49 protein-coding genes and 1 riboswitch (2 of these 50 cut by a window edge) are annotated in these 57,671 nt (G+C 36.4%); of the genes, 13 read left to right on the top strand and 36 right to left on the bottom strand.

The window, feature by feature from the left end; all coding sequences use genetic code 11:
* Both AB3M96_RS07960 and AB3M96_RS07955 read right to left on the bottom strand, forming a co-directional pair.
* A protein-coding gene (locus tag AB3M96_RS07960; protein ID WP_412967053.1) for a response regulator transcription factor crosses the window boundary here: on the bottom strand, positions 1-428 show its beginning. It extends 1,129 nt beyond the left edge of the window; only the first 428 of its 1,557 coding nucleotides appear in the window; its start codon is at positions 426-428; its stop codon lies beyond the left edge, outside the window.
* A 221-nt stretch (positions 429-649) separates the two neighbouring features.
* Positions 650-1,291, bottom strand: coding sequence for a YesL family protein (locus tag AB3M96_RS07955; RefSeq protein ID WP_412967052.1), 642 nt, complete (start codon positions 1,289-1,291; stop codon positions 650-652).
* A gap of 254 nt (positions 1,292-1,545) precedes the next feature.
* Between AB3M96_RS07955 and AB3M96_RS07950 the strand changes: the two genes are divergently transcribed.
* The gene (locus AB3M96_RS07950) at positions 1,546-1,887 is read left to right on the top strand and encodes a cupin domain-containing protein (protein ID WP_412967051.1); all 342 of its coding nucleotides are present in this window, start codon (positions 1,546-1,548) and stop codon (positions 1,885-1,887) included.
* Between the two features lie 329 nt (positions 1,888-2,216).
* On the opposite strand, the gene AB3M96_RS07945 is transcribed toward AB3M96_RS07950, so the two are convergent.
* Both AB3M96_RS07945 and AB3M96_RS07940 read right to left on the bottom strand, forming a co-directional pair.
* A complete protein-coding gene (locus tag AB3M96_RS07945) occupies positions 2,217-3,374 on the bottom strand; it encodes an ABC transporter permease (protein WP_412967050.1) in 1,158 nt (385 codons plus the stop codon).
* The gene (locus tag AB3M96_RS07940) at positions 3,364-4,116 is read right to left on the bottom strand and encodes an ABC transporter ATP-binding protein (RefSeq protein ID WP_412967049.1); all 753 of its coding nucleotides are present in this window, start codon (positions 4,114-4,116) and stop codon (positions 3,364-3,366) included. The genes AB3M96_RS07945 and AB3M96_RS07940 overlap by 11 nt, the downstream gene beginning before the upstream one ends.
* A 173-nt stretch (positions 4,117-4,289) precedes the next feature.
* Between AB3M96_RS07940 and AB3M96_RS07935 the strand changes: the two genes are divergently transcribed.
* Together AB3M96_RS07935 and AB3M96_RS07930 are read left to right on the top strand one after the other, a co-directional pair.
* Entirely contained in the window at positions 4,290-4,988 is a 699-nt protein-coding gene (locus tag AB3M96_RS07935) for a LytR/AlgR family response regulator transcription factor (protein ID WP_412967048.1), read from the top strand.
* A 13-nt stretch (positions 4,989-5,001) separates the two neighbouring features.
* Entirely contained in the window at positions 5,002-5,982 is a 981-nt protein-coding gene (locus AB3M96_RS07930) for a sensor histidine kinase (protein ID WP_412967047.1), read from the top strand.
* 114 nt (positions 5,983-6,096) lie between these two features.
* On the opposite strand, the gene AB3M96_RS07925 is transcribed toward AB3M96_RS07930, so the two are convergent.
* The 7 genes from AB3M96_RS07925 to AB3M96_RS07895 all read right to left on the bottom strand — a co-directional run bounded on the left by AB3M96_RS07925 (position 6,097) and on the right by AB3M96_RS07895 (position 14,643).
* Positions 6,097-7,596 carry a DHA2 family efflux MFS transporter permease subunit gene (locus AB3M96_RS07925; RefSeq protein WP_412967046.1) on the bottom strand — a complete coding sequence of 500 codons (1,500 nt, stop codon included), beginning with the start codon at positions 7,594-7,596 and terminating at the stop codon, positions 6,097-6,099.
* A gap of 189 nt (positions 7,597-7,785) precedes the next feature.
* Entirely contained in the window at positions 7,786-8,715 is a 930-nt protein-coding gene (glsA, locus tag AB3M96_RS07920) for a glutaminase A (protein WP_412967045.1), read from the bottom strand.
* Between the two features lie 98 nt (positions 8,716-8,813).
* Positions 8,814-10,157 carry a branched-chain amino acid transport system II carrier protein gene (brnQ, locus tag AB3M96_RS07915; RefSeq protein ID WP_412967044.1) on the bottom strand — a complete coding sequence of 448 codons (1,344 nt, stop codon included), beginning with the start codon at positions 10,155-10,157 and terminating at the stop codon, positions 8,814-8,816.
* An 841-nt stretch (positions 10,158-10,998) separates the two neighbouring features.
* The gene (locus AB3M96_RS07910; protein WP_412967043.1) at positions 10,999-12,090 is read right to left on the bottom strand and encodes an iron-containing alcohol dehydrogenase family protein; all 1,092 of its coding nucleotides are present in this window, start codon (positions 12,088-12,090) and stop codon (positions 10,999-11,001) included.
* A gap of 23 nt (positions 12,091-12,113) precedes the next feature.
* Positions 12,114-12,947, bottom strand: a complete 834-nt coding sequence (locus AB3M96_RS07905; protein WP_412967042.1) for a MetQ/NlpA family ABC transporter substrate-binding protein — start codon at positions 12,945-12,947, stop codon at positions 12,114-12,116.
* Between the two features lie 21 nt (positions 12,948-12,968).
* Positions 12,969-13,640, bottom strand: coding sequence for a methionine ABC transporter permease (locus tag AB3M96_RS07900; protein ID WP_412967041.1), 672 nt, complete (start codon positions 13,638-13,640; stop codon positions 12,969-12,971).
* On the bottom strand, positions 13,630-14,643 hold the full coding sequence (locus AB3M96_RS07895) for a methionine ABC transporter ATP-binding protein (RefSeq protein WP_412967040.1): 1,014 nt from the start codon (positions 14,641-14,643) through the stop codon (positions 13,630-13,632). The genes AB3M96_RS07900 and AB3M96_RS07895 overlap by 11 nt, the downstream gene beginning before the upstream one ends.
* A gap of 85 nt (positions 14,644-14,728) precedes the next feature.
* A riboswitch (SAM riboswitch) is annotated at positions 14,729-14,834 on the bottom strand.
* 235 nt (positions 14,835-15,069) lie between these two features.
* Between AB3M96_RS07895 and AB3M96_RS07890 the strand changes: the two genes are divergently transcribed.
* Both AB3M96_RS07890 and AB3M96_RS07885 read left to right on the top strand, forming a co-directional pair.
* The gene (locus AB3M96_RS07890) at positions 15,070-15,363 is read left to right on the top strand and encodes a hypothetical protein (RefSeq protein WP_412967039.1); all 294 of its coding nucleotides are present in this window, start codon (positions 15,070-15,072) and stop codon (positions 15,361-15,363) included.
* A gap of 117 nt (positions 15,364-15,480) precedes the next feature.
* Positions 15,481-16,395 (top strand): YncE family protein, encoded by a 915-nt coding sequence (locus AB3M96_RS07885; RefSeq protein ID WP_412967038.1) that lies wholly within the window; start codon positions 15,481-15,483, stop codon positions 16,393-16,395.
* A 125-nt stretch (positions 16,396-16,520) separates the two neighbouring features.
* Here AB3M96_RS07885 and AB3M96_RS07880 read toward each other — a convergent pair whose 3' ends face one another.
* Positions 16,521-19,157: a putative bifunctional diguanylate cyclase/phosphodiesterase gene (locus AB3M96_RS07880; protein WP_412967037.1), complete on the bottom strand. Its 2,637-nt coding sequence runs from the start codon at positions 19,155-19,157 to the stop codon at positions 16,521-16,523.
* A gap of 223 nt (positions 19,158-19,380) precedes the next feature.
* On the opposite strand from AB3M96_RS07880, the gene AB3M96_RS07875 reads away from it, so the two are divergent.
* Positions 19,381-20,523 (top strand): TIGR04053 family radical SAM/SPASM domain-containing protein, encoded by a 1,143-nt coding sequence (locus AB3M96_RS07875; protein WP_412967036.1) that lies wholly within the window; start codon positions 19,381-19,383, stop codon positions 20,521-20,523.
* A 98-nt stretch (positions 20,524-20,621) separates the two neighbouring features.
* Here the strand turns inward: AB3M96_RS07875 and AB3M96_RS07870 are convergent, their stop codons facing one another.
* From AB3M96_RS07870 to AB3M96_RS07830, 9 genes are all read right to left on the bottom strand, one after another.
* Positions 20,622-20,792 carry a hypothetical protein gene (locus AB3M96_RS07870; protein ID WP_412967035.1) on the bottom strand — a complete coding sequence of 57 codons (171 nt, stop codon included), beginning with the start codon at positions 20,790-20,792 and terminating at the stop codon, positions 20,622-20,624.
* 83 nt (positions 20,793-20,875) lie between these two features.
* Entirely contained in the window at positions 20,876-22,267 is a 1,392-nt protein-coding gene (gene rlmD, locus AB3M96_RS07865) for a 23S rRNA (uracil(1939)-C(5))-methyltransferase RlmD (protein ID WP_412967034.1), read from the bottom strand.
* Between the two features lie 341 nt (positions 22,268-22,608).
* The gene (locus AB3M96_RS07860) at positions 22,609-24,975 is read right to left on the bottom strand and encodes a polyprenyl synthetase family protein (RefSeq protein ID WP_412967033.1); all 2,367 of its coding nucleotides are present in this window, start codon (positions 24,973-24,975) and stop codon (positions 22,609-22,611) included.
* Positions 24,976-25,244: 269 nt separating this feature from the next.
* A complete protein-coding gene (locus AB3M96_RS07855) occupies positions 25,245-27,188 on the bottom strand; it encodes an oxidoreductase (protein ID WP_412967032.1) in 1,944 nt (647 codons plus the stop codon).
* Positions 27,189-27,343: 155 nt separating this feature from the next.
* Positions 27,344-28,585 carry a cysteine desulfurase-like protein gene (locus AB3M96_RS07850; RefSeq protein WP_412967031.1) on the bottom strand — a complete coding sequence of 414 codons (1,242 nt, stop codon included), beginning with the start codon at positions 28,583-28,585 and terminating at the stop codon, positions 27,344-27,346.
* A 254-nt stretch (positions 28,586-28,839) separates the two neighbouring features.
* A complete protein-coding gene (locus AB3M96_RS07845; protein WP_412967030.1) occupies positions 28,840-29,751 on the bottom strand; it encodes a hypothetical protein in 912 nt (303 codons plus the stop codon).
* Between the two features lie 125 nt (positions 29,752-29,876).
* A complete protein-coding gene (locus AB3M96_RS07840) occupies positions 29,877-30,413 on the bottom strand; it encodes a ribonuclease H-like YkuK family protein (RefSeq protein WP_412967029.1) in 537 nt (178 codons plus the stop codon).
* 738 nt (positions 30,414-31,151) lie between these two features.
* The gene (locus tag AB3M96_RS07835) at positions 31,152-32,003 is read right to left on the bottom strand and encodes an amidohydrolase family protein (RefSeq protein WP_412967028.1); all 852 of its coding nucleotides are present in this window, start codon (positions 32,001-32,003) and stop codon (positions 31,152-31,154) included.
* Positions 31,990-35,043 (bottom strand): GNAT family N-acetyltransferase, encoded by a 3,054-nt coding sequence (locus AB3M96_RS07830; RefSeq protein ID WP_412967027.1) that lies wholly within the window; start codon positions 35,041-35,043, stop codon positions 31,990-31,992. The genes AB3M96_RS07835 and AB3M96_RS07830 overlap by 14 nt, the downstream gene beginning before the upstream one ends.
* Positions 35,044-35,472: 429 nt before the next feature.
* Between AB3M96_RS07830 and AB3M96_RS07825 the strand changes: the two genes are divergently transcribed.
* Positions 35,473-36,858 (top strand): M20/M25/M40 family metallo-hydrolase, encoded by a 1,386-nt coding sequence (locus AB3M96_RS07825; RefSeq protein WP_412967026.1) that lies wholly within the window; start codon positions 35,473-35,475, stop codon positions 36,856-36,858.
* Between the two features lie 125 nt (positions 36,859-36,983).
* On the top strand, positions 36,984-37,907 hold the full coding sequence (locus AB3M96_RS07820) for a DMT family transporter (protein ID WP_412967025.1): 924 nt from the start codon (positions 36,984-36,986) through the stop codon (positions 37,905-37,907).
* A 102-nt stretch (positions 37,908-38,009) separates the two neighbouring features.
* On the opposite strand, the gene AB3M96_RS07815 is transcribed toward AB3M96_RS07820, so the two are convergent.
* The 4 genes from AB3M96_RS07815 to AB3M96_RS07800 form a co-directional block, all read right to left on the bottom strand.
* On the bottom strand, positions 38,010-39,374 hold the full coding sequence (locus AB3M96_RS07815) for an FAD-binding oxidoreductase (RefSeq protein WP_412967024.1): 1,365 nt from the start codon (positions 39,372-39,374) through the stop codon (positions 38,010-38,012).
* A 173-nt stretch (positions 39,375-39,547) separates the two neighbouring features.
* A complete protein-coding gene (locus AB3M96_RS07810) occupies positions 39,548-40,375 on the bottom strand; it encodes an MBL fold metallo-hydrolase (protein ID WP_412967023.1) in 828 nt (275 codons plus the stop codon).
* A gap of 252 nt (positions 40,376-40,627) precedes the next feature.
* Positions 40,628-41,002, bottom strand: coding sequence for a hypothetical protein (locus tag AB3M96_RS07805; RefSeq protein WP_412967022.1), 375 nt, complete (start codon positions 41,000-41,002; stop codon positions 40,628-40,630).
* A 150-nt stretch (positions 41,003-41,152) separates the two neighbouring features.
* Positions 41,153-42,427: an MFS transporter gene (locus AB3M96_RS07800; RefSeq protein ID WP_412967021.1), complete on the bottom strand. Its 1,275-nt coding sequence runs from the start codon at positions 42,425-42,427 to the stop codon at positions 41,153-41,155.
* A 218-nt stretch (positions 42,428-42,645) separates the two neighbouring features.
* On the opposite strand from AB3M96_RS07800, the gene AB3M96_RS07795 reads away from it, so the two are divergent.
* Complete coding sequence (locus tag AB3M96_RS07795) at positions 42,646-43,428, top strand: SGNH/GDSL hydrolase family protein (protein WP_412967020.1); 783 nt, start codon at positions 42,646-42,648, stop codon at positions 43,426-43,428.
* A 39-nt stretch (positions 43,429-43,467) separates the two neighbouring features.
* Here AB3M96_RS07795 and AB3M96_RS07790 read toward each other — a convergent pair whose 3' ends face one another.
* The 4 genes from AB3M96_RS07790 to AB3M96_RS07775 form a co-directional block, all read right to left on the bottom strand.
* Positions 43,468-43,797 (bottom strand): DUF2085 domain-containing protein, encoded by a 330-nt coding sequence (locus AB3M96_RS07790; protein ID WP_412967019.1) that lies wholly within the window; start codon positions 43,795-43,797, stop codon positions 43,468-43,470.
* 475 nt (positions 43,798-44,272) lie between these two features.
* On the bottom strand, positions 44,273-44,734 hold the full coding sequence (locus AB3M96_RS07785; RefSeq protein WP_412967018.1) for a CBO0543 family protein: 462 nt from the start codon (positions 44,732-44,734) through the stop codon (positions 44,273-44,275).
* A gap of 201 nt (positions 44,735-44,935) precedes the next feature.
* Positions 44,936-45,433, bottom strand: a complete 498-nt coding sequence (locus tag AB3M96_RS07780; RefSeq protein ID WP_412967017.1) for a YehS family protein — start codon at positions 45,431-45,433, stop codon at positions 44,936-44,938.
* Between the two features lie 129 nt (positions 45,434-45,562).
* Entirely contained in the window at positions 45,563-46,264 is a 702-nt protein-coding gene (locus AB3M96_RS07775) for a metallophosphoesterase family protein (RefSeq protein ID WP_412967154.1), read from the bottom strand.
* A gap of 150 nt (positions 46,265-46,414) precedes the next feature.
* Here AB3M96_RS07775 and AB3M96_RS07770 point away from each other — a divergent pair, with 150 nt between their 5' ends.
* Together AB3M96_RS07770 and AB3M96_RS07765 are read left to right on the top strand one after the other, a co-directional pair.
* Positions 46,415-47,194, top strand: coding sequence for an ABC transporter ATP-binding protein (locus tag AB3M96_RS07770; RefSeq protein WP_412967016.1), 780 nt, complete (start codon positions 46,415-46,417; stop codon positions 47,192-47,194).
* 1 nt (position 47,195) lies between these two features.
* Positions 47,196-48,842, top strand: coding sequence for a hypothetical protein (locus AB3M96_RS07765; protein WP_412967015.1), 1,647 nt, complete (start codon positions 47,196-47,198; stop codon positions 48,840-48,842).
* A 74-nt stretch (positions 48,843-48,916) separates the two neighbouring features.
* Here AB3M96_RS07765 and AB3M96_RS07760 read toward each other — a convergent pair whose 3' ends face one another.
* From AB3M96_RS07760 to AB3M96_RS07750, 3 genes are all read right to left on the bottom strand, one after another.
* Entirely contained in the window at positions 48,917-49,876 is a 960-nt protein-coding gene (locus tag AB3M96_RS07760) for a tRNA dihydrouridine synthase (protein WP_412967153.1), read from the bottom strand.
* Between the two features lie 288 nt (positions 49,877-50,164).
* Positions 50,165-50,764 (bottom strand): HAD-IA family hydrolase, encoded by a 600-nt coding sequence (locus AB3M96_RS07755; protein ID WP_412967014.1) that lies wholly within the window; start codon positions 50,762-50,764, stop codon positions 50,165-50,167.
* A 57-nt stretch (positions 50,765-50,821) separates the two neighbouring features.
* Positions 50,822-51,583 carry a Nif3-like dinuclear metal center hexameric protein gene (locus AB3M96_RS07750; protein ID WP_412967013.1) on the bottom strand — a complete coding sequence of 254 codons (762 nt, stop codon included), beginning with the start codon at positions 51,581-51,583 and terminating at the stop codon, positions 50,822-50,824.
* 295 nt (positions 51,584-51,878) lie between these two features.
* Between AB3M96_RS07750 and AB3M96_RS07745 the strand changes: the two genes are divergently transcribed.
* On the top strand, positions 51,879-53,576 hold the full coding sequence (locus AB3M96_RS07745) for a M3 family oligoendopeptidase (RefSeq protein ID WP_412967012.1): 1,698 nt from the start codon (positions 51,879-51,881) through the stop codon (positions 53,574-53,576).
* 108 nt (positions 53,577-53,684) lie between these two features.
* On the opposite strand, the gene speG is transcribed toward AB3M96_RS07745, so the two are convergent.
* The 3 genes from speG to AB3M96_RS07730 all read right to left on the bottom strand — a co-directional run bounded on the left by speG (position 53,685) and on the right by AB3M96_RS07730 (position 57,008).
* Positions 53,685-54,200, bottom strand: a complete 516-nt coding sequence (gene speG / locus AB3M96_RS07740; protein WP_412967011.1) for a spermidine N1-acetyltransferase — start codon at positions 54,198-54,200, stop codon at positions 53,685-53,687.
* 383 nt (positions 54,201-54,583) lie between these two features.
* The gene (locus AB3M96_RS07735) at positions 54,584-55,363 is read right to left on the bottom strand and encodes a metal-dependent hydrolase (RefSeq protein WP_412967010.1); all 780 of its coding nucleotides are present in this window, start codon (positions 55,361-55,363) and stop codon (positions 54,584-54,586) included.
* A 481-nt stretch (positions 55,364-55,844) separates the two neighbouring features.
* Entirely contained in the window at positions 55,845-57,008 is a 1,164-nt protein-coding gene (locus tag AB3M96_RS07730; RefSeq protein WP_412967009.1) for a serine hydrolase domain-containing protein, read from the bottom strand.
* Between the two features lie 276 nt (positions 57,009-57,284).
* On the opposite strand from AB3M96_RS07730, the gene AB3M96_RS07725 reads away from it, so the two are divergent.
* On the top strand, positions 57,285-57,464 hold the full coding sequence (locus tag AB3M96_RS07725) for a hypothetical protein (protein ID WP_412967008.1): 180 nt from the start codon (positions 57,285-57,287) through the stop codon (positions 57,462-57,464).
* 26 nt (positions 57,465-57,490) lie between these two features.
* On the opposite strand, the gene rlmD (AB3M96_RS07720) is transcribed toward AB3M96_RS07725, so the two are convergent.
* On the bottom strand, positions 57,491-57,671 hold the end of the coding sequence (gene rlmD / locus AB3M96_RS07720) for a 23S rRNA (uracil(1939)-C(5))-methyltransferase RlmD (RefSeq protein WP_412967007.1). 1,214 nt of this gene lie beyond the right edge of the window; only the last 181 of its 1,395 coding nucleotides appear in the window; its start codon lies beyond the right edge, outside the window; it ends in the stop codon at positions 57,491-57,493.

The raw sequence follows: 57,671 nt of genomic DNA, 5'->3' as shown, positions 1-57,671 counted from the left end.
AATATTGATTGATAACGAAGAAGTTCCTGCTTACGGTTCTGGTTTTCTTCTTCTCGCAAAGATTGCGCAAGCTTTTGAAGTGCTTCTTCCATTTCATCCTGATCGATTGGTTTTAGAATAAAATCCTGAACTCCATATCTGATAGCATGCTGTGCATATTTAAAGTCATTAAATCCACTTATAATAATAAATTTAGGAGTGTGAAATTCAGACTCAACCACACGCTTTATTAATTCAAGTCCATCTAATATTGGCATCCTAATATCCGTAATTACTAAGTCTGGGCATGAATTTTTAATAATATTGAATGCATCTTCACCGTTATCTGCTTCACTTACCACCTCAAACCCACATTTTTCCCAGTCAATTAAGCTCTTTAATCCTTTTCGGATAAATAATTCATCATCAACGAGTAGAACTTTTTTCATTTCAAATTCCCCCTACTAAAATCCTAATAAAACAAAGCTAGCTTAACTATGATAAAACTCACTTAAGAATTTATGAAAATATTATTTATCTATTATAGAGTTTAATTAGAAATAATGAAAACGATTTCATGTATTTTAATAAAAAAATTTACCGAAAAGACAGAAAATATTTCGTAAAAAAAGTGTAGACAAAGTCTATTTAAACTTTGTCTACAATCCTTTTATGGTTGAACAACGCCGTAGTCCTCTTGTTTTTCTACTATTTTTTCAAAACTTTGAAGACCTATCTTCATAAGAACAAGAGCATATATACTTGGGAAGAAAAATGGAAGAAGACCTGGAATGTACTTAAGCAAAAGGCTTAGCACCACAATTGCAGCTACCATCATCAATGTATATAAAGGATTTGCAATTCCTATATAAAATGCATGTTTAATATTTTGTAACAACTTCACATCATAGTGTACAAAAACAGGAAAAATATTTAGAGCTATGGTTACATAAATGATAGCAAATAAAACTAACAAAAAGGACATGATGATCTGTGAAGTCCCTTGCAGTATACTAACGTATACATAATCAAAATAAAGAGTATACCCTATTACAGTTAGGAAAAGCCCGAGAACATTTGCTTTTATGAATTCTTTTTTATACGTCTGTACAAATGTATTAAAGATTGGAATATCGTCCTCTTCTGTCTGCCACTTTCGAATGACTGCAAAAAGGGCTGCTGTAGCTGGAAATACTCCAAAAATAACAAGTCCAACACATGAAAATAATATCCAGAGTAGATTCACATATGCAAGCCTCATGATGCCGTTACTCATTTTATATACTCTGCCACTTGTCCAGTTTGATTCCAAGTTTATCACCCATTTCTCATTACTGCTTTAGCATAGTAAAACCTAATACTTACTTTTGATTATACTAATATAAAAGTAGAATGAGAATCACTCATTTTATGGAAGCGTTTTATTGAATGTCTTTTCCGTGAACAAATGATGGTTTTAACCAGTTTTATCTTTATCATGATTTATATCACATCATTGATTAGTAAGGACATTTATAATCTATGTATAGGGAAAAATACTGAAAACGAGAAAAAGGAGCTGCAATCATGAAAAAAGAGACTTTAGATAGTTTTATTGAATATAATGAGGACCGCTTTACAAAGCGTATTGTATATAAAGAAGGGGAAAGTACAGTATTTGTTCTAAACTTTATGCCTAATCAAGCACTACCTGCTCATAAACACCCAGGAACAAATGTATATCTATTAGTACTAGATGGTGAAGGAACGTTTACAATTGATCAAGAGGTATCAAAGGTAAAAAAGAATGATGTTATTCTTTGCAATGGTGAAGAAGAACTAAGCTTTGTAAACGATGGAGATCAAAATGTTAGCCTTTATGTAATGCTAAATAAAATTCCTGATGAGCGCTTTGTCCAAAATATATAAGAAAAGCGCAAGCGCCTTGAAATAGGAACATCGACTAAAATCCGCCACGTCCTGTGGCGAACGTCGATGTCAGCACATCCTCGAAAATGCTAAAGCATTTTTTCTGCGAGGCTTATGCTCACGAAGCATTCCTTAGTGTTGCCGCCGCAGGAGGGGTGAAGCGACCTCGAGTTGCTTAAAAGCATAGCTTTTGCGCAAGATACTCGGAGAAGCTTATTCAGGTAGGAAAACTGGCTAGGCGCTGGTGCTAGACAGCGAAAACTAGGTTGAAATTTTTATACTGCCATATAATATAAAAACACCTGCTTACCTGGCAGGTGTTTTCTATGTTAATTCATAACCCATTTATCTTTCATAAACAAAATACGACCGATGATGAAAATGATAACCATACAAATGACATTGCTTCCTAATGTTAGTAGAATATGTTCAGCATTCACAATACCGAATAGTAATTCCTTAAGTAAACTGAATAAGTTCATAATAGGTATAGCGAAATGCTGAGCGGTTAATTCATTTACTCCAACCCCTGTAATCATTAAAGCTGGGAACATACAAATCATCATGACAGGGCTGCTATAGCTTTGTGATTCTTTAATGGTTTTACCAATAATGCTGGTTAGCATTAATATCGAAGCATTGAATGCAGCGTAAATAATAGATAATCCTACCGCTATCCCAACAATTAGAATTCCTTGATCCCCAAAATCAACCGCATTTTTAAGGTTTTCTGTCAGTAAACTTATTTCCAAAGCTACTACAATTAAAGTAATAATACCAATGACAGAACCAATCGTGGCAATTGTTAACCACTTTGAAAAGAGAAGAGTCGATCTTTTTACGGGTGTCATTAATAGAGCTTCCATTGTTTTCTTCTCTTTTTCTCCTGCAAATAAGTCTGCTGCTGATGGACCTGAACCGACTCCTATAGCAATGGATAAGATAAGAGGTATTAACATTGCGAGTAAATCAACACTTTGATTCTCTTCAGTAATTTCTTTTTGTTCAATTGTAAAAGGCTTGATTAGTTCAGGATTCATACCTTGTACTTGTAATCGATCAGTGATAATCACTTTTTCATAGCCTGCTAATGTATTTGTGATGATATTCATTAGATTTGAAGACTTTTGACTAAACGAATCTCCAAGAAGAGTAATAGTTGCCTGCTCGCCATTTTGAACCGATTCTGTAAATTCAGGTGAAAGTGATAAAGCAGCATGAGCTTCCCCCTCTTTAAGGACTGCTTCAAGATTTGAAGCTGGGATTAATTCGATATTATCAAATCCAGAAAAAATACTTTCCACTTCATTCATAGCCGATTCTTCCACTGCTAGATTGTATGATTCATCTATTCCATCTGAAATCATTTTTTCATAGAATAATGTTAATCCTGTCATCATTATAATTGGTAAGAATACTGTTAGTAGCAAAGTTCTACGGTCTCTAAAGGAATCTTTTAGTTCTTTTATATAAATTTTACGAAGCATAGTTTTCGTTCCCCCTAACAAGTTTACTCATAAAAATATAGTTTAAATCACTGTTTCCTTCTTTTTTATATAGTTCCTCAAGGTCACCATGAAAAATAAGTTCTCCTTTATGCATCATGGCAACCGAGTCACATAGCATTGAAACTTCTTCCATAATGTGACTAGAAAAGATGATTGTTTTTCCCTCACGCTTTAGTTGGTGTACAAGCTGTCTGAATACATTGGAAGAGGTAATATCTAAACCTGTAGTTGGCTCATCAAACAGGATAATTTCCGGATTATGAATGAGTGTTCTTGCAATTGCTACTTTTTGTCTCATCCCTTTTGAAAATCCTCCAACCTTTCGATCCAAGTAATCTCTCATTCCAAACATTCTTGCCAATTCATCTATCCGAACTTTTGTTTCATGTTTACTTAATCCGTATAAGGCAGCAAAATACTCCAAATTTTCGCGAGCAGTTAAGCGATCATAAAGACCTGTTTCTCCTCCAAATAAAACGCCTATATTCTTCTTTACTTCCTCAGGGTTTTTCAATGTGTCATATCCACCCACACTTACATTTCCTGATGTTGGAGTTAATAATGTTGCTATCGTTCGTAATAGAGTTGTTTTCCCAGCTCCATTTTCCCCCAGTAAGCCAACAACTTGCCCTTGTTTAACCGTAAAAGTCACGTGCTTCAATGCTGTAATGTACACTTTTTTATCTTTAAATTGCTTTGTAATTTCATTAATTTGTATCATGTTTCCTTCACCTCAACAGTTTGTTTTCTTGACTTAATCATACAAACTTCAGTTGAGGAAGTCTTTAGTTATGTCGCGAATATTCCATTTTTTGTCGTGAAAAGGTCAATTTTGCCATTAAAGGTGTTAAAATAATATAAGAATTCTTATAGATTAACAGTGAGGCGGTTTATATGAAGGTTGGTCTTGTTGATGACCGATTAATTGATTTGGATAAATTGCAGGCAATTGTGAGTGGCATTTCAGATGTAGATATCGTATTTTCAACGTTATCTGCAGAGGAAGCATATGAACATATTAAAAAAGAGGAAATTGATTTACTTATTGCTGATATCGAAATGCCTAATCTATCAGGCTATGAATTAGCAGATATTATCCATTCCCATGCATTAAACATTTCAGTTATCTTTGTTACGGGTAGCAGCGGTTATGCCGTTCATGCTTTTGAGCTAAATGTTCATGACTATATCATGAAGCCTTACCCAAAGGAACGCTTAGTAAAGTCCGTTGAGAGACTACTTGAAAAAACAAAATCCGCAGAGATACACGGAAGGCTATACCTAAAACAGAAAAATGAAATACATATTTTACAGAAGAAAGATATTATTTTTATTGAAAGGTCAGGGCGTTCAACAACAATTTATACAAAGTCAGGACCTATTAAAACCTATCAAACTCTAAACGAATTAGAGGGAGAACTAAGGGAAAGAGATTTTATCCGTTCCCATCGTTCGTTCATCATCAATATTCACTATGTAAAAAATTTCTCTTTATATGCAAAAAACTCCTACATTGTCACCTTTGAAGGAATCGACGAGCAAGCAATGATCACGAAAGAAAAGGTAGACTTTTTACAACAACATTATTTTTAAGGTGGCGTCATAAGTGAAACCAGCTATACTCTACTGGGGAATAATTACAGTATTAGGAATTATACATGTACATGAAGTGTTATCTCTCCTTCCTTGGAATATACCACTCTATATAGCAAGTGTCATTGTGTTATTTATAACCTATTTGCTTAATAAACATAAACTACTCCAAGTAACAGTCTTAGGAATAAAGTGGAATAGCTTTTTGTTTGTATTACAAGTGTTACTACTTACAATTTATATCTTTATCGAGCCTTCTATCGTGTATTTCGTTCCTATCCTTGTATTTGTCGGAATTGAAGTATCACGTTATTTTCTTAGCAGCAGGCTGTTCTTATTACATGAAGAAAGCAAACAATTTCAGGAAGAAAGAGAGCATTTTAACGAGACCTTCAGAATTGTGCGTAATGAGCGCCACGACTTTCTGAAGCATGTGTCAGCATTACATTTTATGCTGGAAAACGGAGAAGCTGTTGAAGCAAAAAGTTACTTAGATGGCATGGTAGAAGACTATAAAGAGACCAACCTTTCCATCAAAGGTGAACGAGGGGTTGTAGCTGGTATTCTGCACCAAATGTATCGCCGTGCAAAGGATGTAGGAACAGAGGTTATTTATGACTTCGATATCCCTCTATCTACGTTACCATTGAGTGATCAGCAAATCGTAGCCCTAATTGGCAATATCCTCTCAAATGCAATTGATGCATGTGAGGAATGGCATAAGGAATATCAGGAAAAACCTAGTCTGACATTCCAATTTCAAAAGAGAAGTGGTCTATATATTTTGCTATGTAAAAATCACACTCTCCCTATTCCAACCCATGTTCTTGATGAATTATTCCATTCATATGGTCAAACAACGAAATCGGGTAAACATGAGGGTCTTGGAACAAAAATTATAAAAGATATTATAGATGAGGCAAATGGTTTTTTAGACTTTATATGTAAGGATGAAGAGTTTACCTTAAAAATCAAAATACCAGCTATTAAATAACTAATTATCCAGATGAGCAATGCATTTCACCTAAGTGAATGCATTGCTTTTTTGGTTAATTTTTATCCATAAGAAAAGCGATAATCGTTGGTGATTATCGCACAGTAACTTGTATTAACTCTTAGCCAAAGTAGGTTTTACCTTTGGTTCAGTTGTTTGTTTTTCCTCTTCAGGTTGTTTCGCACGTTTCATAAAGAATGCCAGTATTAATGCAGTTAACGTAAGGAAAGTTGAAACAAAGAATGTGAAGTTAATTCCGTCAAGCATTGCATGTAATTCTATACTAACAAGCTGTTCTTGCGTAGGCTGACCTAACACATTTTTCATAGCAGCGGCAGCAGATGATTCTTGTCTAATCGACATAAGTGTTATTAATAGTGCAGTACCAATTGCCGCAGATACCTGATTTAATGTATTGTTCATAGCTGTACCATGTGGATATAGCTGTCTTGGTAACTGATTTAATCCATTTGTTGAAACAGGCATGAATACCATCGACATACCAAACATCCGTACAGCATGCAGAATAACCAGGTACGTATAAGTCGTTTCAAATGTTAGTTGGCTAAATAAATACGTAGTTGCAGTCGTAATGGCTAAACCAGTAGTTGCTAGTATACGGCCACCAAATTTATCAAATAACCTACCGTTAATCGGAGACATGATTGCATTTAAAATGGCTCCAGGTAATAACATTAGTCCAGCATCCATTGGAGATATTCCACGGATAGTTTGCACATAAATCGGCAGCAGTAGGAATCCTGAAAACATCGCCATGTTAACAACCATTGTTATAACTGAGGCTAGTGCAAACATAGGGAATTTGTAGACACCAAAGTTAAGCATCGGACGCTCCATATTTGATTGTCGTAAAATAAACCAAATGAGTGAAATTGCCCCTATGGTAATTGTTAGATAGACATGTGGACTGCCCCATCCCTTACTCCCCGCAGAGCTAAACCCATATAGCAAGCCTCCAAAACCTATACTCGAAAGTACAAGTGAAAAGAAATCAAGTTTTAGATTTACTTTTTCTTTCTTATCTTTAAGCATGATAAATCCAAGTATTAATACAATTACTGCTATTGGAGTGATGAAATGGAATAGCATTCTCCAATCATAGTGTTCAATAATCCATCCGGAAAGCGTAGGACCAATTGCCGGAGCAAACATTAAAATTAGCCCAAATACTCCCATTGCAGTTCCTCTTTTTTCAACCGGGAAGCTTACAAGCATAACATTCATTAATAGTGGCATCATGATTGCTGAGCCAGAAGCTTGAATCATTCTTCCTGATAGTAAAATTGAGAATTCATGAGCGGTACCTGATAGAATTGTACCTGCTGTAAACAGTCCCATTGCAATTAAGAACAAGTGACGAACTGAATATTTTTGAATTAGGTAAGCCGTTGTCGGAATTAAGATCCCGTTTACAAGCATAAAGCCGGTTGTTAACCACTGTACAGTCGGCGGGTCAACTTTTAGCTCCGTCATAATAGCAGGCAAAGCAATATTCAATAATGTATTATTTAAGAATGAAATGAATGCCCCTATCATTAAGACAGAAATTATACCATACGGCGGACGGCCGTTTTTATTCATGGTCATATCCATAGTTGTTCCCCCTAATTAACATTCCATTATGTATGTACTACCAAAAATTCACAAAAACCATAGATAATATCTTATACTATGGGGTAAGGGATTGCAATTAAAAATATTTCGTGTATCTAATTAGTTTTAAAGTGTAGTGTTTTAAAAGTATATAGCGTACCTATTTTGACCAACTCAGGTATTACTTTATCAAAACATACTTAACTGATAATTTTTCGATAACAGTTCAAGTAATCTGATACCCGCTATGCTATTTCCTCGTTCATCTAGGGCTGGACCGAATATTCCAATTCCGAACTTTCCAGGAACTGCACCCATAATCCCGCCAGAAACCCCGCTTTTTGCTGGTATACCAATTTTGATTGCAAATTCACCTGATGCATTATACATACCACAGGTTACCATGAATGTTTTACAGATTCTAGCTACGTCATTAGGTATAAGTTGCTTCTTTGTTTGCGGGTCTACACCATCCATTGCGAAAATCAACCCAATCCGAGATAAATCCAAACAATTCATTTCAATCGCACATTGCTTCGTATAGAGGTCCAGCAGCTGTTCAACATCCTCATTGATAATGGAATGCTGCTTAAGAAAATAGCTTAATGCTCTGTTTAAATGAGCTGTTTCGAATTCCGAACTGGCTACACTTTTACTGTAGGTGACTGATTGATCATTTGCTAGGTCTTTGACAAATTGCAATAACCTTTGAAATCTATCCTCAACCGAATTTCCTTTTATCATATGAGTAACTACGAGAGCGCCAGCGTTTATCATTGGATTTAATGGTTTAGTCGGTGCCGTCGATTCAAGTTTCGCAATTGAGTTAAACGGATCTCCTGTCGGCTCCATACCTACTCTCTCAAACACATAATTATAACCTCTATCTATCAGTACCAACGCCAAACTAATAACCTTTGAAATACTTTGAAGAGATATCTTTTTTTCAATATCCCCCGCAGAATAACAATTACCATCTGGATAATTAATAGCTATTGATAAATCATTAGGATTTGCTTTACCCAACTCCGGAATATAGTCTGCTACTTTACCCTCTTTTGTACAAATACGTGCTTCGCGTACTAACTCTTTTAATTCGTCACTAGATTGACAAGCCATATGCATCACCGTTAGTAGTATAAACCAATTTGTTTTCTACTATTTATATATACAAAAATCCAAGAGATACATTCTCTTGGATTTAAAAGTCTTTGTTATTATTCTTCGATTGGATTTGGTTCCAATATCCCTCTTTTAATAATACTGAGTAGATAGCCTATAACTCCACCAATAATCGCGGGAACAACCCAGCCAAGTCCAACAGAATACCACGGTAAAAACTCGATAAATAACTCATTTACTGATTGAAGCTTAAGTCCAGCAGCGTTTAAGCCATCATTCACACTAACGACTAGTGTAAATAAAATACTGACTTGGTACACTTCTTTTCTTCCTTTAAACAGAGGATGTAAGAATGTTAAAACCATTAGACTCATTGCTAACGGGTACAGTGCCGATAGTACAGGAATCGAAAACTCAATGATTGCCGATAAACCAAAGTTTGAAATGACTGTACTAAATAAAGTAAAGATGGTAGCCCAAAGTTTATATGAGATGCTTGGAATAATCTTATTAAAATATGATGCACACGAAGTAATTAATCCAATACTCGTTGTTAAACAAGCTGCAATCACAATGATTGCGAGTAATACTTTCCCTAAGTCGCCGAAATAATGCTCTGATACGGCCGCTAAAATAGCCCCACCGTTTTTTTTGTAACCCAGAGCTTCAACGCTTTGTGCTCCTAAATACGCTAATGATGAATAAATGACCCCCAATAGAGTCCCTGCTAGTAAAGCAATTTTCAAAGTTGAAACCATTAATTTACCTTTAGTTGTAGCTCCTTGTTCTTTTAAGATGTTAATAATGATAATTCCAAATACAAAAGCAGCAAGAGCATCCATAGTTAAATATCCTTCTTGAAACCCTTTAAAGAAGCTATTATGCACATAGGATTCTGTTGGAACCTGAATTGCTCCAAGTGGATTCAGGAATGCAGCTACAATAACAATGGCCATAACAATAAGTAAAACAGGAGTTAATATTTTTCCAACGATATCTACAAGCTTTTTGGATTGTAGAGAAAAGTATAACGTGATTCCAAAGAATAGTACGGTGAAAATAAATAAAGGAAGATAGCTGTTTGGATTCCCCAAAAATGGAATTACACCTATTTCATATGCAACCGTGTTTGTTCTTGGAATCGCAAAGAATGGTCCAATGGTTAAATATAAGGAAACAGTAAATAGTACACCATATACTGGATGTACCCTGCTCGCTAATGACTGCAGGTCACTTTTTCCTGAAAATGCTAATGCTAACACTCCTAGAACAGGCAACCCCACTCCCGTAATAATAAAACCTGCATTAGCAGAGAATATGTTATCTCCTGCCATTTGCCCTAATAATGGCGGGAATATTAAGTTCCCAGCACCAAAGAATAAAGCAAACAACATAAAACCAACTGCGAAAGTATTTGAAAATGAATTTCTTGAAAACATGATAACCCACCTAATTTCATAATATAGAATCCTTAAAAGACGCAAGGAAAAGTTATTTCAGTATATGTTCAATTGTTACTTCAAAAGAAACAGTATAATGAATTTAACAAATAAAATAATAAAAAGCAACACTTTTCAGAAAATAAAGTTATATAAGAATATTTTCTTAATAAAAAATGTATAACGTGGAATAAGATGTTAATTACTTGAATATTTTGTAAATCAATTTGTGGTTTAACTTCACTGTTCATTATTTGAGTGGCTATGTTTAGAGTTTTACTTTACCCACTAACCTCTGGTTTTGATTTTGAGTGGGTACGTTTCGGCCTTTTCTTACCCACTCACACTTGGTTTACATTTTGAGTGGGTACGTTTATACCTTTTCTTACCCACTCACGCTTGATTTACATTTTGAGTGGGTACGTTTCCACCTTTTCTTACCCACTCACGCTTGATTTACATTTTGAGTGGGTATGTTTCCACCTTTTCTTACCCACTCACACTTGATTTACACTTTGAGTGGGTACGTTTCCACCTTTTCTTACCCACTCACGCTTGATTTACATTTTGAGTGGGTACGTTTCCACCTTTTCTTACCCACTCAAACTTGATTTACACTTTTAGTGGGTACGTTTCCACCTTTTCTTACCCACTCACACTTGATTTACATTTTGAGTGGGTACGTTTCCACCTTTTCTTACCCACTCACACTTGATTTACACTTTGAGTGGGTACTTTTCTGCCTTTTCAAAGCTTCAAAACGAGTGGTATGATTTAGTACCTTAACCCATACAAAAAAGAGATGAGTACATTTATTCTCATCTCTTTTTCTGTATATTATTTACCTTTGTTCTACATATTTTTCAAGTTCTATCATTGCATTACTGACACTAAGTGGCGTAATTTCTCCTATCGGCATTGCATGGATGGATTCCCCAGGAATAGCCGCTTTGCTTGCTATAGTCTGGATCGTTGTTTCTGTTACATTGCTTATCCCTAGTTCTGACAAAGATAATGGTAGCCCTATTTCACGATAAAATAACAATAGTTCTTCCACTTCATCCCATTTATTCTCTAGTACCAATTGAACGAGAATTCCATATGCCACCTTATCACCATGTAATGCGTAATGAGTCTCATCTATAGCGGTTAAGCCGTTATGAATGGAGTGAGCGCCCGCTATTCTTCCATACTTATCACCAAAGCCTCCTACCATTCCACCAAGAACGATAATCGCTTCTGTCACATTTACAAAGGCTTCACTTAAAACACCTGTCTTAGCTCCTGCAATAGCTTCTCTTGCATGTTCCAAAAGCAGATTCTTACATTGTTCTGCTGTATAATGAGAAATTTGCAACACCACTGGCTTATCTTTTATTCCAGCCATCTGAACGTCGGCTTCATACCATTTTGCAAGTGTATCACCAATCCCCGCGACAAACATTTCAAGTGGTGCATGTAGAAGAATTCTTGGTTCTATCAGTACAAGGCTAGCACTTATTGGAAAAATGTCATAGCGAATAAATGCACCATTTTCATCGTACAGAACTGAAATAGGTGTCCATGCAGAGCAATTGGATGGAAGTGTTGGAATTAATACTGATTGTCTGCCCGTTTTGTGACAAACGGCTTTCACAAGATCTAGTACCTTACCACCACCAACCGCAATAACTGCATCATATACTTGCTCATTTACGAGCGTACACAAAGACTCTATTTCGTTAAGCGAGCATTCTCCACCATACGTATAACGTGAAGTTAAAATGTTTTTAAGTTCTGGAAAGTAGGGTTTCGCTGCTTGCCAAGATTTCTCACCAGTTACAACTAGAGCTCTCTTAATACCTCGTTCTTCTAGCTTTCTTTCAAGCTGGTTTAGAATATCTACAGATGCAATATATTCACTTGGTGCACCATGGACCGAAATAGTCTCCATCCCTATCACTCTTTCCTACTTATTTAGTTCATCCAAGCTGGTTTACCAAAACCTTGAAATTCTTCATCAATTATTTTTTCAAATTCATCAGATTCAACAACCGCTTTTATGTCTTTTGCAAGCTGTGAATCTTCATTTGCTGCACTTACTGCTACAACGTTTCGATAAGAATCAGACATATTTTCAAGTGTTAGTGCATCAAGTAAATTCATACTTGCTGCTAAAGCAAAGTTACCGGGAACAGCAGCTAAATCCGCACTTTCAACTGAACGTGGCAATTGACCTGCTTCGATTGGTTGAAACTTCAAATTCTTTTTGTTTTCCAAAACATCTTTTTCAGAAACGGTTAATGGATCTGCATCTTCTGCTATTGTAATTAAACCCGCATCGCGTAATGTATTTAACGCACGTGCTGCATTCGTTGGGTCATTTGGAAGAGTTACAGTTGCACCATCTTCTACATCGTCTATAGAACTATAAACATTGGAATAGATACCCATTGGAGCTGTTGGAACCGTTAATAAAGCTGTTAAATCCATATTGTTTTCTTTTTCAAAGTTTTCTAGGTAGATTGTATGTTGGAATAAGTTAGCTTGTATATCACCGTTATCTAATGCCTTGTTTGGTTGTATATAATCACTAAATTCTACAAGTTCAACAGTATAGCCTAATTTCTCTAAACCTGGTTGTAGTGCTTTTTTCACCATGTCACTATAAGGTCCGGCTGTTGCCCCAATTTTGATTTCTTTTGATTCCTCACCTGCTTCACTACCACCTTCATTACTTGCTGTATTACTGCAAGCTGCAATAACACCCACTACTAATACTAATAAAACACTTAAAACCCACTTTTTCATTATTCATTTCTCCTTTTTACTTTATCTTTTATCTACAACTTTGGCGATATAGTCACCTAATAGTTGGATTAACTGAACTAAAATAATTAAAATGACAACTGTTGCGATCATAATCGTATCGTCGTACCGGTAATATCCATAGCGGATTGCTAAATCCCCTATTCCACCGCCACCAACGGTTCCTGCCATTGCCGAAAAACCGATTAGACTGATTAACGTTAGTGTAACCCCTGAAATAATTCCTGAACGGGATTCCAAAAGTAACACATCTTTTATGATCATCCATGGTGTTGCTCCCGCAGCAATCGCCGCTTCGATAACCCCTCTATCAATCTCCCGCATTGAAGTTTCTACAATTCGAGCGAAGAATGGAATGGCAGCAACCGAAAGCGAAACACTTGCCGCTTTTGGCCCGATTGTTGTTCCCGCTATTAAATCTGTTAACGGGATTAGAAAAACCAATAGAATAATAAACGGAATGGAACGAATTAAATTTACAACGAAACCCAACACATTTTGTACAAAACGGTTCTCTAAAAATAATCCTTTATCAGTAACGTATAATAGGACTCCTACTGGAAGACCAATAACGATTGATACTAGTAAAGAGATTGTAACCATATAAATGGTTTGGAAGAACGCTGTATTAATGTCTGGAAGCAGTTCGACGAGATGAGTAAAATCAAACCCCATTATGTAACACCTCCACTTGGGCTGCACGTTCTTCTATGTATTTTAGTGCAGACTGTATCTCCTCTTCCTTCCCTTTCAATTCCATGATAAAAATGCCTAATGGAAGCTCTTGAATATACTCAATTGATCCGTGAAGGAAATTACCTCTCACTTTAAAGGTTTGTAGCATATCCGAAATAACACCTTCTCCTGCAACCTTGCCTCGAAAGGTCACCTTTACGATTGGGCCTTCACATGCATCTGTTATTACTTCCGGGATATCAAAGTTTACAACACTTTCAATAAACTCTTTTGTCAGATCTGCAGCAGGGTTAGCAAAAACGTCATATACAAATCCTTCTTCGACAACCCTACCCTCCTGCATAATTGCCATCCGGTTGCAGATTTCCTTCACAACATTCATTTCATGAGTAATAAGCACGATTGTGATGTTAAGCTCTTTGTTTATCTTTTTTAATAAAGTTAAGATAGACTTCGTAGTAGTAGGATCCAATGCAGAAGTTGCTTCATCACATAATAAAACCTTTGGATCATTTGCTAATGCTCGTGCAATACCTACTCTTTGTTTCTGCCCCCCACTAAGCTGCGATGGGTATACATCTTTTTTGTCAGAAAGACCCACCATTTCAAGTAGCTCTTCAACACGTTTCTGCACTTGATTTTTTGGTAGATTAGCAGCTTTTAATGCAAAAGCGATATTTTCAAAGACTGTCTTTTGACTAATCAAATAAAAGTGTTGAAAGATCATCCCAATTTTTAAACGTGCTTCACGAAGTTTATCACTCTTAAGAGATGTAAGGTAGATTCCATCTACCTTTATACTCCCTGTTGAAGGTCTCTCAAGTAGGTTAATACAACGTAGTAATGAACTCTTACCAGCACCTGAATATCCAACAATCCCGAATATTTCCCCTTCATTTATTGTTAGAGAAACATCATTTACACCTGTGACATTCCCATTTTTCGTATGATATATTTTAGAAAGATTACGAATTTCGATCATAGAATTACCTCTCTTTACTCATGTAAAATGCAAAAATGCCCCTTTCATACTGAAAGGGACATCGAAATACGTAACAAATTATCTCGACTTATCTTTCAGAATGAATGTCATTCTGCAGGAATTGGCACCTTCCCAAAATGGGGGTTGCCGGACGTCGTAGGGCCTAGTCCCTCGGTCGCTCTGGATAAGTTTGATTGAATATGTAATTAACTTAGTTATGATACTACAAAGGTATCGTTTTTTTGTCAATCACTAGTAAATCCTAAACAGGTGTTGTTAAACGCTTACAATGGCTCTATTTCAACCTAAAAAATTTTTTGTAAAATTTTTAATTGTATACTTACCTACCTTCGTACTCTTATTTAATTGGATGTTTTGAAGAATATTCGGGTATGCTATGGGTAAGTATGAAAAGGAGGCTATCATATGAATATTGATCCAACTATGATCTATGAAAAGATGCCTGATTTTAATAGTCATGAAGAAGCTAGAGAATGGTTTAAAAGTGAATACCAAGACAAATTTCTTTTGCGAACTCATGATGAAGTAGATGGTAAAAAGGTGTTTTTCTATCATATTGTAAAAGACCCAGAAGTTTACCAACAATACATGGAAAGCTTTGCAAAGCCTGGTGAACATGAAATCACAAACATGAAAACGTTTGAAAGCTATTCAACTGTTGAAATTAGCGAAGACGGAGACATTAGCATTACTCAATAGCATTACATAATTGGGAGACTCTCTACTTGAAGAGTCTCTTTTTATTTCACAATTTATTTCTACATCCGAAATACTTGTGTTAAAATCCATTTATATTCGTATAAGGGGGAACAAATAATGGAGCATCTAATTGTACTAAACAAAGATGAAGATACAATCTCTATAGTTGATTTAGAAACAAGCGAGGTAATTAAAACAATTGAAACAAGTCATAATCCACATGAGGTTATTGTTTCACTAGATAAGAAAAAGACCTATGTTGCATGTTCATTAGGGAATAAGCTTGATATTATCGACAATGAAACATTTGAAATTACAAAGCGACTTGAGCATCCCGATTTCAATTTCCCTCACGGTTTAGGGCTAACGAAGGATGGCAAAAAGCTATACCTAGCTTCTACGTATAGTGAGAAAGTATTTATTATTAACACAGAAACGGATGAGATTGAGAAAATACTACCTACTTATCAAAAGTATTCGCATATGGTTTCTTTTTCACCAGATGGTAATACGTGTTATGTCCCAAATATCGGCAGCCATAATATTACCGTTATCGATGTACAAAAAGAAGAAATTATAAACCATATTCCTGTTGGACCAGGTCCTGAAGGTGTTGCTGTGCATCCTGATGGAAACCATCTTTACGTTGCAAATCAAGATGACAACACATTATTTGTTCTTGATACAAAAACATATGAAGTATTACATAAGCGTAGGGTCGGCAGCATACCAGTTCGGCTAGTATTTTCTCCAGACGGAAAGTACGCGTTAATTGCCAACCGTGATTCGAGTGATGTTTCTGTCATTCAAGTAGAACATAAGGTGAATGAACAAGTCCGTCCTTGGGAGATAAAACGAATCCCTGTTGGTAGATGGGCTGGCGGTATCGTATTTAATGAACAAGGTACATATGCATACGTTGCAAACAACAAAACAAATGATATTTCAATTATAAATATGAGCACATTAAAAGAAGAAGGTCGAATTGATGTAGGGATACATCCAGATGGTATTGCATTCTTAAACCGATAAAAAAAGTTAGAAAACTCGGCGATTGCTGAGACTTTAGGCGACAGCAGAGCCGTAGTTATGCAGATAGGAAAGAATTTTATGCTTTCCTATCTGCTAAAAAAGCCCACAACTGGGCTTTTTTATCTTCAACATAATTCAATTCCTTTTGATTCCCTCACAAGAAAAGCCACAAACTCATCTTTACCTAGTGGTGGACTATATAAATACCCCTGTATTTCATCACAGCCCATTTTAACTAGTAAATGACTTTCCTCTTCGGTTTCCACCCCTTCCGCTACTACATTTAATCGTAGTCCGTGAGCTATATCAAAAATGGATTTAACTAGTAGTTCTTGCTTTTCGTTTTCGTCTATATTTTGAATAAACTGTCTATCAATTTTAATTTCATCAATTGGTAGTTTTAGTAATTGATAAAGGGATGAATATCCTTTTCCAAAGTCATCAATTGAGATCTGTACACCTAGTTTTTTTAGCTCTTTGATGACAATTGCAACATGTTGCGGTTCTTTAATAAATACACTTTCTGTTATTTCGAGTTTTAAAAACTGTGGTTCCAACCCTGAAATATCTAATGCATTCTTTACCATGGTTACCAAATACTCTTGTTGAAAGTGTGTGGCTGATATATTAACCGAAATAGGCACTGATAAAATCCCTTCATCCTGCCAGAGTTTATTTTGAACACAAGCCCGTACAAGAGACCAATCATCTATTTGTGAGATTAGTCCAATCTCTTCTGCAATTGGGATAAATAGGCCCGGTGATACAGGACCTAACTTAGGATCATTCCATCGAAGCAATGCCTCAATACTTGTTACTTTTCCTGCTAGTGATTTTGGCTGATAGAACTGCTCAAAGTCGCCTTTTTCAACAACAGCGCGAAGTGCATTTTCAATCATTAGACGAGATTGAAATTTATCCTTCATGGATTGGTCAAAGAATTGGACGATGTTTCCTCCTTGTTCTTTGGACATATACATCGCAATATCAGCATACTTCACTAGCGTGTCAAGATCGTCACCATCATCTGGATACATGCTTACTCCGACACTTGCTGTAATATAATGCGCCTGGCCACCGACCTCAAAATAGGTTGAGAACTCCTTAAGGACTAACTCTAGAGTATTTTTAGCTTCCTCTTTGTGATCCATACAATGGACAATTACAAATTCATCTCCACCCAAACGGAATACTTCTCTATTATCTTGTTGCAACTTTTTTAATTTGTTAGCAGTGATTTTCAGTAGTCGGTCACCTTCATCGTGGCCTAATGTATCATTAATTTGTTTAAATTGGTTTAAGTCAATAAAGATGATCGCAATATGCTTATTATTGGTGATGCGAATAAGTTCCCTCACATACTTTTGAAAGTAATATCGGTTAGGCAATGAAGTAAGTCCATCGTAAAATGCTAGACGATGTAGTTTTTCCTCAGATTCCCTTAATTGAGCTGTTTGCTCACTTAGAACTGCGTTCATCTCAATACTTTCCTGAAATAATTCCTTTAATTTATCTGCCATTTTCCGTAAGTTCTTGCTTAACACTCGTAGTTCGGCAATTGTACTTTGAGGCCATTCAATTATTTCTAAGTTACGTAATTTTTGCGGCAAACCTGTTGTAATAATCGTTAGTTGTTTTAGATTAATAGTAAGCATACGACTGACAGCTGCTACCAAAATTATGATACCTATTGCAAATAAAAGTAAATACTTCAATTGATCAAGAGCAACAATAAATATTTCTTCTTGATATTGTGCGATCGGGAATTTAAGAACAATTTGATAAGAATCTATCTGTCTAACATAAAAATAGGAACCTTCTGCCCACCTAACGATAGGATGAATCGTTTCATTATTTTTTGGAAATCCTTCATAAAGATTTGGAGACATCTCTTTTAAAAAATAATTCTCCTCTAGATTATATCCCATCGTAGTTTCAGCCATTGATAAGCTCGATGCTATAATATGATTCTTATTATTGACAATTATAATGTCATTTTCGATGGATTTATTATAAGCAATAATCTCTTCCAACTGACCTATCACTTCATTACTACTAGTTTCCAATTCCTCTCCAATACGATTATGAATTTCGCTTTCGATACGCGTTGCTCGTGCATCTGCTTTCGTGATAAGGTCCTTTGAAATCGTTTCATACGTATACAATGTGTTAGCAAGTAAGCTTATAAAAAAAGGAACAAGAATAGAAAAAATAGTAATATGAGAGATAAACTGATGGATGGAGACATTGTTTTTACTTATCCTTTTATTTTTAACCAGCTTATAAAAAGGAAAATAGGCTAATAGCATATCAGCAATTAATACATTAGAAAGACCGTTTAAAATATCTTTACTAACTTGAAAATAAAGAGCACTACCAGCAATCGTTGGCCGATAAATGAAAAAGAGAAGAAGCGCTCCTATTACCAACCAAAAAAGAGCGTCTACAAAAAACATTTTAGACTTTCGTTTTCCAAGAAAAAATAAACCTACAAATATACTTTCTATTAAGACAACAAGAGAATAATGCACACTACTAAAGTCGTCAGGGACAAATAGAATAGCAATTAATCCAGTTACAATTGTAGCTGTCAATCCATAGATTCTAAGAATTAAAAACATAAAAACACTTGAGAAAGTAAACGTGATTCCGTATATAAATGTTAGCTTTTCATTAGAAGCTAGAAATACCAATCCCATAAGAGCTAACAAGAGGACAATCTCACTATTAAATTTACGAATAATTGGTTTATATCCTATCATGTTTCTCTCCTAATTACCTTCTATAAAAGGTTTTCACCGCGAGTATGTTATTAAAATTTATCATACCATAATACAACTCTAAGAGGGATGTTTGAATTCTACCAGAGTGATTAAGTAGTTTTCTGAATTTGTTGGTATTTCGTAACATCCTTTTCTAAGCCATCCTATTATAGAAACCTATAATGATAGTAGTGACTACTATTATAGAAAACAGGTGAGGAAAATGCATGGTAGAATATACCCACAACATCCAATAATCGACTATAATCTAAACCCGTTTATCGCTATTTGGGAAGTAACAAGGGCTTGTCAGTTAAAGTGTGTACATTGCAGAGCAGATGCACAAACCAAACCACACCCTGATGAATTAAACCACGAGGAAGGAATAAAACTCATCGACCAGATCTATGAAATGAATAACCCTATGCTTGTGTTCTCGGGCGGGGATTGTATGTTGCGTGAGGATTTGTTTGAATTAGCAGATTACGCTATTAAAAAGGGGATGCGTGTTTCTATAACCCCAAGTGCGACTGAGAATGTAACAAAAGAAAGAATGCAATTAGCTAAGGAGGTTGGTTTATCTAGGTGGGCATTCAGTCTTGATGGTCCAACTCCAGAAATACATGACCATTTTAGAGGAACAGCCGGCTCTTTTCAGCTAACAATTGAAAAAATAAAGTACTTGAATGAACTTAATATGCCTTTACAAATTAACACAGTTATTTCTACATATAATTACAAGCATCTTGCTGAAATGGCAGAGCTCGTAAAAGAACTAAAAGCAGTTATGTGGTATATCTTTTTGCTAGTCCCCACTGGTAGGGGACAACTCGATGCATGTATCACTCCCACTGAACATGAACAGGTTTTTCTATGGTTATATGAGTTAAATAAAACATCTCCATTTGACATCAAAACAACGGCTGCACAGCATTATAGACGTGTTGTTCACCAACAAAAGGTGAAGGAACATAAACTAGAACGAGGTACCATTCGTTATGAAGATACGATTTCCACTGATTATGCTTCCTTGATTGATGGGCTGAAGCGCGCCCCAAAAGGAGTAAATGATGGGAATGGATTTATTTTTATATCTCACGTCGGGGATGTGTTCCCTAGCGGACTATTACCTATTAAAGTAGGAAATGTGAGAAAAAGGACATTAAAAGAAATCTACCGTGAATCACCAGTACTTAAAGAGCTTCGCAACCCAGATTTATATAAAGGAAAATGCGGAGTCTGTGAGTATCGTTATATTTGTGGAGGTTCACGCTCAAGAACATTTGCTTTAACAGGCGATTACTTAGAAAGCGAGCCTTATTGTGTATATATACCGGAGGCTATGCGCGGGAAAAAGACGGTCTAAGACTTTTTTTATTGCTGTTATGAAGAAAGTTTTATAAAGCTTTTTATCAATTTTGTCCTTCATCCCCTTTATGAAGGACTGTTCTTTTTTGGTTTCTATCAATTTTGTCCTTCAACCCTCTTATGAAGGACTGTTCTTTTTTGGTTTTTATCAACTATGTCCTTCATCACTCTTATGAAGGACTGTTCTTTTCGGTTTTTATCATCTGTTTCCTTCATCACTCTTATGAAGGACTGTTCTTTTTGGCTTTTATCAACTGTGTCCTTCATTACTCTTATGAAGGACTGTTCATTCTGGCCAGGGTAAGTAAAAAGGCAACTCTCCTTTTAACATAGGTGAGTTGCCTTAACTATTATTTATTTCTTTCTAACAACGCCACTGCTTCAACATGAACAGTATGAGGGAATAAGTCAACAGGCTGTACAACCTTTAACGTATAGCCAAACGGCTCAAGTTCTTTAATATCCGTTGCAAATGTATCTGGGTTACATGATACATAAACAATACGTTCTGGTTGAGAGCGTCCAATTCTTCTCATTACCTTTCCACCCGCACCTGAACGTGGTGGATCAAGTAATAATAATTCTGGAGTTCCGAAGCTTTCTAATACTTCATCAATCCCTTTTCTCGCATCTTTTGCCAAGAAATACGTATTTTCAAGACCATTGTCCTTTGCATTTCGCTTTGCTGATTCTATTGAGGTTTCAACAATTTCAATACCTGCAAGCTTTTCTACTCGAGATGCAAATGGAAGTGAAAACGTTCCTACACCACAAAATAGATCGATCATTTTTTCATCTTTCTTTGGTTCACCAAATTCGACCGCTAAATCGACTAACTTTTGTGCTTGTGTTGGATTTGTTTGGAAGAATGTATCAAACCATAGACGGAAACGATAACCGTCCATTTCATCGTATATGAAGTCACGACCAGATAAGATATGACTTTTCTCAGATTGAGTTCGATCAGCCCAATCCGTATTTTCAAGCCACATTAAGCTTTTTACTTCAGGAAACTTATCACCGATACGTTTTACTAAATCATCAACTGCTGTTTGCAGATTGTTTTCCGGAGCTTCTGTTGCAAAAAGAGCAAGCATGATCTCGCCCGTTACAAAGGATTGTCTCACCATTAAGTGTCGAAGCAGTCCCTCATGTCTGTCTTTATTATAGCCTTTTAATTGATGGTCCTTCGCCCATGTTGCAACTTCCATTGCAGCCTCTACCATTTTCTCTCCAGCAATTAGGCATGTTTCAAGTGAAATAATTTTTCTAAAGTTACCTTGTTCATGAAGACCAAGCTCACCCTCTGGTGAGAAGGTAAACTCCATTTTATTACGGTAATGCCATGGATTTTCCATACCCATCGTATCTCGGACAAGGCTTGTGTCAAACCCTTGGGCCTCAAGTACACTCTTCACATAAGTTGTCTTTTGCTGCAGTTGGCCATTATAGTTCCAATGCTGCCATACACAACCTCCACATTTTTCAAAATGTGGACATGCCGATTCAATGCGGTGTTCGTGACTTTCAAGAATTTCCTCTGGCATTACCTTTCTTCTCTTTCTGTCAGGTTGATCTACAGTTACACGCACTTTCTCACCAGGGAGAGTTTGCGGGATGGTAAGCTTCAGCTTTTTCTTTCTACCTTCTTCATTCTCACGCCATACAGCAGCTTGGCCAGAACCTTTTTCATCTAAATGGCTTATTTCAGCAATCATTATTTCTGGTTTTGTTGTGGTCATTAATGCTCCTCCTTCTTACAGCTTGCATCTATTAAAATATATATTTTTATTTATAATATGGTTTTTATCAAACATGTTAGGTTGTTGCAGGGGTAATGTTAGCCCCTGCTTTGTCGATATATTCATTTGTGTCCTATTTTAAAGCATACTAAACTAGTATATAGGACAATGACTCAATTTGGAATTATTAAATCGCTAGTAGATATTAACATTAGTACACTGCCTAGGTTTTAAAGTAATTAAATATATATGCTGTATTCTTAAAAGAACAATAAATATAAAACACGAAAAGCAATCACCATTGGTGGCAATTGCTATCATAGTTCGTTTTTCATAGTATGTTAAGAATCACGGTTCACCATATAATTTAATAAGTGTTTAAAAAAGGATGTTTTATTTGGTACCTCTTTCAAGGTTTCCGTGGCAAGACAGTAATGATCCCACATTGCTTTTTTTGCTTCTTCTTCGCCCAATATTGTCACAAAGGTTGAGCGATTGTTCTCCATGTCTTTCCCCACTGATTTACCTAGTATCGTGCTTTCTCCCTCTACATCAAGAAGGTCATCTTTGATTTGAAAGGCGATACCAGCATGTTTCGCGAATTTTTTTAATGATATTATTTCTGATTCTTTTGCTTGTGCCAGGATTGCCGGCATGACAAGAGATGCTTCAAATGCTATGCCTGTTTTATAAAAACACATCATATTCAATTGTTCTAAAGATAATCTTTCACCCTGCGTATTCAAGTCCATCGCTTGCCCTCGACACATCTCTCCAACAACACGTGCGGAATATTGTATTAAACTGAGTACTGATTTTGTATCGAATTCGTCAAGTAATGTTTGTTCCTCAATTGCCCTTTGCGTTAGAAATAGTCCTGTCAATTCTGCGATTGCAGTGTTATACACATGATGAAGGGTTGGATACCCCCTTCGAGTTAACGCATTATCCTGTGATGGAAGATCATCAAAAATAAGAGACGCAGTATGCATATATTCCAATGATTTAATAAGTGGTAGCAACGCTGCTTTACTTAGACCGTATTCATTTACCCCTAATACATAAGTGATAATCGGTCTTAATCGCTTACCGTCGCTTTCAAGACTGTAATTTGCTGCATCAACAATTTGCTCCTTCAGTAAGGGGAACACTTCTTTTTCAGGTATTGGTAATATCTCGTTTATTTCACTACGTACAGATTTAACGAGATTCATAAAGGTTTCCTGCTCTTCCCTTTCATTTTTCAGGGTAGTAATGATTTGATCTCTAAGTAATTTATCAAAGAAATCAACATCATCTGCTTTTCGAACCATCTTTTGAATAACCTGATTAAATGCAGGGTTTCCAGAGGCAAATAGTTGCATGACTTCCTTGTACTTCGTCTTTCCAATTCGTTCTTGACATCTCTTCAACCCGTTTATAGCACGATCAAGGATAACCTCACACGCATTCTGATCGGAGTTATATACGTTATGGATTAAGTTTGAGATAACTGCCCAATATAACTCAAATGGATTTATTAGGTCAGAGCGCTTATTATGATATTTTATATAATACGTGTACGGAGTTACTGCACCATCCTGTAAATCATCAAACATATCAGCAAAATCATCTGCTAGCTGATTATAAATTCCATAAAAGAAGGTTCGATTATCAAATCCTTCATCCTCGGGAGCACCGATCACTGAACGAGCAATCAGCCGTGAAGAAGAGGATTTAAGAATAACAGGTATATAGAGTTCTTCATTTGTGTAAGAAGGATTGGTTAAATCCTTTATCCGGTCCACTTCCTGTGAATGAAAGAACACATATGATTGATCAAAAAATGTCTCAATCTGATTGTGCTGCTGTTTAGACTTTATATATTCAAAGGCTTCTTGTAGTTCAGCATGGATAAACACCATTAACTCTTCATTACTACCTGCCCACTCTAGTTGAGGTACTGAACGGTGAATAAGAGTAGTGCGAATTAAATTAGAATACTCTCTCTTTTCATTTTCATTTAAGACGGTCGAATCTAAGAGATCATCTATAAAAGGATACGTTAGTCCGTAGCAATATCCTAGTCTAATAGCTTCATCCAGTCTATTTGTACGATCAACTTGCGAAATTTCCTGTCCCATTTCTTCAATTGCATGCATTAAAACGCCAGCAATTATCTTAATCAACTTTCTCTGGGCATGAGTAGAATCCATGCCGTCTGGTATATTTTCAGATACCTTCTTTAATTTACTCATTAACCATATGAAGGAGGATTCAATTCCTTCTTTCTGTGCCCATCGGTATAATCCTGGCACACTATATATTTCCGTTTTTTCTTCAGAACTAGCAGTAAGTTGTGTCTTGAGATTCTCTATTATTTCTCTAATTCGTACCTGTGTTTCAGTCGATTCAAGGTGCTTACCCAAATCTCTCATAAAAATATATGAAATGCTTCTATTTAAGTAATTATCAAGTTTTCCTGTTATTTCCAACCAGTCGATATATCGGTGGTAGTCCTTGTAATCAGGTTGTTTCTTTCGGGATAGATTACTCAGTATCGAGTAGTTGTGAATATGGTTGTGTTTCCAGGATTGAAAATCCTTCATCAGGACATTGACATAGTTTTTTTCCAGTACCTGTTTATGAAGGGTTTTGAAATAGTTTTCCGCTTTCTCCTCTGCTAACCGATAGCATGTGTCAACGTTCATGTTTGATCCAACATTCATTTATTTACTACCTCTAATTCATGGGATTTTCGCTTATTGTTATCTATGCAAAGTCTCGAACTAGTATTAATAACATCAATATATCATTTTATTAATCATTAATATCAACTTATTAAAAATTAATGCTATCATCTATAAAAAAATCCCTCAAAACAATTGTTTGAGGGGGAAGTTGTTTAAATTCTATTTCGGCTCTATTCTAAAAAATGCCTTTTTACTTTGAGAGCTTATATACAAAGTTTACATAGACAGGTTAATTGAAATATACTTTATTTCACAAGCGATTCAAGCACATATGCGGTTTCAAAGCCGCCTCTTGTTGCATCTGAAAGGGAGGCATGTCCAGCTGCGTCTCCAATGACGAAGACATTTTCAATATGCTTTCGAAGAGTTTCTTCTAACGGATTATAGGATTCGACTCCCATCGCAATGACCACTTGATCAGTTTCAATCAAACGCTGTTCACCTCGGTCTTTTTCCACCACTAGTAATCCATCCTGCATAATTTTCCAGACTTCATTTCCTAACACGATATTTACATTTTCTTTTTTCAGTTTATCTAACAGCCTTAACCTTGTTGCAGCCCCTATTCTACTTCCAGACTTTGTTGGGACTTCAATAAATGTTACAGAATTCCCTTTTTCCGCCAGTCTTCTACAAGTACTGTGACAGACCATACCACTACCAATTACCGCAACTCTCTGATTGATGTATTTATCCAATTCAAGCTTTACTGTATCGTATTGATGTACATGTGGAAGCTCAATACCTTGAATATTTGGTAATAATGGCTTAGATCCAGTCGCAAGAATAACTGCAAATGGCTGTAGTGAACGAATTTCTTCAGTTGTAACCTCTGTGTTTAGTTTAACATTTACATGTAATCTGCTCATTTCACTTGATAGATAATTTATATATAAATCCATTTTCTTTTTATAAACTGGTTCTGTTACTAGATTTAATTGTCCACCAAGTTTGCCCATCTTCTCGAATAAGGTTACTTCATACCCTTTTTCGGTTAATACTCTGGCAGCTTCCATCCCACCTGGACCTCCACCAACAATCACAACATGTCTTCCTTCTTCAATTTTTCTCATCTCATTAAATTCTAGCTCTCTACCAGTTCTAGCATTAACAGAGCATTCAACATGACCCTTGGAATATACACAATGAAGACAGGAGATACACATTCTTATTTCACTTTCACGTCGTTCCGAGACTTTTCGAACCCAATCCGGTTCTGCAATGAGTCCTCGACCAATTGCAACAAAATCTGCTTTTTCATCAGCAAGTATGGATTCTACATAGTTTGGTTCACGAATCGAACCTACTGTGATCACTGGTATGTTTACTTCCTTTTTTATCTCCTCGGCAAGATATACCTTCCAGCCTTGTTCATATAGTGGGGTATCAATGATTTTATCCATTGAGTTGTAATTTCCCGCACTAGCATGAAGGCCATCCACTCCAATATTCTCTAAGTAACGACTAATTTTCTTGCTGAGTCTAACATCAATTCCTTCTTCATCAAATTCATCAACACTTAGCCGAACTGTAACAGGATAATCTTTCCCGCATTGATTTTTTATACCTAGAACGATTTCCTCTAAAAACCTCATCCTGTTTTCAAAACTACCACCGTATTCATCTGTTCGTAAGTTTGTATTGGGACTTAAGAACTGATTGATTAAGTACCCATGAGCACCATGAAGTTCAACTCCATCGATACCCGCATGCTTACAGCGAACAGCAGCTGCTATAAACTTTTGAATAGTTTCCTTTACCTCTAAAGTAGTCAATTCCCGTGGTTGTTCCCCGATAGCCTCACACATAACCGGACTTGGGGCTACAATCTGTTTACCACCTAATAGGGTTGAAGTTGATTCTCTTCCTGCATGATGAAGCTGAACAAATATTTTCGCACCATATTTTTGGATAGCCTTGGCTAAACGGTGAAACCCATTAATTAAGGAATCATCATCAATCCGTAATTGATTGATTGCCCCTCTGCCATATTCGTAATCAATGCATGTGTACTCTGTTATAATTAGTCCTGTTCCACCCTTTGCTCTTTCTTCATAGTAAGCGATGAGGTGATCATTAACTTCACCGTTTGGCCCAGCCAATCTAGTACCCATTGCTGGCATGACAATTCTATTTTTTAATAGTAAACTACCTATTTTTCCTCTTTGGAATAAATAATGATATCCCATAGTAGTTCCCCCTCCTATGTGAATCAATTCACAAGTTATCTTAAAATATACTCCATTAACTATTATAGACCTGGAAACGAGTCTAATTTGTGATAGTAATTTGACATTTTAAAGTAAAAAATCCGAAACGCTTTACACGTCTCGGATTCTCTTCTCTATCTCTGCAGTGTTACATTTTGGGTTACATACGTTTTAACAGCATTCACTAAACGGTCTACTTCCTCTTCTGTATTATATGGAGCAAGACCTGCGCGAATCCAGCCACCATTATCATTAACTCCTAATTTATCTGCGAGGGTAGAAGCATAAAAATCCCCACTTGCAATAAAAATAGACTCGTTCTCTGCAATCCACCTACATACTTCAACAGGATCGGTTCCCTTAATAGTAAAAGCAATAGTTGGTGTTTTAGGAGTTAGGTTATCCGCTTGATATAGTGTTACTTCAGGAATACTAGCTAACCCGTTTCTAAGCTTATTCGCTAACCTATTTTCATGCTCTTCTAAATTAATAAACGCGTTTTCAATTCTTTCACGTCTGGTTGCCCCAGTTCCTAAGCTTGCGATAAAGTTTACCGCTGCTTCTATAGAGGCAATTGCTTCGTGGCTTTGTGTACCAGTCTCAAGCTTATCTGGAAAATAACTAGGTGCGGGTTGTAATTTATAGGTAGATAACGTTTTAAAAATCTCTTCTCTTATGACTGCCATACCTAGGTGTGGACCGAAAAACTTATAGGCCGAGCAGAATAACAAATCAGCACCTATTTTATCACGGTCAATTGCAAAGTGAGGAGCAGCGTGTACTGCATCAACTGCTAGTAAAGCACCTACTTGGTGAGCTCGTTTAGATATCTCCTCAACATCAACGATAGTTCCAACGGCATTTGAAGCCAAAGTTACAGCTACTAGTTTTGTATTTTCATCGATTAATTGTGGTAAATGTGATAGATCGAGAGTAAGGGTTTCAGTATCAACTGGAATAAAACGAACCTCTGTATTTGACTCTTGTGCTGCACTTGCCCAAGTATCTACGTTCGAGCGATGGTCAATTTCAGTTACGACAATATTATCTTTACCCGTCCACTCATTTTTCAGGACTCTTGAGACTGAAAACATAAGAGATGTTGTATTCTGTCCAAAAGCCACCTCTGTTGGTTTAGCTCCTACAAGATCTGCCATAGCACATCTAGCAGCATCAATATACTCCTCTGTCTCCTTACTAGTTGGGAATTCACCATGTAGATTCGCTCCACCATTTGTCATATAAGCAACCATAGAGTCAATTACTGACTGAACCACTTGTGAGCCGCCTGGTCCATCCATATACACAACTTGTTTTCCTTTATATTTCCGTGATACAGCTGGAAATTGGTTACGGATTTCTTGAATTGAGAACATGTTATCCCTACCTCCTTTGATACTTCCTCATTACTAGTAATACTCTATTTTAGTGTTATTTCCTGCATATATCTAAAAAGTTAGGACTATAAAAAAAGAACCCTCTATAATTATATAGAGGATCATGAAATTCTATACGGTTCTTTTTACTAGTCTACGAGGTTATCTTATCTGGTGGCCCGCTAGCTCATATTTTCTAGCCAAATTCATGATCAGAGCCGTAGTTGGTCACATTCTTATAACCTTTCTAAAAATTATTCTCTGTAAACTTCTTTTTCAAAGGAAGTACCATTACTATAGATAACTTTTAAAAGGAGACTATTAAACTCCCCATCTTTACTTGGAAAATGAATACTATGCTCACGTTCTGGTCCATAAGGGTCTTCATCATTATAATTACTTGTATCAAGCTTTTCTTCTTCTACCTTTGTGTTATTTTTATATTTAATTAAATATGCTTCCTCTAAGAAGATGTCACTTTCGTTTTTATATTGGGTAACTGATACGCTGAAGTCATCTCCTTCAAGATAGACCGAGGTTTCCAAATACCCATAATACCTCATCGCAAGTTCCCCAAGATGAACAGTATCAATTTCACTGCTCTTTATAACATCCTCATTTGAGACTGTGATATAATATGAAAAATCATTTTTATCTATTTCTTCCTTACTATACTCTTCATAGCCTCTTACACTCTCTTCTACCATGGTCTGATTATTATTGGAGATTATAGTGTTTACAGACCACTCTGGCTCTACATTCACTTCAATAGGAACAGAAGCTTCAAACAATCCATCTCCCGGTGTTTTAGCAGTAACTGACTGATACTCTTGTTTATCTCCATATTTATAATGAATAGCTACTAAAGAATTTGGTACAAGTTCTTTTACTTGCCACTTAAAATACAAATTTGCTTTACCATTTTTTACATTCTGGTCTTGAATCTCCCATTGAACGGTGCTGATCCAGCTTTGCTCCTGTTTAAAATCTTCGATAATGTTCGTCACATTACTTGTCTGTTCACTAACATTGCTCATAATATCCATTTGGGAGAGTGATATATTTTCTAAGCTATTTTCAATAGTAGTTATTTTCGAGAACAAAAAGAAATTAAGTAATAAGCTACTTGCCACTATAATCAGAATGATAATTTTAACATACTTCATCATTGCCCTCCTCCTCCCTCTTTAACAGTAATATTATGTACGTTTTAACGCAATCAAAGTTTCAATAATTCTGAAAATAAAAATCATAAATAAAGTGCCTTCCAATTAAGATGGCACTAACTTAGTTATTTTGTATAACGGTTCGCATAAGAAGATGCAACAAAAGCATCAGGTTTTATCTTTGGCTCTACACCAATCGCTTCCAATCTTGTTACCATTTCATTAACGAATTCACGTGTTTTATTTCTCTTTCCAGCACCTATATCAATATGCCCCTCCATTGTAAAAGAAGCACCTTGATATAAATTTGGAAGAACGATATCAATTAACCTTGCCTTCTTTTCCTCGGTAAATAAAGCTACAATCTCCTCTGATAAAGATAACTCATATGATATCCTCTCATGTAAATGTTTCATTTTCCTTGGTACAACCACTTTTCTAATGCAAGCCCAGACGCCCTTCCCTTCATTTAAAATAACAATTCCTGTAATAAAAACTGTTTTTGTTTGATGAACTTGGGAATCTGTACCGATTATCAACCGAAATCTGCCGTGGGCTTGCGATTGCATAAAATTGATTATATGGTTAAAAACTTGATCAAAACTCATCTCTTTTTCGCTTAAATTACTAAACAAGTAGGGACGGTCAGAACTGTTTTCCATAAGTACACATCACAACTTTCCCAGCCTTTTTAAGACTTGCTTTTTATTTATCTTATGGCGGGAATCATTTTGATGTGTTTAGGACTAATAATTTTTGAGTTGAAAATGGGGTTTGTTTCGAATTTTTATTTTAATCTGTACTATTCGTAAAATATTAATTCAATCAAACGTTTGTTTAGCGGTTACTCCTAGGAATAACAAGGGGTTCGGTTTTCAAACAAGCGTTTGTTTGGTTCGACTTTTGGGTTGTATTTTTGGCTGTTATACTTCTAAGAAGATTTGGTTTAAGAATAGAAAAACTGACCTTTGTATTTAATTTTCATTATCATCAGTACTAATCGTAAAATATTTATTCAATCAAACGTTTGTTTAGCTGTTACTCCCAGGAATAACAAGGGGTTCGGTTTTCAAACAAGCGTTTGTTTAGTTGGAATATAGGGTTGTTTCATGTGCTGTTACACCTTGGAAAGTGCGTTAAAAACACCTTATTTTAGTTGAAAAAGCTTCTAAATCTACACACCGCTTGTGGGTGGCACTGGCACCAGTTTTACCATGAGCACCACTCGAATCCTGCACTTTCGGGTGGCGCTGACACCTTTTTTACCACTAGCACCACTCGGACTCGCCAACTTCTCGTGGAGCTTCACTCATTTTTGCTACCCTCACTACCAAAATAGGAACCAGTAGATTACTTTAGAAGCTAAAATAAAAAAACGGGACAAGGAAACCCTTGACCCATTACAAAAATGCTTTAATTTTAGGAAATACCTTTAGTGCTGTGTTGTAAAATACATCCTCGTGATACTCTTCCGGGATGATATCTTTAATAAATTCAATATATGGCTTGAGAGGAGTTAGTGGCCAATCAGTACCGAATAAGAATTTTTCATAATTATTTGTGAATGTTAAGGCATGCAGCAGATGGTCAAAGAATCTTGTTTCCTGGAGTTTTTTAATGTCACCATCTGCACCAACTACAAGTCCTGATAAATCAGCATACACATTTGAGTTTTTATATACCACTTCTGCCCCATCAAGTACCCAAGGGTCTCCAAAGTGAGCCATCATAATCGTCATGTCTCTATGCTTTACGGCCACCTCATCTATTGCTAGAGGATGTGAGAAACGCAATCTGCCTCGCTCCGAATACGTGTCTCCAGTGTGATAGACGACAGGGACATTGTACTTCTTAGCAATCTTGTAGACTGGTTCATATACCTCATCATAGGCGAAAAATGGGTAATACCCAAGATAGATTTTTATACCTACACATTCAGGCTGTTGAACCTCTTTTTCTAATTGTAATAGAGCCTCTTCATCAAGTTTAAAAGGATTAATACCTGCGCAGTAGACCACATTTTTAGGTATATCCGCTGTGAGATCAATCCCCATGGGAGAGGTTGAGGCTGAGTCGGGAAATCCTTCCCCAGCCGTTTCAGTTACTCCCATTGCAATTCCGAGTACCACATTGTTTTCTTTGAATTCCTTTTGTAGTCCTTCAAATGAGTAATCCACTTTGGATATATTTCTTGCTGTTTCATGAAAGCTTTTTATTTCTGAATAATGGATATGTGCGTCAATTATTTTCATGATTAACCTCTTTAAATGTCATTCTTCGAAGTTCATTTACTTCGTCTGTAGTTAAGATCTCGTTAGAACCAACGAGGAAGGAAGGCGCTGAAAGGTGTTCTTTACCATTCGCTAATTGAATTTCTCTCCAAAGAGCCACCTGCATGACCTCTTTATTCAAATAAGCTTCACCTTCAACAGCTTCCCGCTCAACTATTAGCTGTAATTTCTGTTCATCCTTAGCAGAGCCAATAATAATATGCTCAGATACTTCAGGCGTGATTTCTGTTGTTCCTGCTAGATATTTTTTGTCACTACCCACATTTTGCAACCAGCCTAGTTTAAAGCTTGCCTCTGTATGCCAATTTTTATAATGCATATACGTTCCTGTATTTTGAACAAGCTTTGTAACAAGTGCCAGGACAGGAATACCAGGTAGCATTACGTAATACTGATGAATTTCAAGCCCCTTATAATCCTCATTTTGAGTGAAGGTGGTCGAAATCTTTATACCTTTCCATAACCTTCCTTCATGATCAAGTAATGTCCCTTCGGATACTGAGGATTCTTCCTTTGCATACGATTTATAATTGATCCCTTTAAATACTGTATGAATACCGCCACTCCATGGATTCCACCATGCTTTTGGTCCGAGAGTCGGAAACGATGAGACTAACCATTCCGTACCATTTACCTTAAATGAGAATAATGTTGGATAAAAGCTTTCAGCAGCTGCAATAGATAATTCACCATTACTTGCTTCTAAAACTTCGACATCATCTTTCAATACTTTATTAATGGAAACAGGCTCTTTTGTAGGGTTGAAAAATAAGGTTTGTTTACAGCCTTTTACCCCATTTATTTCATAGTTAACTTGAATCTTTGAAAAAGGTGTTGTGGCCTTTTCTACAGAAGAGTGCACTTCTTTTGTTTCATCCCCTTGTGTAACTGTTATCGGAGCGCCATTATTAAATGAAACATTGCCCTGTATGTACCCCGCTTTTCTATCAGTCAATAACACTTCACTAGCTTTTGTTTCTAGTAAAAAGTCGCTTAAACCAGGTGCTGTTCTTAGACTTTTTCTTATTGCAAACTCTCGAAACTCTTCCCAGGTTTGGTACGCACCGAAAGAATGGTACACAGGTTTCGTTCTCTTTTCACCATTCCCTTCAATTTTGCCAAGGTTATGCTCTACATACATATACCAATTTTCAAAATGAATGTTTGCTTCGCTCGGCCAAGTGATTCCATGAGAATAAGAGTCATACCTTGAGAATAACCAGTTTTCAGTTAATTCCTTACTATTCCAAAGACCATAATCAGAGTAGGCTTTGTCATCTACTTGTATCACGTCATTTTTCATGACAAAAACTGGTTTATTTAATTCATGATAGAATGGGTGATATATCCAAATAGGCTCGGTAGTATCTGAATTATTTTTGTTGCGTACGATAAACGAATATTCAACAATACCTTCACCATACAGCTTGGAAACACTAACTAGTTCCACATTTGCAAAGTCAGAAGATTCATAGGTTGCATATAAAACGATTGCCCCCTCTTCTTCTTTATATTCTACTAATTTCGGCTTTCGTTTTGAGAATTCACTCGAATATGGCTTTCCTAGTTTAGGAAACATGCTGATTGTTTTCTGTGCTTTACTAGTGATTCTGCCCGGAATAAGATCATTATCAAATTTACTTAAATAAAGATGATACAGCCCATTATATATATGCCAATAGTCATCACACTCTCCGTAAAAACGAGCTCCCAGTCCCTTAAAACCTATTCCGATTTGCTTAGTAAACTGATGCTCTACACCACTTTCCCTCTCAACCTTAATCTCAATAGATGGATTGTAGAAGCCATATTTTAATAGAATATACGGGACTGGAATAGATGTCTTCCCTTTTAAATCTACTGTCACGCTAAAAGTAGTTTGCTTAAGTGAAAGTAGCTCATTTTCTGGAATGGACAGTGTAAACTTTGCAGATTCATTGAAATTATTTTCTAGGTCAATATAAAAAACAGACTCTTCATTTACATAGCACTGGGAACCAGGAACAACCCCTGTTAGTTTTGCTGGTAGTTTTGGTAAAACACCTACTGCAAATTTTGCCTTTTTCCCATTAATCCATATATCAGTAACGACAGCAGGATGTGTTCTCCAATTACTTTGCTCTTCCTCAAGTTGAGATAGATGAAAAGTTGCCTCAAGGACAGTCTCATCTTCCACTGTAAGAGACTGCTCATAGGAAAATTGAACAATTTTATTATTTTTACCTTTAAGTTCAACTTGTAGTGGTTGACCAGTTTTATTTTTTATATAATAACGGATCTTATATGTAGCATCACTTACCAGTTTAAAGTCCTCAACTGAAGCAGTAATGGCATAATCATTTGTCTCAATTGAACGGATGCCACGACCAGTTCGTTCAAACTCCATTCGAAGCTTCTCTCCGTTTGAATCCCATGAATACTCATAATAAGTAAACTCATTCTCTTTTTTACCGTCAGGCGTGACTTCAATCATTCTTGTACTTGCATTATACCAATCTATTTTTTCAAAATAACTTTTTACTGCTTCAGTGTTTAGTACAGTTGGCATGAAGTTCATCAAATGGGTTGAATCGTCACGATCTTCCCAGAAGAATCCGCATTTCTTGTATAATGGTACAGCCTTCGTATTCCCAGCCCATGTATACAAATCAAGTCTCGGCCAGTTTAACTCAACTGCTCGTTCTATTGCTTTTAAGCAAAGCATCTTCCCTATTTTCTGTCCATGGTAATCTGTGCGAACATTTAACAGAGGGATGTATAAAGCACCCTCATCTTCTCGGTATTCACTCAGACCGCAATACCCGACTACCTTATCTCCATCCATTGCTAAATAAAGATTAAGATTGCTAGAGTTTGCTTCTTGTGTACGTACCTTTTCTTCTGTTGTTATATGAGAATCTCCACCCCATCCCTCACGGCTTAGATTCCACATCTCAGCAACGCCAGCTGCCAGACCATCATGATATTCGACGATTTCAATTTTCTGTTTCGTTTGTTTCATTATGTAATCCTCCATATGAATAGTATGGCTCTCATTTCTCTCATACACCACAATCATAGTATGCGGTGATTAGTCAATTAATCCCGATAACATACTCAAAAGGTAGTACATTCTCTCATCATACTAATTCAATTTTCATTTCCAATAAACCTTCTTAAAACAGGAAAAAGTCTTTAAGTGTGTCTCTACAGTTGCTTGTCCCCACTCTAGTATGACGTGACAATTGACTATGACAGTACTTCAAAATACCTATTATTCTAAAAAAAATTTCTTGTAAAAACGACATATACTATTATATTCTCCCTATTTTTCTAGGAAGAAGGTTTTAAGAATTGTAATTTCTCCTTTTATTTTGTAAATCAGTTTACCTTTACAATGCTTTTCTCTGTAATGATAATTTAGGTGAACTTAAAATAGAGGAGGAATTACATGTATAGGAAATCAATTGCAGTAGTTTTGGCCGCAGGATTGGTTCTAAGTGTAAATGGAGTTTCAGCAAGTGGGCCTAATGGAGCTCCGAATTCTCAATCGGCAACAGCCTTTGATAACAAGATTATTAAAAAAATAAACGCTGACAATATGTATAACCGCATCGCACTGCTTTCAGAACAGCCCCGTGCAGCCGGCACTGAGGGTGAGTATAAAGCTGTTCAGTACATAAAAAGTCAGTTTGAGGAATATGGGTATGAAACTGAAATTCAGCCTTTTATTTTTCATGAGGTGCTAAGAGGTACAGGCTCTCTGTTAATTAATGGTGAATCTTTAAACCCATATGTATTTTCAGGATCATTTAGTGATGAAGTGACTGCAGAAATAATCCACGTTGGGAAAGCTCTTGCTGGGACAGTACCTGATGAGGTAGACGGAAAAATAGCTTTGATTGAGCGAGGAGATATAACTTTTGTTGAAAAGGTTCAAAATGTGTTGGATAAAGGTGCAGTTGGGGTAATCATGTACAATAACAGTGGTACTTCCAACCGCTTTGGACAAGCTAACCCTGGACAGGATATTCCTGCAGTTGCAATTACCATGGAACAAGGTTTAAATCTAGTTGAACAGTTAGAAAATGGGCCGTTAGAGGCAACATTAAAAGTAGAAGGCTCTGGATATATTGAAAAAACATCCTATAATGTAATTGCATCCAAAAAACCTCATAAGAACAAAGATAATGGCCAAATTGTAATGGTTGGTGCACATCATGACTCTGTTCCTGGTGGGCCTGGAGCAAATGATGATGCTTCTGGTGTTTCCGCAGTATTAGAGCTTGCTAGAGTTATGGCAAATATGCCAACTGACACGGAACTCCGTTTCGTTACTTTTGGGGCTGAAGAAAAAGGGCTGTTAGGGTCTTATCATTATGCAAGTACACTAAGTGAGGATGAGGCTGATAGAATCGTAGCACACTTCCAGATGGATATGGTTGGAGCGAGAGATGCTGGTGCTGATCATCCTGCTGGTGGATTAATAATGTATACGATTGATGGTCAGAAAAATTTAGTAACAGACTTAGGAGCTGCCGCAGGGGCAAGAACATCTGAATTAATCCCATATGGGCAGTTAGGTAGAAGTGATCACCAACCTTTCCACGAGCTTGGGATTCCAGCAGCATTATTTATCCACTCACCTGTTGAGGATTCATATCACTCGCCTGAAGACACACTAGATAAGATTGATAAAAATAAACTGCAACAAGCTGCCGAAATTGTAGGTGCATCTATTTATCAGATTGCTAGACCAGACACGCCTGCACTAGAACATGCAAGAGTTGCACCAGGTCCAGTAGAATACGAATTTGAGGATCGTCCTGTTCAGTAATAATATATAAAAACAACTCTGATTTAATAATTGGGGTTGTTTTTTGTGTATGTGAAAGTAACACTCATCTCCTGAAGGGACAAGCATAGACTGGTATAAGACTTGTTTTATGCGGAGGAATAATTATGACTCAGATACGTTCGAGGTTAACTTCATCGTTATATGCATTGATTTCGATTAGTTTTTGGGGAGTTTCATTCGTATCAACAAAGGCTGTATTAGGAAAGCTTGACCCATTCTCAGTACTTGTGCTGCGTTTTGGTATCGGGTCCTTATTTTTACTATTTCTTATTTTAGTTCAACGTAAATGGCAGCGGATATCCATTCGCTATATTCCACACGTGATAGTCTTAGGCATCCTTGGAGTTTTTGTACATCAGGTACTCCAAGCGACTGCTTTGTTAACAATTGACGCTTCATCTGCCGGATGGCTTATTTCATTTTCACCTATTTTTACAGTAATCCTATCAATTCTGTTTCTACATGAAAAGATAAATATACAAAAGGCATTGGGAATGATACTAGCCATTATTGGTGTGCTTTTAGTTTCAATTTCAAGAAGTGGACAATCTTTTGAAATTGTTATAAATATCGGTTTCCTGCTTATGGTCTTAAGCACGCTAAACTGGGCAGTGTATTCAGTGCTGTTAAAAAGCTTAAAAATACCCTATCCCCCGCTTTTAGTTACATTTTATATGTGTGTAATAGGGTTCATACTAACCACACCTTTTATTATTCGCGACAGAGGCTGGGAAACACTCACTCTGTTAAATCAAACGGAGTGGGCGCATTTACTGTTTCTTGGTATTTTTGTGTCTGGAATCGGATACTGGTATTGGGGGAAGGCACTTGAAGGTTTGGAAGCATCCAAGGTTTCTATGTTCCTCTATTTAGAGCCAATTATAACTTTAATAGCTGCTGTTTTACTATTACAAGAAAGAATTATCCTCGTAAGTGTCGCAGGAGGAATTATTATTATAATTGGCGTCATAATTGTTAACGGGCAGTTTGGCCAACTGTGTCCACCCCTTTCAAGAAAAGATGAGTAAAAATTTTGTTAGATGTAGGACTAGGAGAGAATAAAAAATCCCCTATTTGTAACTGTAGATTCTCATACTCTACAAATAGGAGATTTTTATATCAGACGTAAACTATTTAGGGCTCACATTATGATTATGACGGAATGTATTCTTGTGATCGTAGTTACTCTTTATTTCTATTAATCTATCATAATTATCTTGGAACGCAGCTTGTACCGCCTCCTCTTTCTCACCAATCCCATTTAGATATGAGGCTTTTTTATGAGAAAATGGCAGTAATCCATCATACACGGAATCAACCCACTGCTTGCATACATTGTCATCGCCTGCCATTGCCATCATATCAACTAAGAGGACAAACTTTGCATCTCGAATAGCAAATGGTGTTGCATCTGAAGGTACACGGTTCATCTGTCCTCCAAGAGCCCAAAGCTGTACAAGGATGCTTGGAGCAGGTGCGTTTTCAATCTTATTCAGAAGTTGGTCAATGATATCATCTGTTAAGATATCAAAGTAAAGGGACGTTCCATAGACTCTTACATGATTAGGTACCATTGGATCCAGCTTCTTTTGATAATCCGCAAAAGGGATAACACCCGTTTGGTCAACAATTGGCTGGGCTAATTCACGTAGTGGTTGAAAGGCTACTTCTCCTTCGTTTACATTGCCAACATACACTCCTGTTAACATTACGACCTTTTTAAAATGGAGAAACTCAGGTAAGAATGGTGCAGGAGGTAAAACAGTTGCTGTAAGGTTAATTGAAACTGCTTCGTCCGGAGCTTGTGCTAGATAAGCTTGTAACTTTTGTAGAATTTCTTTCGTATCCTTAAGGTCATACATTACATCTAAGGCGTATACTTCCGGCCCGACTCTATGTAATGAAAATTCAAACGAAGTCACGACCCCAAAATTTCCTCCGCCACCGCGGATTGCCCAATATAACTCAGAATGGTTTTCTTCATTCACATAAACGGCATCCCCGTCTGCGGTAACGACTCTTGCTCCTACAATATTGTCACATGTTAATCCGTACTTTCCTCTTAAATAACCGAGTCCACCACTAAGTGCTAATCCAGCAACACCTGTTTCAGAAACTGTTCCGGTCGGTACTGCCAATCCGTATTTTTGTGTTTCTGAATCTATATCCCCTAATGTTGCGCCGCCAGCCACAATTGCAATTTGCCTTGTTTGATCGACAGTTACATTTCGCATTGAGGATAAATCAATCATCAACCCACCCTCACAAACAGCAAAACCACCTACATGATGACCACCGCCACGAATGGAAATAGATAGGTTATTATCATTTGCGAATTGCACAGCAGCTACAACGTCTTCTTCCGATTCACAAACTACGATCGCTGCAGGACTTTTATCAAATACTGCATTCCAAACCTTTCTCTTTTCTTCAAAGAGTGCATCATTCGGAAGGACTAATCTACTACCCACTTGTTTTTCAAGCACACTATACATCCATACACCATCCCTTAGTTTTAAAGATTTACATAGTACAAATATACTAAACACCCTTCTATAATACTATTTAAATATTGAAATTATTACCAATTATTCCGGTCCTTTCGTCTTATATAGTTTTTATACGCAAAAAAAGGAAGAGACATATCGCTCTTCCTTCGTATCCATTATTAAGAATCCAATTTTATATCATGTTTTTTAATGATTGATTTGACAATATGTATTGAGTCCCATTCACCAGATGAAAATAAGGTAATGGGATATTTTTTAGGGAAAAGTGCTTTCTGAATCACTTCAGGTGTCTTTCCTTCAGCATAGAGTTTCAGTATATTTCCTTGTAACTCCAACAAATATGCTAGCTTTCGCTTTAATGCTTCACGGCCTTTATTCAGATACCCAGCATGACTGCAAAACACATCTTCAAAGTCGTAGGTTAAGACTGTTTTTAATGAATCAATTAGTACCGGAATATTTTCCTCTCGGAGGACTACCTTTGTCTTTTCTTGACAATATAGATCTCCAGTAAAAAGTTGGCCAGTTTCCTCATTCAAGAAAGCAAGATGATCAATTGCATGGCCTGGGGTTTTTATGACTTTCCAAGTTGCATTCCGAGAATGAAAAGTCTCATTTATGGATTCTGCTTGAAATGGTTTACGTCTTCCCCAGAATAATTGCCTATACAGCGGATAATCTGCTCTTCTCTTACAATAGTCAATCATACTATCACTCATGAAAAGGGGTAAATGGAGCTCCTCCTGTAAATACGAGGCACAACCTGTATGATCTTCATGAAAATGAGTCATAACCACTTTATCAATATCAAGATCCTTAAAAAAGGGTCTAAAATACTTTTCTAGTGACCTGGCACCTGTATCAATTAACACCCCATCAACATAAAAGCAGTGAACATTTAATCTTACATTTTGGAAGGCTATCCTCCCATTTCCCATCTGCACACCATTTACTGTCACTTGGTCAAAACGCTTTTTTAACAGCATAGCCTTCCCTCCATAGCCATTTTTTCTATAGTAACACAATATGAATGATCATTCATATAAGTTAAAATAGCTATTGTTTTCGACAATCCTTGTACTAATGACTTAGCCATATACCTAGTTTAAAAATTTCGTGCAGTAGACTTTTCAATCGTTATATGTCGCCGGTTGCTAGATAACATATAAAAATGGAACGAGAAAAACGGTATTACTACCTTTTCACGTTCCATTGGGTCCATCTTCTTACTTCAATTGTTATTTCAACTTTAATTCAGCTAAATCGTGTTGTACAACATTATTTCCTTCCTGTGGATTAAAAGGAAATGTGCTTAGTCCAAAAACATTTGTCACCACGTCTTTATCATCCGGATGAATAACTCGTACCTCGTACACAAATGTTGAATTAGGTAGAGCTTGAGATAAAAACGTGCGAGCTTGGTTAGGTGGTAGAGTCTGTGTTCCCGGAGTTGACATCGGTAATTGTACTGGTGAACCTGTTGACCAATCAAACATCTGAACAGTTACTCTACGTGAATCATCAGGGTCAGCGTTCATTGCATCTACTACTAGAAATAGCGTATCAGAATGTCTACGTAATAGCCCTGTTGATAAGATATCTCTATCACTCATATTGATTCCCTCCTTTCAAAGTTATAAGGACAATATTTGTCCTCAGCATATCGTATGAAAGGAAAAGAATAGTGTATAGAACAAGAATGGAATTATTGAATAAACAAACTCTTTACTCAAAGACTCTAGTTTGGAAAAGGTGGAAGATTACTATTTTGATAAGCTGAGTGATGAACTACGTGTTTCCTCTTTTTCTTTTATAAAAACTACTCCCAATAAACCAATTATAGAAAAAATAACTGGTATGATGAAACCATACTGATACCCAAGCTTTATGTTTCCAGAACTAGCTTGAAAGTAATCTAATATATTCCCTAAAATACTTGGCAGTAAAACTGCACTTAAAAACCCACCTGTATTTGCAAAACCAGAGACAATTCCTGCTTCTTTTGTTGCAAAAGATTTTCGTACAAGTGCAAATGTTAACGCACTTGATCCATAACCGTAACCAATTAAAAAGAATTGAATTACTAATATATAAAATGGAGGAGTTCCTTTAAATACAAGAAAGGTAGTCCAACTCGCCAATGTAACCACATGGACTACTGCATACGGATGTTTAATTTTCCCAATCAAGCTTGAAATCCAACTAGTTAGAGGTGCACCAAGAAGTGCTCCGATAAGACCAATCATAATAAGCTGACTTGCACCTGACCTTGTCATTTCATAAATATCCATTCCGTAAGGCACTGCAAATGAACTTATAAACCCAACGTATGCACCCACAACTCCAAAATGACATAAAAATAAAGCCCATGCCTGGCGATTGGAAAAAATTCTACTAACTACTCCTAATGTTTTTTCAGGTTCCATATTATCTTTTACTGATAAAGAGTTAGTCAAGGGCAGTTTTGCCGGCTTTTTTACTAGTACGTAATAAAGGAGAAGTCCACATAAGCATAACAGTATTCCTGCAGTAAGAAATGCTCCCCTCCATCCAAGCAAATCAATCCAACTAGAAAATGGAACTGTAGCTAAAAGGAATCCAAGGCTTCCTGTCATTCCAGCTAATCCAATTAAACGTACAAATTCCTTACCTGTAAACCAGTGCCCCAGAATTAGCATCATGTTTACCCAGATTGTAGCATCTCCAATACCAGTCAGTATCCTTCCCAAAAATAGGACAAACTCATGTGTACCCAGGCTATATACGATTGTTCCTATACCAGTTAGTCCCGCACCTATAATCAGAAAAAAGTTTGGCCCATATCGATCAGCTAATATCCCCATTGGGATTTGCAAACCTGTATATACAAAAAATTGTATACTTGTTAGTAACCCAATTGTTGCCGCACTAACTTGAAAGTCCGTCATGATTTGGTCCGTTATTAATCCAGGAGCCGTCCGTTGGCTAGCCATCAGTAAATACGTAAACAGAACAGAAGCAAATACAACCCATCTAAACGTACTAGTTTGTTTGTCCAATAGTCTCTACTCCCGATATTTTTACTCTTATGTATATGTATAATTGTATTTGTAGAAACCCATTTTAGGTTTAAAATTAAATTAACTACGAATTTTTCAAAGGAAAGCCATAGCATGCAAAATAGTCATAGATGTATAAAATCTATGCACTATAATGAAAAATAATGGTTAGCTTAGCCGTCTTTTATATTAATAAAGCATCCGAGAAGGAGATACAAATGAGAGCACCAAAATTAATTTACCCACTTATTTTTCTGCTTTTTCTGATGGTTATAGTGGGAGCTACTAAAACCATTTCAAAAGATGCAGTTACTATACAAGATCAAAAACGTATAATACCTACTTCAGTAACAAAATCTACCACTGTTCCAGCTTTTATACAAAAAATAAATAATAAACAGCCTGTTACCATTATCGCTTATGGTGATTCCATTACTTGGGGATATATACGAGACGCCTCAAGCGGTAAAGTAAAACAGGTGAAAAATCCTTATCCTAAAGTGCTTGAAAAAGAACTAAGAAAGAAGTATGGCTATAATGAAATAACAGTGATTAATAAAGGGCATCCTGGATGGACTACTATTCAGGCACTAGAATTTGTAGAAAAAGAGGTTCTTTCTTATCACCCTGATTTAGTGATTTCTATGTTTGGAATAAATGATGCTAGAGGTCATGTCAAGTATTCTCCTAATGCGTCACCAAACTCAGTTGATGATTTCAAAGAAAACTATCAGGAATTAGTAAAAGTCCTTAAAGCAAATGGATTAGATACTGTAATCCTTACTGCAACAACCATCACAAGCAAGAAAAACAATGCGCATACCGCTCAAGAAGATTATTCTAGAGCTGTTAAATCAGTAGCACAGGAAGAAAATATCCCATATATTAATGGATCAACAATCTCAATTAAAGGGAATCTATATGACGGAGTTCATTTTAAAGCGGATAAATATCGTTTAATAGCAGAAAAGGTAATGAGTGGTTTTTTTGATACATATTAACGATGACAAAAGACCTCACCATAATAACAGTGAGGTCGATTAATTTAATACATTCACGATCTTCCATACAATTGTTGCTATAAAAAGTGATTGTCCAATCCCAAAAAGAATTCCAGTTAGAAACCGAACACCATTTGTGCTCTTCCTCAAGCCCCATTTTTGTGTAAATCCATCAACCAATAGCGGAATTGTCATAATGATTGGAATCCATATAGGAACCACCAGACTAACCACCAAAGCAATCGGTGTAAACAGATAACCAAGAAGCATAGCAAAGCATCTTGCACAAATTGGCATTGGTTTACCTTTAATATGGAAGCATCTATCAGGAATGCGATGGCATGGGATTGTCATCATGATTTCCTTCATTATTTTCCTCCTCTTAGCTGTATCCGTTAATTTGGGCTACAGTCACAGTCAAAACCTTTATCTCCGTCACAATCACAATCCATTTTTTTCATGGAAGAAAAATCTGGACAATTTAATGAGGCAGCATTACAGTCGAGACAGTCCATACTCCCCTTTTCTTTCTTTTGATTTCTTTTTCGATAAAACAAAACTAAGAAAATGAATAGGATAAAACCTGAACCCACTAGAATACTTCCCACTAAATAGGATGATTGCACGAGCAGAATGACTCCTGACAAAACTAGAATTAGCAGTAACGTTAATCCAATAAAAAACATATTGCCCTCCAATATCGTGTTTACAGATATTCCTATTTTAATACAATTAGTAGATAAATAGATATCCTGTTTTTTTGGAGAGAAGTTACTGTTGGAAAAAACCCAAATCGGATGTAATCTCTTCATCGAAATTTGGGTAATAATTTTCTATATGTCTGCTATCTATTAACTAACCATTTAAAAAATGAAAAATGTAAAACTAGAAAGTAGATAAGAAATGGGTAACTCAAAGCTGAATACCAGATATTCCACTCATTATATTTAATAAATCCAAATTCATTTGAAATAATCTCAAATGTAATAGCAAGACTAGTAAAGCATACTATATGTATTACCTTCCATTTTACTGATTTCTCATATGGGAAGGAGTTCAATATGATAACATTTGTAGCATAATATAAAACAACCTGCCCTATTAAAGCAGGTATTTGTATTCCAGGCTGATCAAGTACATATAATTTGTATTTTACGGCTAATATGGTATCAACAAAAAGTCCGAATAAAGTAGCAAACAAGGAAGTTGCATAAATCTCATAAGGTTTCATCTTTTTAGGCATTATATATGCTACTAACGCAAATAGAAAACTTGATATTGATACAAAAATAGTCACTGGTTCCATTTACCAATCTCCCATAATGGATCGCTTAACCCTCTTTTTTACATCTAACCTCTAAAGAGTAATATTCCCAAAAAGAAGAAAAATTATGAACAAACACAAAAAAGACCTAAACTTATTCAGCTTCGGCCTCGATTACATTTTATGTAACTGTTATTCATTTTTAAAGTATGTTAATTAACACTAAATCTCGCTTAAAGGATCTCATCCTCTATATTTTATTGCTAACCCCTTTAAAAAGTTTCTAGCAAAATTATCTCCGCATTCTTTATAATTCTTATGTCCTTCTTTTCTTAGTAATGCTCCTAGTTCTGCCTTAGAGACCCTTAGGTCTGCAAGTTTGAATACATCCAGCATGTCTTCTGTAGTTAATTCAAGTGCTATTTTTGTTTTCTTTAACAGAAGATTATTAACGTTAGCACCTTTCGTTAGGGGCTGATCTGGTGTAGTTGGCTGTCCTGGTCTTGGCTCTTGTCTTCCTCTTTTATAAATGATTAATCCATTTAAAAAAGCATCTAGCATATTGTTATTACATTTTATTTGGTTGTCATTTTCTTCTTCATCAATATCTGTCTTTACGAGTATCTTTACCACATCAGGTACTGATACATCCATCCCACCAAGCTTAAATATCTCTGCCACTTCTTTATTTTTTAATTCCAACGCATATCTCAAGCGAATTAATATATCGTTATTATCCAAAAGGAAACCTCCTATTTTAAAAAATGCTTTGTCACAACAAGTATTTGGCACTTATTTCAGTCTATCTTAATTTTTATTTCACAACAACTTCAACAGTTGCTAAGGTGATAATGTTAGTACTCACAACTACTACTCAACATAAAAAACGTTTGAACTCATAACCTCCAGACAATACAATCTACCACCATAAGCACAGCCACCATCAATTCCAATAATATTATTATCGCCAAAGTATACTTGATTCATTTCGTGCAGATATTTGGTAGGAGTATGTCCAAAAACAACGGTCTTTTCTCCCTTGTATCCCTTATGGAACTCATCGCGAATCCAAACTAAAGTATGAGGTTCCGTTGACTCAATTGGTGTTTCTGGATGTACCCCTGCATGAACAAAGATGTGGGTGTCAGTTTCATAGTAATATGGGAACTCCTTAAGTATTTCAATATGCGCGCGTATATCATCATTCATTTGAATAGGCTCGGGCATTTCGTCGGTCGTATACCAATAGTTTGCATCATCCTTCTCGATACTATAATGGTAATTTTGTAGCGTTTTAATTCCACCATTGTAGTACCATCTTTTCAAGTTCATAGGATCACCATTAAAAGCATCCATCATCATCTTTTCATGATTACCAATTAAGGCAATTGCTCCCTCATTCCTTAGCTGGATGACTTTATCCAAAACATCTCTCGAACGTGGTCCCCTATCAACAAAATCACCTAATAACAGAAGCTGGTCTTTTACTCCGTCATAGTGAACTAATTCCAAAAGTCTCTCGAATTTTTCTAGATCTCCATGAATATCGCTTATAGCAAGCATTCGTTTCAACTCATTCACGTCCTTATGTACACACTAATATTTATATTTATCATTCTACCATTTTTATATTTTACCAAACAGGTAATATACTTACTCCACACAACCCTCCACCTTGAATATGGTAAAATAGTATAATACTAGAAAAAGGGAGTTTATCAAATGGAAGAAGCTATTGTTGAGATTGCTAATTTAAGAAAAAGCTATGGTGGCAAAACAGTTCTCCAGGGGGTTTCTTTTAAAGTGAACAAAGGAGAAATCATTGGTTACATCGGACCAAACGGTGCTGGAAAAAGCACAACGGTAAAAATTTTGCTAGGAATTGAAGATGACTATCAAGGTAAAGTAAGCCTCTTTGGCAGCGATATCTCAGACGGAGATATCGAATATAAAAGAAAAGTCGGATACGTTCCAGAGATAGCTGATGTCTATGATAATCTAACTGGTCAAGAGTACTTAACCTTTATCGGAGAATTATACGGTCTAGACTACGACCATGCTGACTATAAAGCCAAGAGTCTTATGGAGCTCTTTGGTATTGGTGAAGTATATCAATCACGAATTGCTTCGTATTCAAAAGGAATGCGTCAAAAACTGTTAATCATTTCAAGTTTATTACATAATCCGGAACTCCTCTTTTTTGACGAACCAATCAACGGACTTGATGCGAATAGTGTGATGGTTTTTAAGGAAATTATGGCTCAGCTGGCACAGCAGGGTAAAACTATTTTTTATTCGTCACATATTATGGATGTTGTCGAAAAGATCAGCAGCCGCATTATTCTTTTACATGACGGATTGATTGCTGCAGATGGTACCTTTGAGGAATTAAGGCTGCAAAACCAGGAAGGCTCTTTGGAAGAGATTTTCAATCAGTTGACTGGATTCAATGAGCATACAGAAATTGCAGCACGTTTTGTATCGATTGTCGGTGAGGTGTAATATGCAGGATTTCCCTTCTTTAAAACTGTTAGATCGGTTTGAAAAGATATTCTCGCGTTTTGGTATTGATTATAAAATGATGAGAAAGATTCTTCAGGCTAAGCTTGTTATGGACAGGCGCCGAGTGCCGACAATCTTCTCGCAAAATAATAACAAGTCTAAGCAAGATAAAAACCATTATATGTTATCCCTATGGATTTATGTTCTGTTTGGACTCTTTTTGATTCCTTTTACAGTCTTTGGGGACAATTTTCTTTTTCAGATGAGTCTTGTGTATGGGATGATTATCTTTTTCGTCACAACCTCCATGATTTCCGACTTTTCCTCGGTGCTCCTTGATATCCGTGACAGCAATATTCTCTATCCTAAACCAATTGACAGAAAAACCATTAGCGCTGCGAAGCTAACACATATTGTTATTTATCTATCCTTAATGACGATTGCTTTGGCCGGTCCCCCACTTATTGCTGGATTAGTTAAAAACGGTATTGTATTTTTTATTGTTGGGTTTCTTACTCTTATTTTGATAGACTTATTGATTGTTGCATTCACAGCATTACTGTACATGATGATTCTACGATTTTTTGATGGGGAAAAACTGAAGGATATAATCAATTATGTCCAAATCGGTTTATCTTTCGCGGTCATGATCGGCTACCAACTTCTTATTAGGTCATTTGAAATTGTTGATATAACGGTTACTATTGAGCCTGCTTGGTGGCATATCCTTGTAATCCCTATATGGTATGGAGTGATTATGGAGTTTGCTATGAACGGAAGCCTTCAGCCATTCTTTTTCGTTCTGGCTGGACTTGGAGTCATTGTGCCAATCTTATCTATTTGGATGTATGTAAGACTTACTCCTGCCTTTGAGAGAAATCTTCAGAAACTCACTCATCATAACAAAGGAAGAGCAAACAGGCGATTTAAAATGGGGGATGCGATTATTAGATTTATTTGTCCTTCCCATGAGGAAAGGGTATTCTATAACTTTTCCCGTTTGATGTTAAAAAACGAGAGGGATTTTAAGTTAAAGGTCTACCCATCTTTAGGCTTCTCGATCATCATCCCATTCATCTTTTTATTCACGTTCATGGATGAATTCAGTTGGAATTCCTTTACACGTATCAGGGAAGGCAGCTCTTATTTGAATGTTTATTTCAGTCTAATCATGATTCCTACTGTCCTCATAACAATTAAACACTCTGCAAAGTATAAGGGCGCATGGGTTTATAAACTTACACCATTAAAAAGCCTACATCCTGTATTTAGCGGAACAGTGAAGGCATTCATAGTGAATCTTTATTTGCCAGTTTATTTTCTTCTTTGTGCTGTTTTCGTGACTATTTACGGAATCCGAATTATCCCAGACTTGATTTTGGTTTTTATAAGTGCAGTAGTCTATACAATTGTTTGCTTTGCCATTTTAGAAAAGTCACTTCCTTTCTCTCAGTCGTTTGAAACTTATAGCCAGGGGAATGTATTCATCAATTTTCTATTAATGCTTCTAGCCGGACTTTTTGCAGGTCTGCATTATTTCAGCACACTCTTCCCATTCGGTCTATATATATATCTTGTCTTGGCCATTTCATGTGTAATTCTTATATGGAAGAGGGCCTTCCATATTGGATGGGAAAAGATAGAGTAGGGACGGTCCACGTCCCTACTTTTTAAACGCGAAAAAAAGAGCTCATACTTGAACTCTTTTTCGTCGGACGATTATCATTTTATTTCAAAACTATCAAGTAACACTCGCACTTCATCTGTTGATTTCGTGTTCATCAATTGATTTCTTAATTCAGCAGCACCAGGGAATCCTTTGACATAAATTTTGAAAAAGCGATGAAGCGCTGTGATTGAACGTGGCACTACTTCCGAATATTGATCTTGAAGATCTAGCTGAAGTCGTAAAAGATCCAGGTATTCTTCACTACTATGCTCTCTAGGCTCTTTTTCAAAAGCAAAAGGATTTTTAAAAATACCTCGCCCAATCATAACCCCGTCAATACCATATTTTTCAGCAAGTTGCAGTCCCGTTTGACGGTCGGGAATGTCTCCATTAATAGTAAGGAGCGTATTCGGTGCGATACGGTCACGCAATTCCTTAATTTCTGGAATTAGCTCCCAATGCGCGTCTACTTGGCTCATTTCCTTTCTGGTACGTAAATGAATAGAGAGGTTTGCTATATCCTGCTCTAAGATATGAGTTAGCCATTTCTTCCACTCATCTACTTCTGTATAGCCAAGACGTGTTTTTACGCTGACAGGTAGGCCACCGGCTTTTGCTGCTTGAATAAGTTCTGCAGCAACGTCTGGACGCAAAATAAGGCCACTACCTTTCCCTCTTGATGCCACATTAGGTACAGGGCACCCCATATTAATATCGATGCCTTTAAATCCCAGCTCAGCCATGCCAATACTCATTTGTCGGAAATATTCGGGTTTATCTCCCCAAATATGTGCCACCATTGGCTGTTCATCTTCTGTAAAAGTCAAACGTCCACGCACACTTTTCATTCCCTCCGGATGACAATAGCTATCCGAATTTGTAAACTCTGTAAAAAACACATCCGGTCTACCTGCTTTACTCACAACATGGCGAAAAACAACATCTGTCACATCTTCCATTGGAGCAAGTACAAAAAATGGCCGTGGTAAATCACGCCAAAAATTATCTATCATTTTCAAACTCAAATCCTCTCATTATGGGTAAAGATTTTATACACCATTAAGCGTTATATTCAAAAAGTCAAACTACTTTTATATCTACCATACAAACGTACTATTTATCATACAAAAACAACCTTTACTATAACAAATAATAAGCACAAAGAAAATCGGTAAGAAAAGGTAGTTGGGTGAGAAGATGCCTTCTCTTAATTTAAACTACAAAGGTGCCCGCCTCTTATGCAACTTCACAAGAGACAAGCACCATACTTTTTTAGCCTTTATTTTTATACAAAATGTCTTTTACAAATAGAGAAGGACCTTCGTTCGGAAGTCAGCATAGTTGTCGATATGAAAGTCTGCCTCTATATCCGGGTTTTCAAAGGCAACAGTTTTAATACCTAATTCCCTAGCTGGAATTAAATCTAGTTCGCGGTCTCCAATCACCAAATCAATTGGATAATCCTTAATTACATGTTGATAGGAAGCTGCATGTGGCTTACGTGTAAAACCTTCTTCCTCTACCGAAACAACCACCTTGAAATAATCTAATAGCTTGAATTTTTCCAGTAGAAATAGAGTAGACTCCTTGTCCCGGTGCGTGACGATAAAATTGTCATCGGCAACCTGTAAAACCTCTTCTACATGCTCAAACGGCTGACTGTCAAAGGAATACTTATTGTATAATTTCGTGTACTCCTCGCGCTTGCTTTCGTCAATTCCATAATGTTGAAAGGCCACCTTCGAGTTGACCTTGAGCCACTTCAGTACTTCATTCGGATCTAAATCTCTGCCGCTTAAATGGATAAAACCTTTTACAAGCGCTGGATAGGTGTTAAACAATGTTCCGTCAAAATCCCATAGAATATTAATGTGAATCCCTCTTTCTTTTACGTAATCCATTTGATAATAAAGAACTACCGATTGCCTAAGTTATACGTTTTTCCCTTTTATTATGTCTTATTTTATATTTGCTTCATCATGCTCTTCAATAAGTCTCACTACCTCAAGTTCTTTCAGAGTCTCATTCAATTTCAATGCTAAACTTTCAATTCCAAAGAATTCTGTAAAAGTATGACTCCCAATGATAAGATTTATCCCTTTAAACTGAGCATATTGAATCGTATACAAATTACATTCACCTGTAATGTATACATCACACTCATTTTCAACTGCTTCCTTAAGGCAAGCTGTTGGCGCACCATTACCACATACTAAACCCACTCGTTTTACCTTTTTATCATTAAACCTCCAAAATCTAACCGGTTCTTCAAGTAGATTTTCAATATCCTTCACTAACTCATTAAGCTCAATTGCTTTATGATATTCTGCGACTCTACCAAAATATAAACCTTCCCATTCATGAGTTCTTTTAACAATGTCTAAATTCAATTTATGTAATAAACTATCATTTGTTCCAAATTCACAGTCATCTAGTGGCAAGTGGTTATAATAGTGACTTATACCATACTCTGTTAGTTTCTCTAAACACGCCTCTCTTAATCCATATATTTCATCCCATGCATCATGGTGTGTCACCATCATATCAACTCCACGATTTCTTGCTTCCTCTATCGTTTCAAGTGTTAGGTTAACACAGTATCCAATTCTTTTAACCTTTTTATCAGTTTGGTATGTAATCCCAGATTCACTGGAATAGACTTCTTTATTTTTTATAGTAAAAAGACCATTTATACTTTCAACAATATGTGAAACATCCATTTACTTATCTCCTCAATTTCATCATATTTTGCTTCTGTTATCTCTTATCCATCTTATCACACCCATATATATCCTACACATAACAATGAGTTCTCCGTATACGTAGGATGTATGTGGCATACTTGGTTGATTGTAAATTTTACGCTTATTATTTAAAGCCTTTCCCTTTAAAAAGTTTCTTCTGCCATTAGGCATAAACTGTAGTTTTTTTAATAAAACTAGATTTAATAACTAGAAATCTATAATATAAATATTGAGAGAATTAACATAATTTAAAAGGAAGGATGAGTCATCCATGACACAAGATATAAGGCACCAATATTATAAAGAATTAATTGATTTAAAAGATGTAGAAGGTTTGGAAACTCAGATCCAAAGTTTACTAGATGCTCCGATTGAATCCGTTTCTGACCTAGAACAATGGTTAAAAGACGAGCAGAATTTAACAATTAAGATTATGGAGGCAATGACAGGGCACCAAGTAGACTTCTACCGAAATACGGAGGATTCAGAAATTAAGTCGACTTTTCTACACGACCAGCAAGTCATCCAACCACTTTTAATGAAGTATGAAGCAAAACTGAATGAGAAACTCTGTGAGTCTGCTTATTTTCATCAATTAGATGAAAAACGATATGGTTTAATGCGACGCATTCGCGAATCCAAAGTTAAATTGTTCAGAGAAGAAAACATTCCATTGATGGTAAAGGAACAAGAGCTCTCTACGAAGTATAGTGAAATCATGGGAGGCTTAACCGTTGAATGGGATGGCGAAGAAAAGCCTTTCCCATTTGTCCAATCTCAACTCGACAATCTAGACAGAGCAATACGAGAAAAAGCGTATCACAAAATGATATCTGCCTATCGTCAAATTAAGACCGATATGGATGCCATCATGGACGAACTCGTTCAACTCCGCCATCAGATTGCATTAAATGCAGGATTTGAAAATTATCGTGATTATATGTTTGTCGTGAAAAATCGTGAGTATAGTGTCCAAGATTGTTATGACTTTCATGAAAATGTAGAGAAACATATTATCCCTGCGTGGAATCGCCTTGCAGATGTGTTTAAATCGAAGCTCGGTGTCGATACATATCGCCCTTGGGATAATACGGCTAAATTGATGAAAAACCCACCTTACACAGAGGTGTCTGCTCTTATGGATGGAGTATCTGAAATGTTAGGGAAGACTGACACTTATTTTGCAGATCGTTTCGATTACATGAGAGAGCATGGATTACTCGACCTTGGAGACCGTAAAGGAAAAAGCCCAGGTGGTTTCTGTACTTCCTTACCTGTTTCAGGGGATACCTTTGTCTTCGCAAACTTTAGCCCATCCTTTTTCTCATTGATTGCATTAATTCATGAAATGGGTCATGCGCTAAATGGATACCTCGGGTTTGCTGAAAACGGGCCTATGGAAGAATACCAACTAAGAGCTGAAGTGGCTGAACTGTTTTCTCATGGGATGGAATTGCTCTTATTGGATAAACTCGATCTTTTTTATCCAGAAACAGAAGATTTTCATAATGCACAGCGTGAAGAGCTTAGACGTGCATTTACGATGTTATTCGGACCATTGTCAGGAGACCTCTTCCAGCATTGGATGTATACGAATCCTAATCACACTGCCAAAGAGCGTGATGAAAAGTATTTTGAAATCTCAAAACGTTATGGCTTAAATCCTGTCGATTCCTCTGGGCTTGAGGAGGAAATTGGGATGAGTTGGGTAGCAACCCTGCATTATTTCCAAGTACCTTTCTATAATATTGAATACTCCATCTCGATGCTTGGTGCTCTACAAATACTTGAGAACTATCACAACAACCCTGAGCAAGCTGTCGAACTCTATAAAAAGGGTGCAAGTGCGGACTACAATCAATCTATCGCAGCTATTTATAAAGAAACTGGGGTCAGTTTTGATTTTTCAGAGACGGCAGTTAAGCGGATGGGTGAATTCCTAGAAAAGTTAATTCAAGACATTCATTAACAAATTGGGAACAAGGTCAGTAGAAGACAATCTTAAGTCTTCCACACAAAGCAGGTACAACTAGTGAGATTTCTAGTTGTACCTTTCACTTTATTTCGCAGCCTTATTTTAAGAATCCTTGTTAAAATATTGACGTTGAAACATACACATTCTAATTGCATTATGATATTCGCCGTCAACAAAAAACTCGTCAATAAATTCTCCTTCAAAATGAAAACCGAGTTTATTATATATATGAATCGCTTTATCGTTAGACTTATCCACGATTAAATATAATTTATTCATGTTTAATACAGAAAAAGCATAGTCCATTGCTAGATATGTTGCCGCCTTTGCATATCCATGTCCTTGATGATTCGGGTTAATAATAATTTGGAATTCAGCCCTACGATGGATATAATCTATCTCTACTAATTCAACAAGCCCTACCATTTCAGTTCCTTTTTGTACAATAAATCTTCTTTCACCTTGATCATGAATATGTTTATCATATAAATCCTGCAATTCTACAAACGATTCATATGGCTCCTCAAACCAATAGGACATGATGTTTGCATTAATATTTAACTTATGGACAAAACCTAAGTCCTCTCTTTCTAGTGGTCTTAATTTTACATCACTCATTTCTATCCATCCTCCTATTCCTGCATTTAATCAGAGGTTTACCCGTTAGGATATCGTTCCCACTTTTGATACTAACTATTTAACAGTAGGTACTAGTGTTTTTATAAAATTGTCCTACTTTTTTCCACAGCAGGATAAACTCAAAAAAAAGAGCCAATCCTTTTAGGATATTTGGCTCCTTGGTATTATTTCTGAACAAGCTTAGAGACACTATTACATGGCTTAAATAGTAATTGCAGACTATTTCTATGACCAATTATGCGACCACTTATACGTAGCTTGAGTAGTGTTTGCAGCAATAGTGTTTACCTCACTTATACGGTTCACCATATCGCTTATACGGCAGCAAAACTTTTTTGCATTAAACATCAATCATGTTGCTGTTACTCAAATGTTACTTCTTCTCCATACCCTATTACCACTACCTCGGTTCTTTGATGTTTTGATAAGTAATCTTTTATTTCATTATCTTTCTCAATCATATTTCCTACAACAGGAAATGCTTGTAACAATTTATCTAAAGTTTCTTTTGACGAGGCTGAGTTTTCACTAGGAAATGTATGACTTGGGATTACATATTTAACATCTAATAACTGTTCTACTGCATATGCTGCTTCTTTTGGACCCATTGTAAATTGACCCGAAGAAGAAAGGATCGCAATTGATGGTTGGTACAAATCTTGAATTAATTTCATATCAGTCATAATCATTGTATCACCAGAATGATACAACGTATGGACATCCTCAAAATCTAATACATAACCCGCTGATTCTCCTGCATAAATGGGATTACCCTCCAATTCGCCGTAGCTAGATGAATGACGAGCAGGTACCATCGTAGCTTTTACATCACCAAAATCAAACGATCCGCCAAAATTCAAAGGATAAACGTTATCAAAACCTTTTTGACCTAGAATCAAGGCTAATTCATATTGTGCTAATATTAAACAGCTCGAATTAGCTTTTCTTAATTTTCCAAGTCCGCTTGTATGATCAAAATGCCCATGTGTTAATAATACACCTTTAATCTTAGACAAAAATTCTTCTGTTTGATACTCACTTGGACAACCTGGATTCATTTCAAAAAATGGGTCGACTAAATATTGATTTCCTTTTTTAGTTGTAAATACATACATCGCATGACCTAAACGTAATATTTTCATAAAAGCCCCCTTTAAAATTTATTAAACTTACATATTTATGTATATTTAACTCTTTAAATTTTCATGATGTCTATTAAATACAATGAATCTAAGAGATGTACTAAATTATTCTAAGATTGTTTATGGAATGCTTCATAGCATTTTAACCACTTTTCAAAGATATCCCACCTGAAACTATGGCCCCAGGATCCTATCTAGACATTAGATTGTAGAATCACCTCTTTCTGCGATTTAACTGACTAATAATAATTTAACCCCAACATAAATGCTGGGGTTAATTAAAATACATATTGTTATGGATGTTTTAGTAGAAATAGGGTTACTAATATTCTTAAAATGCGGCAAGTTTCCCCTATTTGGGGCCTGCTGTTTCCTTTAAAACTATCTGCGAGACGCACTCAACGTGGCTTTAATCTATAATTTATATATAAAAAGAATAGGACACTCCTTAGATATCCTACCCCAACCCTTTCCCACATTATTAATCAAGTGCACCATAAATGATAGATCGCAATCTCGGTTGGTGATAGCTTTCTAGGTTAGGTAACATTTGCTGCATATAGACAGATGAGATTTTTTCTTTTGGGTCAATAGACACCCATGTACCTAACAAACCTGACCAACCAAATTCTCCAACTGAACTATTCGCTCCCCCTAATGCCTGATCAACCATGACTCTTACACCTAAGCCATACCCGTATCCTGAGAGGTAGTCCCAATTATAGTTTTCTCGATTGTCTTGGCGAAGATGATCCGTTGCCATTAAATCGATTGTCTTTCGACCAATGATTCGCTCACCATCAAGAGTCCCGCCATTTGCCAGCATTTGAGCAAAGCGACTGTAATCATGAAGTGTAGACAGTAAACCACCGCCTCCACTCTCAAATTTCGCATCAGCTTGAATATTCCCATCCATTGTTGTGTTCTTTATAAAATCCCCTTGACCATCACGATTATAGAAGGAGCAAAGACGATCCTTTTTTGATTCCGGAATGCGGAAAAAGGTATCCTCCATCTTCAAAGGTTCAAAAATCTCTTCCTGTAAAAATTCCCCAAAGCTTTTACCAGTTAGAACCTCAATTAATGCACCTAGTACATCATGACTTAATCCATAATGCCATCTCGTTCCTGGATCAAAGGCTAATGGAAGGCTAGCTAAAGCCTGAGATAATTGACGCGTTGTCCTTCTTTCTCCTCTTTGGTCTATTTCCTTTAGAGCTCTTGCTACTTGCCGTTCGGTTTCATTCCCTTCTCCAGGATAGGTTAGCCCTGAAGTCATTGTAAATAAATCTTTTACTGTTATGGACCTTGATGCTTTAGTGGTATAGATTTCTCCTGACTCCGTTTCCCTATACACGAGTGGATTTTTGAATTCAGGCAAATATTCTTCTAGTGGATCATTAAGTAAAAACAGACCTTTCTCATATAACATGAGTGCTGCTGTACAAGTAACAACCTTTGTCATCGAATAAATACGGTAAATTGTATCGGATGTAATTTCCTTCTTTGTTTCGAGATCTGCATATCCGACATAATCCTCAAACAGTCTTTCTCCTTCACGATGTACCGCTAATGCACATCCAACAGGACCTCTTTCAACAAAGCTTCTCAAAAGAGACTGTAGCTTTTCTTGTAAATGATTCAATACCCTCACTCCTTGACTTTTCATGACAATAGTACAATTCTCTATTCACTAATGGAAATCCTTTATGATAAAATTCTGGCCAGCGCTTGAAACCCGCACCGCTAAAACTTTAGCGCACTGGTTTCCTACTGGATGTACTGGATCCTTAAATTAGTACTTCGGAAGATCTTTCAATAAAGTGAGTATTAATGCAAGTAAAAAAAAGGTTTAATGGAGGCTTAAATTGGAGAAATTAATCAAGTCCCTTCAGTAAAAAAAAGTCAACTTAATGAAAAAATGCAGGATTGCGAAAATGAAGATTATGCAATACATTTAGGAAATAAGTTAAAAGATGTGTTAGCTCTTAAGGAATTAACTCCACAAATTTTGCATTCATTAGTTGAGAAAATAACTTGTAGCCCTAATGGTGATGTCCATATTCACTATAGTTTTGTTAATCTGCTTCAAGAGAATTAAAAAGGCAAAGGCAACGCCCCATAAGGTTAGTTGCCTTCTTTTAAAATGAGTTGCGACACACACTCCACATGTGCGGTATGCGGAAACATATCAACAGGCTGCACATACTCCACACGATATAGTTTTGAAAGCTGTTCAATATCCTTAGCTAGCGTAGATGGATTACACGATACATAGACCATCTTTTTAGGTTTAACTTTAAGGACT

It is taken from the genome of Ferdinandcohnia jepli (assembly GCF_047246645.1).
In the GTDB taxonomy this organism is placed as follows: Bacteria; Bacillota; Bacilli; order Bacillales; family Bacillaceae_L; genus Ferdinandcohnia.
This window is presented reverse-complemented; position numbering and strand designations above follow the sequence as displayed.

Excerpts from the sequence above, each read along its gene's own strand:
- AB3M96_RS07950 (WP_412967051.1), top strand. The coding sequence starts at position 1,546 with ATGAAAAAAGAGACTTTAGATAGTTTTATTGAATATAATGAGGACCGC.
- AB3M96_RS07945 (WP_412967050.1), bottom strand. The coding sequence starts at position 3,374 with ATGCTTCGTAAAATTTATATAAAAGAACTAAAAGATTCCTTTAGAGAC.
- AB3M96_RS07940 (WP_412967049.1), bottom strand. The coding sequence starts at position 4,116 with ATGATACAAATTAATGAAATTACAAAGCAATTTAAAGATAAAAAAGTG.
- AB3M96_RS07935 (WP_412967048.1), top strand. The coding sequence starts at position 4,290 with ATGAAGGTTGGTCTTGTTGATGACCGATTAATTGATTTGGATAAATTG.
- AB3M96_RS07925 (WP_412967046.1), bottom strand. The coding sequence starts at position 7,596 with ATGGATATGACCATGAATAAAAACGGCCGTCCGCCGTATGGTATAATT.
- glsA (WP_412967045.1), bottom strand. The coding sequence starts at position 8,715 with ATGGCTTGTCAATCTAGTGACGAATTAAAAGAGTTAGTACGCGAAGCA.
- brnQ (WP_412967044.1), bottom strand. The coding sequence starts at position 10,157 with ATGTTTTCAAGAAATTCATTTTCAAATACTTTCGCAGTTGGTTTTATG.
- AB3M96_RS07910 (WP_412967043.1), bottom strand. The coding sequence starts at position 12,090 with ATGGAGACTATTTCGGTCCATGGTGCACCAAGTGAATATATTGCATCT.
- AB3M96_RS07905 (WP_412967042.1), bottom strand. The coding sequence starts at position 12,947 with ATGAAAAAGTGGGTTTTAAGTGTTTTATTAGTATTAGTAGTGGGTGTT.
- AB3M96_RS07900 (WP_412967041.1), bottom strand. The coding sequence starts at position 13,640 with ATGGGGTTTGATTTTACTCATCTCGTCGAACTGCTTCCAGACATTAAT.
- AB3M96_RS07895 (WP_412967040.1), bottom strand. The coding sequence starts at position 14,643 with ATGATCGAAATTCGTAATCTTTCTAAAATATATCATACGAAAAATGGG.
- AB3M96_RS07890 (WP_412967039.1), top strand. The coding sequence starts at position 15,070 with ATGAATATTGATCCAACTATGATCTATGAAAAGATGCCTGATTTTAAT.
- AB3M96_RS07885 (WP_412967038.1), top strand. The coding sequence starts at position 15,481 with ATGGAGCATCTAATTGTACTAAACAAAGATGAAGATACAATCTCTATA.
- AB3M96_RS07880 (WP_412967037.1), bottom strand. The coding sequence starts at position 19,157 with ATGATAGGATATAAACCAATTATTCGTAAATTTAATAGTGAGATTGTC.
- AB3M96_RS07875 (WP_412967036.1), top strand. The coding sequence starts at position 19,381 with ATGCATGGTAGAATATACCCACAACATCCAATAATCGACTATAATCTA.
- AB3M96_RS07870 (WP_412967035.1), bottom strand. The coding sequence starts at position 20,792 with ATGAAGGACACAGTTGATAAAAGCCAAAAAGAACAGTCCTTCATAAGA.
- rlmD (WP_412967034.1), bottom strand. The coding sequence starts at position 22,267 with ATGACCACAACAAAACCAGAAATAATGATTGCTGAAATAAGCCATTTA.
- AB3M96_RS07860 (WP_412967033.1), bottom strand. The coding sequence starts at position 24,975 with ATGAATGTTGGATCAAACATGAACGTTGACACATGCTATCGGTTAGCA.
- AB3M96_RS07855 (WP_412967032.1), bottom strand. The coding sequence starts at position 27,188 with ATGGGATATCATTATTTATTCCAAAGAGGAAAAATAGGTAGTTTACTA.
- AB3M96_RS07850 (WP_412967031.1), bottom strand. The coding sequence starts at position 28,585 with ATGTTCTCAATTCAAGAAATCCGTAACCAATTTCCAGCTGTATCACGG.
- AB3M96_RS07845 (WP_412967030.1), bottom strand. The coding sequence starts at position 29,751 with ATGAAGTATGTTAAAATTATCATTCTGATTATAGTGGCAAGTAGCTTA.
- AB3M96_RS07840 (WP_412967029.1), bottom strand. The coding sequence starts at position 30,413 with ATGGAAAACAGTTCTGACCGTCCCTACTTGTTTAGTAATTTAAGCGAA.
- AB3M96_RS07835 (WP_412967028.1), bottom strand. The coding sequence starts at position 32,003 with ATGAAAATAATTGACGCACATATCCATTATTCAGAAATAAAAAGCTTT.
- AB3M96_RS07830 (WP_412967027.1), bottom strand. The coding sequence starts at position 35,043 with ATGAAACAAACGAAACAGAAAATTGAAATCGTCGAATATCATGATGGT.
- AB3M96_RS07825 (WP_412967026.1), top strand. The coding sequence starts at position 35,473 with ATGTATAGGAAATCAATTGCAGTAGTTTTGGCCGCAGGATTGGTTCTA.
- AB3M96_RS07820 (WP_412967025.1), top strand. The coding sequence starts at position 36,984 with ATGACTCAGATACGTTCGAGGTTAACTTCATCGTTATATGCATTGATT.
- AB3M96_RS07815 (WP_412967024.1), bottom strand. The coding sequence starts at position 39,374 with ATGTATAGTGTGCTTGAAAAACAAGTGGGTAGTAGATTAGTCCTTCCG.
- AB3M96_RS07810 (WP_412967023.1), bottom strand. The coding sequence starts at position 40,375 with ATGCTGTTAAAAAAGCGTTTTGACCAAGTGACAGTAAATGGTGTGCAG.
- AB3M96_RS07805 (WP_412967022.1), bottom strand. The coding sequence starts at position 41,002 with ATGAGTGATAGAGATATCTTATCAACAGGGCTATTACGTAGACATTCT.
- AB3M96_RS07795 (WP_412967020.1), top strand. The coding sequence starts at position 42,646 with ATGAGAGCACCAAAATTAATTTACCCACTTATTTTTCTGCTTTTTCTG.
- AB3M96_RS07790 (WP_412967019.1), bottom strand. The coding sequence starts at position 43,797 with ATGAAGGAAATCATGATGACAATCCCATGCCATCGCATTCCTGATAGA.
- AB3M96_RS07785 (WP_412967018.1), bottom strand. The coding sequence starts at position 44,734 with ATGGAACCAGTGACTATTTTTGTATCAATATCAAGTTTTCTATTTGCG.
- AB3M96_RS07770 (WP_412967016.1), top strand. The coding sequence starts at position 46,415 with ATGGAAGAAGCTATTGTTGAGATTGCTAATTTAAGAAAAAGCTATGGT.
- AB3M96_RS07765 (WP_412967015.1), top strand. The coding sequence starts at position 47,196 with ATGCAGGATTTCCCTTCTTTAAAACTGTTAGATCGGTTTGAAAAGATA.
- AB3M96_RS07760 (WP_412967153.1), bottom strand. The coding sequence starts at position 49,876 with ATGATAGATAATTTTTGGCGTGATTTACCACGGCCATTTTTTGTACTT.
- AB3M96_RS07755 (WP_412967014.1), bottom strand. The coding sequence starts at position 50,764 with ATGGATTACGTAAAAGAAAGAGGGATTCACATTAATATTCTATGGGAT.
- AB3M96_RS07750 (WP_412967013.1), bottom strand. The coding sequence starts at position 51,583 with ATGGATGTTTCACATATTGTTGAAAGTATAAATGGTCTTTTTACTATA.
- AB3M96_RS07745 (WP_412967012.1), top strand. The coding sequence starts at position 51,879 with ATGACACAAGATATAAGGCACCAATATTATAAAGAATTAATTGATTTA.
- speG (WP_412967011.1), bottom strand. The coding sequence starts at position 54,200 with ATGAGTGATGTAAAATTAAGACCACTAGAAAGAGAGGACTTAGGTTTT.
- AB3M96_RS07735 (WP_412967010.1), bottom strand. The coding sequence starts at position 55,363 with ATGAAAATATTACGTTTAGGTCATGCGATGTATGTATTTACAACTAAA.
- AB3M96_RS07725 (WP_412967008.1), top strand. The coding sequence starts at position 57,285 with ATGCAGGATTGCGAAAATGAAGATTATGCAATACATTTAGGAAATAAG.